Source organism: Streptomyces sp. NPDC042002, assembly GCF_055588305.1.
This window is the reverse complement of record NZ_JBVJCT010000033.1, coordinates 1-56,478: the sequence shown is the minus strand read 5'-3', so window position 1 is coordinate 56,478 and position 56,478 is coordinate 1. Positions and strand designations below refer to the sequence as shown.

The 56,478-nt window shown below is 70.0% G+C and carries 51 protein-coding genes, 1 rRNA gene, 2 pseudogenes and 1 riboswitch (1 of these 55 only partly in view); of the genes and pseudogenes, 19 read left to right on the top strand and 35 right to left on the bottom strand.

What is annotated here, in order from left to right; genetic code table 11:
• From ACZ6KY_RS33100 to lnt, 4 genes are all read left to right on the top strand, one after another.
• Positions 1-62, top strand: the 3' end of a protein-coding gene (locus ACZ6KY_RS33100; protein ID WP_469313942.1) for a hypothetical protein. It extends 130 nt beyond the left edge of the window; the window shows 62 of its 192 coding nt (coding positions 131-192); its start codon lies off the left edge, out of view; the stop codon is at positions 60-62.
• Between the two features lie 226 nt (positions 63-288).
• Positions 289-468 carry a hypothetical protein gene (locus ACZ6KY_RS33095; protein WP_328556806.1) on the top strand — a complete coding sequence of 60 codons (180 nt, stop codon included), beginning with the start codon at positions 289-291 and terminating at the stop codon, positions 466-468.
• 398 nt (positions 469-866) lie between these two features.
• A complete protein-coding gene (locus ACZ6KY_RS33090; protein ID WP_469313941.1) occupies positions 867-1,352 on the top strand; it encodes a nuclear transport factor 2 family protein in 486 nt (161 codons plus the stop codon).
• Between the two features lie 159 nt (positions 1,353-1,511).
• Positions 1,512-3,098, top strand: a complete 1,587-nt coding sequence (gene lnt / locus ACZ6KY_RS33085; protein ID WP_469313940.1) for an apolipoprotein N-acyltransferase — start codon at positions 1,512-1,514, stop codon at positions 3,096-3,098.
• Here lnt and ACZ6KY_RS33080 read toward each other — a convergent pair.
• Positions 3,016-3,927, bottom strand: coding sequence for a Gfo/Idh/MocA family protein (locus ACZ6KY_RS33080; protein WP_469313939.1), 912 nt, complete (start codon positions 3,925-3,927; stop codon positions 3,016-3,018). The two genes, lnt and ACZ6KY_RS33080, sit on opposite strands and share 83 nt — an antisense overlap.
• A 481-nt stretch (positions 3,928-4,408) precedes the next feature.
• Between ACZ6KY_RS33080 and ACZ6KY_RS33075 the strand changes: the two genes are divergently transcribed.
• Positions 4,409-4,870: a hypothetical protein gene (locus ACZ6KY_RS33075; protein ID WP_469313938.1), complete on the top strand. Its 462-nt coding sequence runs from the start codon at positions 4,409-4,411 to the stop codon at positions 4,868-4,870.
• 295 nt (positions 4,871-5,165) lie between these two features.
• Here ACZ6KY_RS33075 and ACZ6KY_RS33070 read toward each other — a convergent pair whose 3' ends face one another.
• The 7 genes from ACZ6KY_RS33070 to ACZ6KY_RS33040 all read right to left on the bottom strand — a co-directional run bounded on the left by ACZ6KY_RS33070 (position 5,166) and on the right by ACZ6KY_RS33040 (position 11,475).
• Complete coding sequence (locus ACZ6KY_RS33070) at positions 5,166-5,732, bottom strand: hypothetical protein (RefSeq protein WP_469313937.1); 567 nt, start codon at positions 5,730-5,732, stop codon at positions 5,166-5,168.
• A 122-nt stretch (positions 5,733-5,854) separates the two neighbouring features.
• Entirely contained in the window at positions 5,855-6,538 is a 684-nt protein-coding gene (locus tag ACZ6KY_RS33065; protein ID WP_469313936.1) for a uracil-DNA glycosylase, read from the bottom strand.
• A 189-nt stretch (positions 6,539-6,727) separates the two neighbouring features.
• Positions 6,728-8,308: an ABC transporter substrate-binding protein gene (locus ACZ6KY_RS33060; RefSeq protein ID WP_469313935.1), complete on the bottom strand. Its 1,581-nt coding sequence runs from the start codon at positions 8,306-8,308 to the stop codon at positions 6,728-6,730.
• Positions 8,309-8,567: 259 nt separating this feature from the next.
• Positions 8,568-9,329 carry an SDR family oxidoreductase gene (locus ACZ6KY_RS33055; RefSeq protein ID WP_469313934.1) on the bottom strand — a complete coding sequence of 254 codons (762 nt, stop codon included), beginning with the start codon at positions 9,327-9,329 and terminating at the stop codon, positions 8,568-8,570.
• 17 nt (positions 9,330-9,346) lie between these two features.
• The gene (gene fabG / locus ACZ6KY_RS33050) at positions 9,347-10,108 is read right to left on the bottom strand and encodes a 3-oxoacyl-ACP reductase FabG (RefSeq protein ID WP_328556799.1); all 762 of its coding nucleotides are present in this window, start codon (positions 10,106-10,108) and stop codon (positions 9,347-9,349) included.
• A 204-nt stretch (positions 10,109-10,312) separates the two neighbouring features.
• Entirely contained in the window at positions 10,313-10,696 is a 384-nt protein-coding gene (locus ACZ6KY_RS33045) for a DUF3037 domain-containing protein (protein ID WP_469313933.1), read from the bottom strand.
• Positions 10,693-11,475 (bottom strand): HipA family kinase, encoded by a 783-nt coding sequence (locus tag ACZ6KY_RS33040; protein ID WP_469313932.1) that lies wholly within the window; start codon positions 11,473-11,475, stop codon positions 10,693-10,695. The genes ACZ6KY_RS33045 and ACZ6KY_RS33040 overlap by 4 nt, the downstream gene beginning before the upstream one ends.
• A 244-nt stretch (positions 11,476-11,719) precedes the next feature.
• Here ACZ6KY_RS33040 and ACZ6KY_RS33035 point away from each other — a divergent pair, with 244 nt between their 5' ends.
• Positions 11,720-12,193 (top strand): Rieske (2Fe-2S) protein, encoded by a 474-nt coding sequence (locus ACZ6KY_RS33035; RefSeq protein WP_469313931.1) that lies wholly within the window; start codon positions 11,720-11,722, stop codon positions 12,191-12,193.
• A gap of 46 nt (positions 12,194-12,239) precedes the next feature.
• Here the strand turns inward: ACZ6KY_RS33035 and ACZ6KY_RS33030 are convergent, their stop codons facing one another.
• Complete coding sequence (locus ACZ6KY_RS33030; protein WP_469313930.1) at positions 12,240-12,878, bottom strand: cysteine hydrolase family protein; 639 nt, start codon at positions 12,876-12,878, stop codon at positions 12,240-12,242.
• Between the two features lie 117 nt (positions 12,879-12,995).
• Between ACZ6KY_RS33030 and ACZ6KY_RS33025 the strand changes: the two genes are divergently transcribed.
• Positions 12,996-13,463: a pyridoxamine 5'-phosphate oxidase family protein gene (locus tag ACZ6KY_RS33025; protein ID WP_469313929.1), complete on the top strand. Its 468-nt coding sequence runs from the start codon at positions 12,996-12,998 to the stop codon at positions 13,461-13,463.
• Positions 13,464-13,497: 34 nt separating this feature from the next.
• Here ACZ6KY_RS33025 and ACZ6KY_RS33020 read toward each other — a convergent pair whose 3' ends face one another.
• Positions 13,498-14,400, bottom strand: a complete 903-nt coding sequence (locus ACZ6KY_RS33020; protein WP_469313928.1) for a LysR family transcriptional regulator — start codon at positions 14,398-14,400, stop codon at positions 13,498-13,500.
• 75 nt (positions 14,401-14,475) lie between these two features.
• Between ACZ6KY_RS33020 and ACZ6KY_RS33015 the strand changes: the two genes are divergently transcribed.
• Positions 14,476-15,411: a DMT family transporter gene (locus tag ACZ6KY_RS33015; protein ID WP_469313927.1), complete on the top strand. Its 936-nt coding sequence runs from the start codon at positions 14,476-14,478 to the stop codon at positions 15,409-15,411.
• A 245-nt stretch (positions 15,412-15,656) separates the two neighbouring features.
• Here the strand turns inward: ACZ6KY_RS33015 and ACZ6KY_RS33010 are convergent, their stop codons facing one another.
• On the bottom strand, positions 15,657-16,988 hold the full coding sequence (locus ACZ6KY_RS33010; protein WP_469313926.1) for an aminotransferase class I/II-fold pyridoxal phosphate-dependent enzyme: 1,332 nt from the start codon (positions 16,986-16,988) through the stop codon (positions 15,657-15,659).
• 35 nt (positions 16,989-17,023) lie between these two features.
• On the opposite strand from ACZ6KY_RS33010, the gene ACZ6KY_RS33005 reads away from it, so the two are divergent.
• The gene (locus ACZ6KY_RS33005; protein ID WP_469313925.1) at positions 17,024-17,713 is read left to right on the top strand and encodes a pyridoxamine 5'-phosphate oxidase family protein; all 690 of its coding nucleotides are present in this window, start codon (positions 17,024-17,026) and stop codon (positions 17,711-17,713) included.
• Positions 17,714-17,811: 98 nt separating this feature from the next.
• Here ACZ6KY_RS33005 and ACZ6KY_RS33000 read toward each other — a convergent pair.
• From ACZ6KY_RS33000 to ACZ6KY_RS32990, 3 genes and pseudogenes are all read right to left on the bottom strand, one after another.
• Positions 17,812-18,797 (bottom strand): annotated as a pseudogene (locus ACZ6KY_RS33000) (DMT family transporter).
• Between the two features lie 204 nt (positions 18,798-19,001).
• The gene (locus ACZ6KY_RS32995) at positions 19,002-20,012 is read right to left on the bottom strand and encodes an EamA family transporter (protein ID WP_469313924.1); all 1,011 of its coding nucleotides are present in this window, start codon (positions 20,010-20,012) and stop codon (positions 19,002-19,004) included.
• Between the two features lie 259 nt (positions 20,013-20,271).
• Positions 20,272-20,856 (bottom strand): peptidase, encoded by a 585-nt coding sequence (locus ACZ6KY_RS32990; RefSeq protein WP_469313923.1) that lies wholly within the window; start codon positions 20,854-20,856, stop codon positions 20,272-20,274.
• 331 nt (positions 20,857-21,187) lie between these two features.
• Between ACZ6KY_RS32990 and ACZ6KY_RS32985 the strand changes: the two genes are divergently transcribed.
• Positions 21,188-21,616: a type II toxin-antitoxin system Rv0910 family toxin gene (locus ACZ6KY_RS32985; protein ID WP_469313922.1), complete on the top strand. Its 429-nt coding sequence runs from the start codon at positions 21,188-21,190 to the stop codon at positions 21,614-21,616.
• A gap of 108 nt (positions 21,617-21,724) precedes the next feature.
• Here the strand turns inward: ACZ6KY_RS32985 and ACZ6KY_RS32980 are convergent, their stop codons facing one another.
• Both ACZ6KY_RS32980 and ACZ6KY_RS32975 read right to left on the bottom strand, forming a co-directional pair.
• The gene (locus ACZ6KY_RS32980) at positions 21,725-22,378 is read right to left on the bottom strand and encodes a PadR family transcriptional regulator (protein WP_401331773.1); all 654 of its coding nucleotides are present in this window, start codon (positions 22,376-22,378) and stop codon (positions 21,725-21,727) included.
• Positions 22,379-22,559: 181 nt separating this feature from the next.
• Positions 22,560-23,765 (bottom strand): MFS transporter, encoded by a 1,206-nt coding sequence (locus ACZ6KY_RS32975; RefSeq protein WP_469313921.1) that lies wholly within the window; start codon positions 23,763-23,765, stop codon positions 22,560-22,562.
• Positions 23,766-24,370: 605 nt separating this feature from the next.
• Between ACZ6KY_RS32975 and ACZ6KY_RS32970 the strand changes: the two genes are divergently transcribed.
• The gene (locus ACZ6KY_RS32970; RefSeq protein WP_469313920.1) at positions 24,371-24,952 is read left to right on the top strand and encodes a hypothetical protein; all 582 of its coding nucleotides are present in this window, start codon (positions 24,371-24,373) and stop codon (positions 24,950-24,952) included.
• A gap of 833 nt (positions 24,953-25,785) precedes the next feature.
• On the opposite strand, the gene ACZ6KY_RS32965 is transcribed toward ACZ6KY_RS32970, so the two are convergent.
• Genes ACZ6KY_RS32965 through ACZ6KY_RS32955 form a run of 3 tightly spaced genes read right to left on the bottom strand, consistent with a single transcriptional unit; the run spans position 25,786 to position 29,656 of the window.
• Positions 25,786-26,802 (bottom strand): AAA family ATPase, encoded by a 1,017-nt coding sequence (locus ACZ6KY_RS32965; protein WP_469313919.1) that lies wholly within the window; start codon positions 26,800-26,802, stop codon positions 25,786-25,788.
• Positions 26,799-28,907, bottom strand: a complete 2,109-nt coding sequence (locus ACZ6KY_RS32960) for a transposase (protein ID WP_469313918.1) — start codon at positions 28,905-28,907, stop codon at positions 26,799-26,801. Before ACZ6KY_RS32960 ends, ACZ6KY_RS32965 begins: the two co-directional genes overlap by 4 nt.
• Positions 28,895-29,656: a TnsA-like heteromeric transposase endonuclease subunit gene (locus tag ACZ6KY_RS32955; protein ID WP_469313917.1), complete on the bottom strand. Its 762-nt coding sequence runs from the start codon at positions 29,654-29,656 to the stop codon at positions 28,895-28,897. The genes ACZ6KY_RS32960 and ACZ6KY_RS32955 overlap by 13 nt, the downstream gene beginning before the upstream one ends.
• A gap of 213 nt (positions 29,657-29,869) precedes the next feature.
• Here ACZ6KY_RS32955 and ACZ6KY_RS32950 point away from each other — a divergent pair.
• Positions 29,870-30,204 (top strand): annotated as a pseudogene (locus ACZ6KY_RS32950) (TnsA-like heteromeric transposase endonuclease subunit); the annotation flags it as partial.
• A gap of 338 nt (positions 30,205-30,542) precedes the next feature.
• Positions 30,543-30,857, top strand: coding sequence for a hypothetical protein (locus ACZ6KY_RS32945; RefSeq protein WP_469313916.1), 315 nt, complete (start codon positions 30,543-30,545; stop codon positions 30,855-30,857).
• 652 nt (positions 30,858-31,509) lie between these two features.
• Here ACZ6KY_RS32945 and ACZ6KY_RS32940 read toward each other — a convergent pair.
• Positions 31,510-32,097, bottom strand: a complete 588-nt coding sequence (locus ACZ6KY_RS32940; RefSeq protein WP_469313915.1) for a TetR/AcrR family transcriptional regulator — start codon at positions 32,095-32,097, stop codon at positions 31,510-31,512.
• 57 nt (positions 32,098-32,154) lie between these two features.
• On the opposite strand from ACZ6KY_RS32940, the gene ACZ6KY_RS32935 reads away from it, so the two are divergent.
• Positions 32,155-33,120 (top strand): alpha/beta fold hydrolase, encoded by a 966-nt coding sequence (locus tag ACZ6KY_RS32935; protein ID WP_469313914.1) that lies wholly within the window; start codon positions 32,155-32,157, stop codon positions 33,118-33,120.
• A gap of 1,245 nt (positions 33,121-34,365) precedes the next feature.
• Here ACZ6KY_RS32935 and ACZ6KY_RS32930 read toward each other — a convergent pair.
• A complete protein-coding gene (locus ACZ6KY_RS32930; protein WP_469313913.1) occupies positions 34,366-34,920 on the bottom strand; it encodes a TnsA-like heteromeric transposase endonuclease subunit in 555 nt (184 codons plus the stop codon).
• Between the two features lie 61 nt (positions 34,921-34,981).
• Here ACZ6KY_RS32930 and ACZ6KY_RS32925 point away from each other — a divergent pair, with 61 nt between their 5' ends.
• Positions 34,982-35,791: a PhzF family phenazine biosynthesis protein gene (locus tag ACZ6KY_RS32925; protein WP_469313912.1), complete on the top strand. Its 810-nt coding sequence runs from the start codon at positions 34,982-34,984 to the stop codon at positions 35,789-35,791.
• A 153-nt stretch (positions 35,792-35,944) separates the two neighbouring features.
• On the opposite strand, the gene ACZ6KY_RS32920 is transcribed toward ACZ6KY_RS32925, so the two are convergent.
• Complete coding sequence (locus ACZ6KY_RS32920; protein ID WP_469313911.1) at positions 35,945-36,745, bottom strand: CPBP family intramembrane glutamic endopeptidase; 801 nt, start codon at positions 36,743-36,745, stop codon at positions 35,945-35,947.
• 183 nt (positions 36,746-36,928) lie between these two features.
• Here ACZ6KY_RS32920 and ACZ6KY_RS32915 point away from each other — a divergent pair, with 183 nt between their 5' ends.
• A complete protein-coding gene (locus tag ACZ6KY_RS32915; RefSeq protein ID WP_469313910.1) occupies positions 36,929-38,698 on the top strand; it encodes a substrate-binding and VWA domain-containing protein in 1,770 nt (589 codons plus the stop codon).
• A 235-nt stretch (positions 38,699-38,933) separates the two neighbouring features.
• Here ACZ6KY_RS32915 and ACZ6KY_RS32910 read toward each other — a convergent pair whose 3' ends face one another.
• Complete coding sequence (locus tag ACZ6KY_RS32910) at positions 38,934-40,451, bottom strand: glutamate-cysteine ligase family protein (protein ID WP_469313909.1); 1,518 nt, start codon at positions 40,449-40,451, stop codon at positions 38,934-38,936.
• A gap of 540 nt (positions 40,452-40,991) precedes the next feature.
• Here ACZ6KY_RS32910 and ACZ6KY_RS32905 point away from each other — a divergent pair.
• Positions 40,992-41,576, top strand: a complete 585-nt coding sequence (locus ACZ6KY_RS32905; protein WP_469313908.1) for a hypothetical protein — start codon at positions 40,992-40,994, stop codon at positions 41,574-41,576.
• A gap of 390 nt (positions 41,577-41,966) precedes the next feature.
• Positions 41,967-42,173 carry a DUF5999 family protein gene (locus tag ACZ6KY_RS32900; RefSeq protein WP_261704097.1) on the top strand — a complete coding sequence of 69 codons (207 nt, stop codon included), beginning with the start codon at positions 41,967-41,969 and terminating at the stop codon, positions 42,171-42,173.
• Between the two features lie 135 nt (positions 42,174-42,308).
• Here the strand turns inward: ACZ6KY_RS32900 and gcvP are convergent, their stop codons facing one another.
• A complete protein-coding gene (gcvP, locus tag ACZ6KY_RS32895) occupies positions 42,309-45,194 on the bottom strand; it encodes an aminomethyl-transferring glycine dehydrogenase (RefSeq protein ID WP_469313907.1) in 2,886 nt (961 codons plus the stop codon).
• 177 nt (positions 45,195-45,371) lie between these two features.
• Positions 45,372-45,467, bottom strand: a riboswitch (glycine riboswitch).
• Positions 45,468-45,581: 114 nt separating this feature from the next.
• Here gcvP and ACZ6KY_RS32890 point away from each other — a divergent pair.
• Positions 45,582-45,950, top strand: a complete 369-nt coding sequence (locus tag ACZ6KY_RS32890) for a PRC-barrel domain-containing protein (protein ID WP_469313906.1) — start codon at positions 45,582-45,584, stop codon at positions 45,948-45,950.
• Here the strand turns inward: ACZ6KY_RS32890 and ACZ6KY_RS32885 are convergent.
• The 11 genes from ACZ6KY_RS32885 to rrf all read right to left on the bottom strand — a co-directional run.
• Positions 45,875-47,473: a DNA polymerase IV gene (locus ACZ6KY_RS32885; protein ID WP_469313905.1), complete on the bottom strand. Its 1,599-nt coding sequence runs from the start codon at positions 47,471-47,473 to the stop codon at positions 45,875-45,877. The genes ACZ6KY_RS32890 and ACZ6KY_RS32885 overlap by 76 nt on opposite strands.
• Before the next feature lie 72 nt (positions 47,474-47,545).
• A complete protein-coding gene (locus ACZ6KY_RS32880) occupies positions 47,546-48,220 on the bottom strand; it encodes a MerR family transcriptional regulator (RefSeq protein ID WP_469313904.1) in 675 nt (224 codons plus the stop codon).
• Between the two features lie 218 nt (positions 48,221-48,438).
• A complete protein-coding gene (locus ACZ6KY_RS32875) occupies positions 48,439-48,912 on the bottom strand; it encodes a bifunctional nuclease family protein (RefSeq protein WP_006123076.1) in 474 nt (157 codons plus the stop codon).
• Between the two features lie 86 nt (positions 48,913-48,998).
• Complete coding sequence (ftsR, locus tag ACZ6KY_RS32870) at positions 48,999-49,754, bottom strand: transcriptional regulator FtsR (protein ID WP_469313903.1); 756 nt, start codon at positions 49,752-49,754, stop codon at positions 48,999-49,001.
• A 42-nt stretch (positions 49,755-49,796) separates the two neighbouring features.
• On the bottom strand, positions 49,797-50,753 hold the full coding sequence (locus ACZ6KY_RS32865) for an FHA domain-containing protein (RefSeq protein ID WP_469313902.1): 957 nt from the start codon (positions 50,751-50,753) through the stop codon (positions 49,797-49,799).
• Between the two features lie 61 nt (positions 50,754-50,814).
• On the bottom strand, positions 50,815-51,660 hold the full coding sequence (locus ACZ6KY_RS32860) for a DUF881 domain-containing protein (protein WP_469313901.1): 846 nt from the start codon (positions 51,658-51,660) through the stop codon (positions 50,815-50,817).
• Positions 51,661-51,665: 5 nt separating this feature from the next.
• Entirely contained in the window at positions 51,666-51,998 is a 333-nt protein-coding gene (locus ACZ6KY_RS32855) for a small basic family protein (protein ID WP_003988855.1), read from the bottom strand.
• On the bottom strand, positions 51,995-52,900 hold the full coding sequence (locus ACZ6KY_RS32850; protein WP_469313900.1) for a DUF881 domain-containing protein: 906 nt from the start codon (positions 52,898-52,900) through the stop codon (positions 51,995-51,997). The genes ACZ6KY_RS32855 and ACZ6KY_RS32850 overlap by 4 nt, the downstream gene beginning before the upstream one ends.
• 98 nt (positions 52,901-52,998) lie before the next feature.
• Positions 52,999-55,494 (bottom strand): sugar phosphate nucleotidyltransferase, encoded by a 2,496-nt coding sequence (locus ACZ6KY_RS32845; RefSeq protein ID WP_469313899.1) that lies wholly within the window; start codon positions 55,492-55,494, stop codon positions 52,999-53,001.
• Positions 55,495-55,610: 116 nt separating this feature from the next.
• Complete coding sequence (locus tag ACZ6KY_RS32840) at positions 55,611-56,219, bottom strand: CDP-alcohol phosphatidyltransferase family protein (RefSeq protein ID WP_469313898.1); 609 nt, start codon at positions 56,217-56,219, stop codon at positions 55,611-55,613.
• Positions 56,220-56,394: 175 nt separating this feature from the next.
• Positions 56,395-56,478: ribosomal RNA gene (rrf, locus tag ACZ6KY_RS32835) — 5S ribosomal RNA — on the bottom strand; the annotation flags it as partial.

The window sequence follows — 56,478 nt, the reverse complement described above, 5'->3', positions numbered from 1 at the left end:
GGGTCTGGGCGGAACGGGCGGACCCGGTCGGAGGCGGGCGGGCCGAACGGTTGCCCCTGTGACCGGACCCCCTGACACAACCCCCTGATTGCCCCGAGCTGGGACTTTCGAGGGTCCGCTCACCGCGTCCACCGTCACGGCCGCCTCAACCTCCTCGGCAACTCAAGACTCTGGAGCAGGAGTTCGGTGAGCCGCGGGGGGTCGGTCATGTGCGCCGTGACGAAGCACATACGGGTTGAGTAGCCGCCCGGTAGCGCAGTGTCAGTCCTTGCGCCTAGGCTGGTGCGCATGTCCCCCGATGTCACTCCGCCTGGTTCCGTGCGGTCTGCCGCCGCGTTGAACGAACAGATCCGCGCCCTGTGGACGCGGACAGGCGGCTCCCTGTCCGCACAGGAGCGGGCGGAGTACGAGCTGTTGGTCGTGAAGTGGGCCGAGGCGATACGCGGCGAGATCATCGAGGCGGCGTAGGACCGTACGCGATTCCGGTACGCACGGGCTCACCGCCCACCGGACACCCGTAGCACCGCCCCCGTCGTGTACGACGCTCCGGGCGACGTCAACCACGCGATGGCGACGACTTCCTCCGTCCCGCCGACGCGGCGCAGCGGAATCGACGAGACGGCACGTTCTGCGCGTCCAGGGTCGCCCAACGTCGCGTACACAGGGGTGTCGATCGTTCCGGACCCCGGGGCGTGACAAGGATGCTGCCACTCGTGACTGTCGTGAGCTCGCCCCTGTACGGCCGCCCGTCTCAGCCACGAGTCTGCCGTGGCCGTGCCGACCGATGCCGAACCGAACCCTGCCGGACACCGAATATCCCCGCACAGCCTCTTGGCGTGGCAAGCCCTGTGGCCAACACTGAGCCGATGACGCAGCGTGTGGAGCTCGCGACCGTGCTGGACCGGTTCGCCGTGGACGAGATCGTCACCGCGTACGCGGTGGCAGTGGACGACGGCGACTGGGAGGCGTACCGAGGGCTGTTCACGCCGAAAGGCCGGGCCGACTACCGCTCGGCCGGCGGCATCGAGGGCGACGCCGCCGAGGTCGCCGGGTGGCTTTCGCAGAGCCTGGAACTGTTCGCGATGCGCCAGCACCTGATCGTCAACCGGCGCGTGCGGTTCGATGTCCTGGACCAGGCCACCGACGACACGGCCGAGGTACAGGCGGACTACATCAATCCGATGCGGTTCGCGGGGCAGGACGGCGACTCCACCGCGCCCGACCTCGTGTGCGGCGGCCGTTACGCCTTCGGCCTGCTGCGCACCGGCGACGGATGGCGGCTGCGCCAGGTGGTCGTCCAGGAGAAGTGGCGCCGGATGCCGCAGCCCCGGACCGCGCCCGCGAACGCCTGAGCGGCCGGCCGTTTCCCGCCGAAGCCGGCGCGTCCTCGGCTCGCGTCCTCGGCCTGGGGCGCTTCCCGGCCGGCGCGCCCCCTCCCGATCTCCATGCCCCCTGTCGGAGATCGCCGCCGACGCGCACACTGGAGAGACCGCGGGGCAGGGAGGCGAAGGATGAAAAGACCCGACCGTGCGTTCGGCCCATGGCTGGTCTCCCCCTGGCGGCGCGGTGTCGTCGCCGCGCTGGCGGGCGCGCTGCCCGTGTTCTCCTTTCCCGCCCCGTCCTGGTGGTGGTTCGCGTACGTGGCGCTGGTGCCCTGGATCCTGCTGACCCGCTCGGCCCCCACGGGCAGGCGTGCCGCGTACGACGGCTGGCTCGGCGGGTTCGGTTTCATCCTGGCCGTGCACCACTGGCTGCTGCCGAGCCTGGGTGTCTTCACGGTGGTCATAGCGGCGCTGCTCGGCGCCCTGTGGGCCCCGTGGGGGTGGCTCGTCCGGCGGTTCCTGGCCGGGGTGCCGTCACCGGGCCAGGTCGGCGCCGCCCTCCTCGTCCTGCCGTCGGGGTGGCTGATGGCGGAACTCGTCCGGTCCTGGCAGGGCTTGGGCGGTCCCTGGGGTCTGCTCGGATCGAGTCAGTGGCAGGTGGAGCCCGCGCTGCGGCTGGCCTCGGTCGGCGGGGTGTGGCTGCTCAGCTTCCTGCTGGTGGCGGTCAACGTCGCGGTCGCGGTGCTGGTCTCGGTGCGTGAGTCCCGTATGCCCGCAGTGGCCGGACTGGTCGCGACGGCCGCCGCGACGTCGGCGGCCTGGGCGTGGTCGCCGCGCCCTGAGGCCGACGGCCGGGTACGGATCGCCGTCGTGCAGCCCGGTGTCGTGGACGGCAGCACGAGCGGCGACAAGCGCTTCGCGCGCGAGGAGGCGCTGACCCGGCAACTCGCCGGTCAGGGCGCCGACCTGGTCGTCTGGGGCGAGAGCAGCGTCGGCTTCGACCTGGCCGACCGGCCCGACCTGGCGCACCGCATCGCGACGCTGTCCCACGAGGTCGGCGCCGACATCCTGGTGAACGTCGACGCCCGCCGCTCCGACCGGCCCGGCATCTACAAGAGCTCGGTCCTGGTGGGGCCGCACGGTCCGACGGGCGCCCGCTACGACAAGATGCGGCTGGTCCCGTTCGGCGAGTACGTGCCGGCGCGCTCCCTGCTCGGGTGGGCCACCTCCGTCGGCAAGGCCGCGGGCGAGGACCGCAGGCGCGGCACCGAGCAGGTGGTGATGAACGTCGGGCACGGCCTGCGCATCGGCCCCATGATCTGCTTCGAGACGGCGTTCCCCGACATGAGCCGCCACCTCGCCCAGGACGGTGCCGAGGTGCTGGTGGCGCAGTCCTCGACGTCGACGTTCCAACACAGCTGGGCGCCCGAGCAGCATGCCTCGCTCGCCGCGCTGCGCGCCGCCGAGACCGGCCGCTCCATGGTGCACGCGACCCTCACCGGCGTCTCCGCCGTCTACGGCCCGAGCGGCGAGCGCATCGGCTCCTGGCTCGGCACGGACGCGAGCAGCGCGGTGGTCTACGACGTGCCGCTGGCCCGGGGTGTCACGCCGTACGTCCGGTTCGGCGACTGGCCGGTGCACGGCGCCCTGCTGGTGATGGCCGCGCTGTGCGTGACGGAGGGCGCTCGCACGTTCAGACTGCGGAGGACCGCTCCTGAACCGCTCGTACCACCCGCTCGCACAACTCGTGAGTCGCCAGCGCGTCCCGGGCGCTGAGCACCTTTCCCGCGCGCACGGCGTCGAGGAACAGGAGCACCGCCTGTTCGATACCGCGCTGTCTGGCCACCGGCACCCAGTCGCCGCGCCGTCGCACGGTCGGCTGCCCCTTGTGGTCGATCACCTCGGCGAGATTGACCACCTGACGCTTGGTGTCCTGGCCCGAGACCTCGAGGATCTCCTCGGTCGAGCCGCTCAGCCGGTTCATCACACCGAGTGCCGTGAATCCGTCTCCGGCGAGCTGGAGCACGACGTGGTGCAGGAGCCCGTCCTCGGCACGGGCCCGCACCGTCACGTCGTCGACCGGACCCGGCACCAGGAAGCGCAGGGTGTCGACGACGTGGATGAAGTCGTCGAGGACCATGGTCCGGGGCTCCTCGGGCAGCCCTGTGCGGTTCTTCTGCATCAGGATCAGCTCGCGCGGGTGTTCGAGGCACTGCGCGTATCCGGGTGCGTGACGCCGGTTGAAACCGACCGCGAGGCTGACGTTCCGCTCCTCCGCGAGCCGCACCAGCCGCTCCGATTCGGCCAGCTCGTACGCGAGCGGTTTGTCGACGTACGTCGGTACGCCCGCCTCCAGCAGACGGGTGACGATCTCCGGGTGGGCGACGGTGGCCGCGTGCACGAACGCCGCGTCGAGGTCCTGGGCCAGCAGGTCCGCCAGGTCGGTATGGCGCTGTGCGCGCGGCAGGTGAAGGCTGTCGGCGACCCGGTCGAGCGTGGCGGGCGTCCGCGTCTGCAGATGCAGTTCGATCCCGGGCCGCACACCGAGCACCGGCAGATACGCCTTCTGCGCGATGTCGCCGAGTCCGATGCAGCCGACCTTCACGGGGGTCTCCTTCAGTCGCCGACGCGGGTCCCGCCGGAAGCATACGGCCGCCGCGACGGCCGCCCGTCGGGGATTCCGTCGGAGCTCCATGGGAGTCGCGCGGGCTCCACCTCGGACAAGCCGTGATCGCGGTGCCGCGCGGGGAGATCACGGCACGGGTCTTCATTCTGTTCGCCCAGACCCGCCACGTCGCCCACAGGGCCTTCCGGGCGATGGCGGCCCTGTCCGGGTCCCCGCACCGCCGAATGGGCGGCCAGGCCGGCGGCCCGCGCCGGTTCGTCGCGACGCGCCCCGGTCCGGGGAAGGGCGGCACCCCGGCCGGACCCCGGCGCACCCGGCGCACCCGGCGCACCCGGCGCACCCGGCAGCGTGTCAGCTCACCGATACTCGTGCCCGCCGGAGGAGCGGAAGGATCACCCGTGCGGGGCATCCTGCGCTTCTCCGCTCCCCGAAGCGGTCCGGAACCAGCAGAGTTGCGTGGGTGTATCGAACGACGACGACCGCAACGCTCATGGTCGCCGTGGCAGTCACCGCCCTCTCGGGCTGTGTGACCGTCCAGCGGCCGCCCGCCTCCGGCTCCTCTTCCGCCCCGTCCGGGCCCGCCGTGCCGCATCCGGACGGCAAAGGGGGGTCCCAGATCGTGCAGGCGCCGGCCCGGGAGGCACTGGAGCGTGTCGGCCCCTCCCACAAGCCTTCATCCGACGCGGCGACCCGGCACCGGGCGGCTCCGCCACCACAGGCCGTGGCGCCCCCGGCCCCTCCGCGGCACGTCCGTCCGGCCCCGCGTCCCGAGCCACGGCACCCGAACCCCCGTGTCGTCGGCCCGCCCGGCGCCCCCGACCTGCCGAAGCGTTCGGACGTGTGCGCCCTCGGCAGGAAATACGGCGGCTGGAACGCGGACAGCCCGGAGGCGGTCATCTGCGTGAGGACGTACGGACACTGACGGCACCCGCGATCCCCGCTCGGGAACAACCCCCGCAGCTTTAGCTCGGGGACGGCACCCCCGGGCGCCGGGGACCCGGGGACAGCCGCCCGGCACGACAGAGCTCGGGGACGCCGCCGCGGGCGCCGGGGCCCGGGGTCAGGCGCCCGGCACTACAGGGTTCGAAGCCGCGGGCACGACAGGGCTCGGGACCGCGGCTCGCGCCCGGCGGGCGGGGTTCAGGACCGGCCGCGTGCTGCCCCGACGCAACGGGACGGGACTCAGGACCGTGCCGCGTGCCCCGCGCGGGACGGCCTCAGGGCCGCTGTCTGGGCGGCCCCAGGGTCTCGCCCCCGGAGCCCCCCGAGCCGCCGAAGCGGTCGGGTCCGCCGGTGTCCGCCGAAGTGCCGGGGTCCAGGAGTCTCAGCTCCAGCCGGCCGATCGCCGCGCGGACACCGTCCCCGTATCTGTCGTCGGCGAGGGCGCCGACCGCGCCGCGAGCCCGGCGCAGATGAGTGCGGGCGGCCTCCGAGCGACCGAGCTTCGCGTAGTCGGCGGCGAGGTTCAGATGCAGGGAGGGGTAGAACGCCCGTACGGCAAGGGACTGGTGGGGCTCGGCGACCCGGCCGTCGGTCAGCTCCTCGGCCGCCGACAGGGCCCGCAGGTCCCACGCGAGTTCGTCCGCGGGGTCGTCCTGGGTGTCGGCCATGTAGTGCGCCAGTGTGCAGCGGTGCAGGGCGTCGCCGCCCTCGCCGATCTCCCCCCACAGACGCAGGAAACGGCCCCGGGCCTCCTCGCGGTCACCGGCGTGGTGCAGCATGACGGCCTGTCCGATCCGGGTCATCATGGCGTCCTGCGCCGCCTGCTCCTGTTGCTCCGCCACCGCGTCCTCCAGGATCGTCGCTGTCCCTCACGACGCTAACCGGAGCCACTGACAATCCCGCTCAGGCGCCCCCGTACGCCGCTGGGCCAGGCCGGTGACGGTCCCGCCCAGCGGCTCGGCGCTCAGCCCAGGTCCGGGACGCGCCAGTCGATCGGCTCATGGCCCTGGGCGGCCACGGCCTCGTTGATCTGCGTGAACGGGCGCGAGCCGAAGAACTTCTTCGCGGACAGCGGCGAGGGGTGCGCCCCCTTCACCACCACATGCCGCTCCTCGTCGATCAGGGGCAGCTTCTTCTGCGCGTAGTTGCCCCACAGCACGAAGACCGCCGGGTCGGGGCGGTCGGCCACCGCGCGGATGACCGCGTCGGTGAACTTCTCCCAGCCCTTGCCCTTGTGCGAGTTCGCCTCGCCGGAGCGCACGGTCAGCACCGCGTTGAGCAGCAGCACGCCCTGCTCGGCCCACGGCATCAGATAGCCGTTGTCCGGGACCGGGGTGCCCAGCTCCTCCTTCATCTCCTTGTAGATGTTCCGCAGGGACGGCGGGGTCTTCACTCCAGGACGGACCGAGAAGCACAGGCCGTGCCCCTGGCCTTCGCCGTGGTACGGGTCCTGGCCGAGAATCAGCACCTTCACCCGCTCGTACGGAGTGGCGTCGAGCGCGGCGAAGACCTCCTCCCGCGGCGGGAAGACGGGACCCTTCGCGCGCTCCTCCTCGACGAACTCGGTGAGTTCCTTGAAGTAGGGCTGCTGCAGTTCCTCACCCAGGACGCCGCGCCAGGACTCGGGCAGCATGGCGATATCGGTCACGTCAACTTCCTTCGATGTGCGATGACTTCCAGACCACAGAACCTACCGTCGCCCACTGACAATCGGTTCCCGGCCCGTGTCGAGGCCGTGTGCCGGGTACGGTGTGCCCCCGCAGGGCGCCGGCGAGCGGCACCCGGGCCCTCCGCCGACCGGCTTCCGGGACCCTCCGGCAACCGGTCCCCGGGCCCGCTACCAGCTGGTCTTGCGGTCCAGCTCCCACATGGTCATGATCGTCGACGGGTCCAGCGCGCGCTCGCCGCCCGAGATCTCCTCGCTCGCGGCCACGTACTGCCTGCCCTGCCACAGGGGCAGCAGCCGGGCGTCGTCGACGAGGATCTGCTGGGCCTCCTCGAACTCCTTGACCACCGCCGCGCGATCACTCACGGCGCGCGACTCGGGCAGCAGGCTGTCGGTGATCCGCGGGGCCGGATAGGGCGTCCCGAGGGCGTTCTGTTCGCCGACGAAGGGGGCGATGAAATTCTCGGCGTCGGGGAAGTCGGGGAACCAGCCGCGGCCGAACACCGGGTACTCGCCCGCGCGGTAGCCCGCTTCGTACGTCTTCCAGGGACGGCTCCTGAGCGTGACCGTGAACAGGCCGGAGCGTTCGAGCTGGCTCTTGAGTTCGCGGAACTCCGGGGCGGTCTCGGAGCCGTAGCGGTCGGTCGTGTACCAAAGGGTCAGCGGGACACGTCCGTTGACGCGCGCGTCGAGCAGGGTCTTGCGGGCCTTGGACGGGTTGGGGCTGCCGTACTCGTCGAAGTAGCCGGCGGTGTGCCCGGTCAGGCCCGCGGGGACCATCGAGTAGAGCGGGTCGACGGTGTTCTTGTAGACCTTGTGCGCGATGGCCGGCCGGTCGACGATCTGGGCGACCGCCCTGCGGACGGCGGGCTTTCCGGCCCACGGGTCCTTCGGGTCGAACACCAGATAACTGATCTCGGTGCCCGCGCCGTCGAAGAGCTGGATGTCCTTCCCGTCCCCGTGGCCCCGCAGGGCCACGATGTCCGAAGCGGCGAGGCCGCGGTAGGTGACATCGATCTTCTTGTCCTTCAGTGCCCCGACCAGCTGGGCCGAGTTCTGGAAGTAACGGATCGTCACCGCGCTGTTCTTGCGCTCGGCGAAGCCGTCGTAGTGGGCGTTCCCGACGAGTTCGGCCTGCTTGCCCTCCGTGTAGGAACGCAGGCTGTAGGGCCCGGAGCCGAAGACCTTGTTGTCCTCGCGCAGGGCGTCGGCGGGGTAGTCGTCGGGGTCGACGATCGACATCGCCGGCGTGGCCAGGACGAACGGGAAGGTGGCGTCCGGCGTCTTGAGGTGGAAGACGACCTCGCGCCTGCCCAGCACCTGGACCCGGTCGAGGCTGCCGAGCAGACCGGACGGACCGCCGCGTACACCGATCGTCCTGATCCGGTCGACGGAGTACTTGACGGCCGACGCGTCGAGCGTGTCCCCGTCGGAGAACCTCATGTCCGGACGCAGTACGCAACGGTAGGCGCGATTGGTTCCATCCGTGAACCCGCACTTCTCGGCGGCGTCGGGCTGCGGGGTGACCGAGCCGGTCGGATAGTTCAGCAGCGTCTGGTAGATGTTGCGGAACAACTCCCACGAGCCGTCCCAGGAGGCGGCCGGGTCCAGCGTGCTGGGGGCACTCGTGGTGCCCACCACTATGGGTCCCTTGTCGGCCGGCGATCCCGAGGAGAGAACGCCGCACGCGGCCACCAGGGTTATGGACGTGATCGCCGCCAGTTGTCGCAGGCATCGGTTCCGGTTGAACACGCGCACGCTCCTCGATCCGCCGTACCAAGGGTCGGCAGACCCTACCGCGTTGCCCCGCCGGGGGAACCGTTTTCCCGACAGGGCACTTGATCAGCACATACGTGACCGCGTTGTCAGAATTCCGTGAACGCGTCGACGCTCCGGACACCGGACTCCACGCCGCTCGGCACGGCACGGACGTTTGTCGACCACCGACAAAAGGCCGGTCGGATGTTCCCCGCGCGCGGGGAACATCCGACCGGCCTTCGCGTCACTCGACTCACTCGACTCCGGCGTTGAGGAACATCCCGCCGTCGACCACGAGCGTCTGACCGGTGACCCAGTCCGACTGCCGCGAGGTCAGGAACGCGGCGGCTCCGCCGATGTCGGACGGCACTCCGAGCCTGCCGAGCGGGTAGGCCGCGGCGGCCTCCGCCTCACGGCCCTCGTACAGTGCGGCCGCGAACTTCGTCTTCACCACGGCGGGCGCGATGGCGTTGACCCGCACCTTGGGCGCGAACTCGTGCGCGAGCTGCACGGTCAGGTTGATCATCGCGGCCTTGCTGATGCCGTACGCGCCGATGAACGGCGAGGGCGCGAGGCCGGCGACCGAGGCGATGTTGACGATCGCGCCGCCGTTCTCGCTCTGCCAGGCCTTCCAGGTCTGCTGGGCGAAGCCGAGCGCGGAGACGACGTTGGTCTCGAAGACCTTGCGCGCCACATTGAGGTCCAGCTCGGCGATCGGCCCGAACACCGGGTTCGTACCGGCGTTGTTGACCAGGAAGTCGACGCGGCCGAAGGCCTCCATCGTGCGCTCCACGGCGACGGCCTGGTGGGCCTCGTCGTGCGCCTTGCCGGGCACGGCGATGACGCGGTCGGCGCCGAGCGTCTCGACGGCCTCCTTGAGGGCGTCCTCGTTGCGTCCGGTGATGCAGACCCGGTCGCCGCGGGCGACCAGGGCCTCCGCGACGCCGTAGCCGATGCCGCGGCTCGCACCCGTGATGAGCGCGACCTTGCCCGAGAGTTCGGGAAGCGTGGTCATGTGCGTTTCCCCCGTGCCTAGTTGAGCGGTCCGCCGGCCACGTACAGCACCTGGCCGGAGACGAATCCGGCGGCCTCGCCGGTGAAGAAGGCGATGCTGTTGGCGATGTCGTCGGGGTTGCCGACGCGCTGCACGGGGATCTGGGTGGCGGCCGCGGCCTGGAAGTCGTCGAAGTCCATCCCGACGCGGGCGGCGGTGGCGGCGGTCATGTCGGTGACGATGAAGCCGGGCGCCACGGCGTTCGCGGTCACGCCGAACTTGCCGAGCTCGATGGCCAGGGTCTTGGTGAGGCCCTGGAGACCGGCCTTGGCGGTGGAGTAGTTGGCCTGGCCGCGGTTGCCCAGCGCCGAGGACGAGGACAGGTTGACGATACGGCCGAACTTGGCGTCGACCATGTGCTTCTGGCAGGCCTTGGCCATCAGGAAGGCACCGCGCAGGTGCACGTTCATGACGGTGTCCCAGTCGGACGCGCTCATCTTGAACAGCAGGTTGTCGCGGAGGACGCCCGCGTTGTTCACCAGGATGGTCGGCGCGCCGAGCTCCTCGGCGATCCGCGCGACGGCGGCCTCCACCTGGGCCTCGTCGGAGACGTCGCAGCCGACCGCGAGGGCCTTGCCGCCGGCCGCGGTGATCTTCTCCACGGTGTCCTTGCACGCGGCCTCGTCGAGGTCGATCACCGCGACGGCGCGGCCCTCCGCGGCCAGTCGTACGGCGGTCGCGGCGCCGATGCCGCGCGCGGCACCGGTGACTACGGCGACGCGCTGCTCAGTGGTGGACATTGCTGGTTCTCCTCGCCCTTGGAAAAGCCGGCCCAAGCCCGGCCAAGCTGTCTCGACACCCTTGCGGAGTCTTCGGGGGTCCCGGAAGACCCGCGGCTCACACGGTACGCCCGTCCAGTGAGCGACCGCTTAGTACCTTCAGCAGACGTGACGCTAGAAGCCCTGGCACCCGGTGTCAACGGCACACCGCGCGCATGTGATCCATTACCTGACCAGGAGCTGGAGCAACCGCTCCGTCTCGGCCCGCGGATCGGCGGTCAGGCCGGTGTGCACGGGACCCGGCTGGACCACAGTCGAGCGGGGCGCGATCAGCCAGCGAAAGCGCCGTCCGGCGTCGTCGTCGGCCGCTTGACCTGCTGCTTTCCCTCCAGCACAGACACCTTCGACAGCGCGCAGCGCGGCCCGTACGCCCAGCACGTCCGCGTCCGGGTCGAGCGCGAACAGCTTGTTCTCGTCCAGATGGGTACGAGCCGCGACGAAGGAGTGGGCGCGGCAGTACACCAGCACGCCCGCGTTGAAGCACTCGCCGCGCTCGATGCGCGGCACCACGCGGAGCAGCGCGTACTCGAAGACGTCCCGCTCGCTCACTTGTCCCCCCTGGTGCCGTGGACTCCGTCGACGCCCTTGATCCGCTCGTGGACGACGCCGGCGCGGGCCAGCAGCGGCCGCGCGTAGGCGCGCCGCAGCGCGTCCACCGAGTCGAAGCCCGGCTCGTCGGCCAGCCAGGCCTCGGGGATCTCGGCGGTGACCTCGGCGAGCAGGTCCTCGGTGACCAGCGGGGCCAGTTCGGCGGCGGCCGAGGCGATGTCCGGGCCGAAGGACGTGAGCGCGTGGTCGGAGATGTCGTACGGCTTGGCGGCGGAGGCCTCGGCGCCGGGCCAGTGGTGGTGCCAGATCATCGTGGCGCCGTGGTCGATGAGCCACAGGTCGCCGTGCCACATCAGCAGGTTGGGGTTGCGCCAGGAGCGGTCGACGTTGTTGACCAGGGCGTCGAACCAGACGATCCGGCCGGCTTCCTCGGCGCTCACCTCGAAGGCGAGCGGGTCGAAGCCGACGGCGCGGGAGAGGAAGTCCATCCCGAGATTCTGGCCGCCGCTCGACTTCAGCAGCTCCTGGACCTGCTGGTCGGGTTCGCCGAGCCCGAGGACCGGGTCGAGTCCGATCGTCACCAGGCCGGGCACCCGCAGGCCGAGCCTGCGGGCGAGTCCACCGCAGACGACCTCCGCGACGAGCGTCTTGCGCCCCTGTCCCGCGCCGGTGAACTTCATGACGTACGTCCCGAGGTCGTCGGCCTCGACGAGTCCCGGCAGCGAGCCGCCCTCACGCAACGGCGTGATGTAGCGGGTGGCTTTCACTTCCTTGAGCATCGCCCCAGGTTACTGGGGTGGTCCCGCCCGGCGGGCGCGACCCGGGGACCGTGGCCGGAGCAGGGCGCGGAGCGGCGGCCGGTGCGGAGGCGGGAGCGGAGGCCGGGGAGGATCGTGATCGCGGCGGCTGTGCTGTCGGCGCGCTGTCGATCCGGTCAAGAAGTCTCCATTCCCTGAACAGCACGCACGGCCGGGCCGTACCTCTGAACAGATCCAGATCATGTCCGCTGAAGGGAAAGCCAGCATGACCAGCGAATCGCTTCACCCCGCACAGGCACCGGCCCGGCGCACCGTCGTGGCGGCGGTCGGCGCGGCAGGGCTCGCCGTCGCGCTGACCGCGTGCGGGGCGGACGACAAGGCCTCCAACACCGTGGGCTCCGGCAACGGCGGGACCTCGGGCGGCGGCACCGGCGCGGCCGGGAGCGCGGGTGGCACGGAACTCGCCAAGACCAGCGACATCCCGGAGGGCGGCGGCAAGGTCTTCGCCGACAAGGGGGTCGTGGTGACCCAGCCGACGGCGGGCACCTTCAAGGCCTTCTCGTCCAAGTGCACCCACCAGGGCTGCGCGGTCAAGGGCATCGCGAACGGTGTCATCACCTGCCCCTGCCACGGCAGCCAGTTCTCCGCCACCGACGGCACGGTGAAGAAGGGGCCCGCGACGAGCGCCCTGGCCGCCGCGAACATCACCGTCGACGGGGACTCGATCAAGCTCGCCTGACCGCAGGCCGCCGACCGGTGACCACTGCCCCCTCGGGACGTCAGCGTCAGCGGCGGCGTCGCTTGAAGCAGGCGAGCACGTCGTCGGTGGTCGTGATCGTGGCGACCAGCGCCAGCGTGTTCCGGACCATCGCGGGGGTGTACTCGGAGGGCACCCCCGCGATGGCGTCCGCCGGTACGACGACGGTGTAGCCGCGGTTCACGGCGTCGAACACGGCGTTGGGGATGGCGATGTTGGCCGAGACTCCGGTCACGACGAGAGTGCGGCAGCCCAGGTTGCGCAGCAGCGGGTCGACGTCGGTGCCCGCGATCGGCGACAGACCGTGCAGCCGGCGTACGACGAAGTCCTCCTCGGCGACCGCGATGGGCGGCGCGATCCGCACCGCCGTCGTGCCGGTCAGCTGCTGCACGGGCAGCCGCTCGGCCGCGCGGAACAGCCGGGCGTTGCGGTTCGCGCCGCGGCCGTCCGGGCGGCGCTCGGCGACCGCGTGGATCACCTGCACCCCGCTCTCGTGCGCGGCGTCGACCAGCCGGGCGACATGGGTGAGCGCTCCGGACGACCTTGCCTCCTTGGCGAGTTCGGGGAGCGCGCTGTCCTGGCCCACGACACCCTGTTGGCACTCCACGGTGAGCAGTACCGTGCCGACGGGGTCGAGGAGTTCACTGAGTTGTTCGAACGACGGCATGGCTCTCCTTGTCGTCGCGGGTCGGGACGGGCGAGAGTAACGACCATTGCGTGAGGACGGAAGACGCCTCATGCTTTCCTGACGGGACGTCAGGATTCCAGAAGAAGAGGGGACCGTATGGCCGTCATTCAGCGCAGAGGCCGGAAGATCATGATGACCCCCGGTGAACTGGACGAGTTCCTCACCACCCAGCGCACCTGCCGCGTCGCCTCCGTGTCGAAGGACGGAGTCCCGCATGTGAGTGCCCTCTGGTTCACCTGGGACGGCACCTCGCTGTGGTTGTACTCGGTGGTGCGCAGCAAGCGCTGGGTGCAGTTGCGGAACGACCCGCGGGTCGCGGTGGTGATCGACTCCGGTGAGGACTACGGGGAGTTGCGGGGCGTCGAGCTGTCCGGCACGGTGGAGTTCGTCGGCGAGTTCCCGCGCACCGGGGAACTGTGCGCCGAACTCGACGTCCCGGAGACCTTGTTCGCCCGCAAGAACTTCGGCCTGGAGGAGATGCCGCACGACGGCCGGCACGCCTGGATGCGGCTGACACCGGACGCGATCGCCTCGTGGGACTTCCGCAAACTCCCTCCGCTGTAGGACCTGTCCGGACCGCCCTTCTCCGCTCCACCTCCTACTCGACGGCCTCACCGGCCCTGCGCAAGGCGTCCACCGCCGCCCTGATCGACGGCCGGCGGTCGGCGTCGGCCCGCCATACGACGTAGACATGGCGGCGCACCCGCTGCCGGACAGGCACCGTGACGACTCCCTCGGGCATCGGGTGGCGCCCCAGAAGCGGGGCCACGCACACACCGAGCCCGGCGGCGACGAGTCCGAGCTGGGTGTGCGTCTCCCCGGCACGGTGCCCGATGCGCGGTTCGACGCCCTGGGAGCGCAGCGTGAACATCAGCCACTCGTGGCAGAACTCGCCCTCGCCCCAGGTGATCCACTCGTCGTCGGCGAAGTCCCCGAGGTCCACCTCCTCGCGGCCCGCGAGGAGGTGGCCGGCCGGCATCGCCACATCGGCCGGGTCGTCGAGGATCGACGCCTTCACCAGACCGTCGGGCAGCGGCATCGGCTTGTTGTACCAGTCGAGCACGACGGCCAGGTCCAGGTCCCCGCGCACCACACCCGCGACCCCGGCCTCCGGTTCCAGCTCGCTGGAGCGCACCCGCAGTCCGGGGTGGGCGGCGCGCAGCTCGGCGAGCGCCGCCGGGAACAGTCCGCGCGCCGCGGTCGGGAACGCGGACAGCCGCAGCTCACCGGCCACCTGACCGCGCTGGGCCTCCAGGTCGGACTGCGCGAGCTCGACCTGGGAGAGGATGCGCGCCGCGTGCTCGGCGAGGAGCCGCCCGGCGTCGGTCAGGCGCACTCCCCGGCCGTTCTTGGCGAGCAGTCGCTGTCCGACCTCGCGCTCCAGCTTCGACATCTGCTGGGAGACGGCCGAGGTGGTCACGTGCAGTCCGTCGGCCGCGCCGCTCACCGAGCCGTGCCGCGCCAGGGCGTCGAGGGTGCGCAGTCGCTCCAGATTCAACATGTAAGCAATGCTACGAGATATCGCTTGAGTATTCTCGCTTGTGCTACGAGATTGTTCTGCCTCATTGTTGACCCCATGAGCACTGTCGCCTCTCCTCGCCCCGTCACGCCGACCGGCGTCGCACCCCGCCGCCGCACCACCCTCGACTGGCGGATCCGCTTCGGCGTCCTCTCGCTGATCTGGGGCTTCAGCTTTCTGCTCATCAAGGTCGGCACGGAGGGCTACGCGCCGTTCCAGGTCACCTTCGGGCGGCTGCTGTTCGGGACCGCGGTGCTCGCGGCGGCCATGGCGGTGAAGCGGGAGCGGCTGCCGCGCGGCGCGCGGACGTGGGGACACCTCGCGGTCGCGGCCTTCCTGCTGAACGCGCTGCCGTTCTCCCTCTTCGCCTACTCCGAGCTGACCATCCCCTCCACCCTCGCGGGCATCTGCAACGCGACCTCACCCCTGTGGGGCATGGCCCTCTCCCTGGTCGCCCTCTCCGAGGACCGGCCGACCCGGCGCAGAGTGGCCGGTCTCGGCCTCGGCTTCCTCGGCGTCCTGACGGTCCTCGGTGTCTGGCAGGGCTTCCACGGCCTCGACGCCACGGGCACGACGATGGCCCTGCTGGCCTCGCTCAGCTATCCGGTCGGCTGGATCTACGTCCGCCGGACCCTGGCCGGCACCGGCAACTCGCATCTGTCGATGACCGGCGCCCAACTGCTCCTGGCCACCGCCCAACTGGCCTTCGTCACCCCGCTGTTCACGACGCTGCCGAGCCATGTCGCGTGGGTGCCGCTGCTCGCCATCGCCGCCCTGGGCGCCCTCGGCACCGGTCTGGCCATGCTCGTCCAGTACGGCATCGTCGCCGAAGTCGGCCCGACGACGGCCCAGATGGTCACGTACTTCATCCCGGTCATCGCGACCGCCGCCGGTGTCGCGATCCTCGGCGAGTCACTGGCCTGGTCGACGCCGGTCGGCGCGGTGATCGTCCTCGCGGGCGCGGCCCTGACCCAGGGAAAGCCCCGCCGCTGACGCCCACGCCACCGGCCGTCCCGAGCCCCCGATGCGGCAGTGATGCGGCGGGCGTCCGCACGCGACGCCGACCCGATGAGCGCGGACAGCGCCACGACACCCGCGGTCCGGCCCCCGCGACACCCGGTGCCAGGCCCGCACGCGACCCGTCGTGCAGGCCCCACGCCACCCGTCGTCCGACCTCGCAACACCCAGCGCCAAGCCCGCACGCCACCCGTCGTGCGGGCTCCGACGGCGGCGGAACCTCAGACGTAACGGCGGGCCGGCGCCGGTCCCACGGCGGACGCGACGGCGTCCGCGAGCGGCTCGGTGTCCTCCGGCCGAAGCGTCGAGACGGTGATCCGGATGCCCGGCGGGGCGCTCGACCGGAAGCGGGCGCCGGGCGCGACCGCCCAGCCGGAGTGCAGCAGCCGGGAGACCGCCCCGGTCTCGTCCGGGACGGGGATCCAGACGTTCATCCCGCTGCGCCCGTGCGCCTCGACGCCACGCGCCTTCAGCGCGTCGATCAGCCCGTCGCGTCGCGACGCGTACGCGGCCGCCACGGCCCCGACGTCGACCGTGCCGGAGGTCCACAGGTGGACCACGGCCTTCTGGAGCAGGCGGCTCACCCAGCCGGGCCCGAGCCGCTGCCGCCCGTGCACGCGGTCGACGGTGACGGGGTCGCCGGTGAGCACGGCGAGCCGGAGATCGGGCCCGTACGCCTTGGCGACGGAGCGTACGAAGGCCCAGCTGTGCGTGACCCCGGCCAGGGGATGCAGGGGCAGGTCGACGATCTGGTGGCCGTGGTCGTCCTCGATGAGCAGGGTCCGCGGGTGGTCCCGGAGCACGGCACGCAGGGCACGCGCGCGACCGGCGGTGACCGCGGCGCCGGTGGGGTTCTGCGCCCGGTCGGTGACGATCAGGGCCCGCGCCCCGGCGGCCAGCGCACTCCGTACGTCCGCGGGAAGCGGACCCTCGTCGTCGACACCGACGCCGACCGTACGCAGCCCGAGCGCCGGGACGAGATCGAACAGGCTGCCCCAGCCTGGGTCCTCGACGGCCACCGCGTCGCCGGGCCTGAGATGGGCCATCAGGACGCGCTCGATGGCGTCGAGCGATCCGGAGGTGACGACGACGGGCCCCTCGGGCACCCCGTCCGCGTCGAGGCCGGCGCGGGCGAGGCGCTCCAGCTCCGGCTCGACGGCGTCCTCGCCGTACTGGACGGGATGCCGGTCGGACTGCCGGGCCGCCGCCGCGAAGGCCCCGGCGAGGGCGGGCAGCAGGGCGGGATCGGGATTGCCCTCGCCGACGTCGCGCACGCCCGCGGGCACCTCGACGCGAAGGTACTCACGCCCCGTGGTGGCCGGCTTCGGGCGCACCCGGCTGCCCCGCCGGCCGGCGGTCTCGATGACCCCCCGCTCACGCAGCGTGCGATAGGCGGCCGCGACCGTATTCGCGTTGACCCCGAGCTCCTCCGCCAACTCCCGCATGGGTGGCAGCAGTTGACCCGGTTCAAGTTCTCCCGACCCGACCGCCCGCTCGATACTGGCGGCGATGTCGGCTGCGCGACGCCCCTCGATCCGATACTCTCCTAGCACAAAACAGATTATGCACTAGTGCAATGGAGAAGGCAATGCCGGAGACGAGCACCCAGCCGAGGACACCGGGGTCCGCTGCCTACACCCCGACCGACCGCACTGTTCCCACCCGCTCCAAGGAACGCGCCGCGTACGACCACGAGCTGGTGCACGCGATACTCGACGAGGGGTACGTCTGTCACCTCGGCTTCGTCCGTGACGGCGCGCCGGTCGTCCTGCCCACGCTGTACGCACGGGTCGGCGAGCGGCTCTACGTGCACGGCTCGACGGGTTCGCGCCCGCTGCGGATGACCGGCCAGGCCGATCCCGGGCTGGCCGTCTGTCTGACCGTGACCCACGTCGACGGACTGGTGCTGGCCCGCTCGGCCTTCCACCACTCGATCAACTACCGCTCCGTGGTCGTGCACGGCATCGCCCACCAGGTGACGGATCCCGACGAGAGGCGCCTGGCGCTGGACGCGCTGGTCGACCACGTCGTGCCCGGCCGCTCGGGCGACTCCCGCCCCGCCAACGCCAAGGAACTCGCGGCCACCGCCGTGATCAGCCTGGATCTGGACGAGGTGTCCGCGAAGCTGCGCACGGGCGCCCCCAGCGACGAGCCCGAGGATCTCGGCCTCCCCCACTGGACCGGCGTGGTCCCGCTGACGAGGGGACACGGCATCCCGGTCCCGGCGGACGACCTGGCACCGGGCATCGAACTGCCCGGCTACCTGACAGCCCTGTGAGCACGCGGCCCGGCCGGGCCGTACGCCAGAACCCGGACGCATGAGCCCGGGGTGCGGGCCCCACGGACCCGCACTCCGCCGCTGTCACCCCTCCGGCCTCACACGAGAGGCACCTCCTCGGGCACCGCACGCCGTCCGGCCCCCGCGGCGCGCGCCTCCGCGACCGCGAGTCCGGCGACCGAGCCGAGCATCAGCAGGGTGCCGGTGAGCGTCGGCAGGGTGAGCCGCTCGCCGAGCAGGCCGACGGCGAGCACGGTCGCGCTGACCGGCTCCAGGAGCATGATCACGGACACGGTCGCGGAGCGGACGACCGCGGCGCCCGCGAAGAACAGGGCGTAGGCCAGCGCCGTGGGGACGGCGGCGATGTACGCCAGCAGGGCCAGCACATGAGCCGGCCGCGCGGCATGCGGGATCAGCCCCTCGGCTAGCGCGAACGGCAGCAGGCAGACGGTGGTGACGGCGAACGTCCACACCGTCGTGCCGGAACCGTCGACGCGCCCGTCGCGCCCCCACCACCGGGTGAGCAGCGTCATCGCGGAGTATCCGGCCGCGGAGAGGACCGCGAGCGCGACACCCCAGGGGCGCACGGTGGCACCCTCGCCGCCCAGGACCAGCACGCCGAGCCCGGTCAGCGCCCCGGCGACGGCGGCAGCCCCGCCCCGGCCGATCCGCTCCCCCATGGTCAGCCGCGCGCCGAGTGCGATGAGGACGGGCCCGGCGCCCAGGGTGACGACGGTCGCCACCGCGAGGCCGGTCCCTCGACGGCGGCGAAGTAGGCGGTCTGGAAGACGGCCAGCCCGAGGCCGGTCAGACCGATCCGCAGCGCTTTGCGGCCCAGGGGCTCCCGCACGGCGGGGCGGTGGGCGCGTCCGTCGGGGCGAAGGCGTGGACGGGGGCGCAGGCGTACGGCGATCAGCAGGACGAGTCCGCCCGCGCAGCGCCAGAAGGAGAGGGCGACGGGTCCCATGTCACTGGCCCGGTAGACCAGTGACGCGGCGGCGCCCGCGGTGCCCCAGGCGGCACCGGCGACGATCAGATAGAGCAGGCCTCGCCCGACGGGCAGGCCGACAGCGGTGTTCGACACGTGTTCTCTCCGCAGATCCGCAGAAGTTCAGGAAGGGACCGCGTCGCAGGCCGTGCCGCGGGGGCAGGGGCGTGCGGAAAGGTCCTCGGACTTCTTCTGCGGGCAGCGCCGTTCCGCCCGGCGCGGGGCCGGGCCGGTGTTCCGGTACGCCCGCCTCAGGCGGCCGGAGGCGGAAGAACGAGCGTCGCGGGCATGATCAGCACCCTAGACGGCCGTTCCGTGGGCCGACAACTCCCTTTCGGCGTCCCCCGGCCCACCCGCGACCGGCTCCCGCGAGGGCTTCGCCTGGGCCGAGGACTGCGCGATGAACGCTCCGAGCAGGACCACCGCGCCGCCGACGATCTGCGGTGCCGAGAGGTGTTCGCCCAGCAGCACCCAGGCCAGGACGGTGGCGATCACCGCTTCGAGACAGGCCACGACGCCCGCGACCTGCGGGGAGAGCCTGCGCACGGAGAGGACTCCGGTGACGTAGGCGACGACGGTGGCGATGAGCACGATCCAGCCGAGGAGCAGCGTGGCGGGCACGGACGTCCCGTTCATGTCCGCGCTGCCCCCGAGGACCGACCAGTCCATGGTCCAGGGGCGGGCGACCGCCGTCAGCACGAGGGTGCCGACGAGCAGTCCGTACGCGATCACGCCCAGCGGGTCGGGTGCCTCGTCGCCCGCGTCGCCGCCCTGGTCGGACAGGACGAAGTAGCCGACCTGGCAGCAGGCGGCGCCGAGCGCGAGCAGGAGTCCGACGACATCGAAGCTGAGCCCGGACCACACCTCCACCACACAGGCGAGTCCGCCCGCCGCGAGGACGACCCCGAGGGCTGCGGCCCGCGTGACGGGCCGGCGCTGCACGAAGCGCACCCAGCCGAGCACCAGCGCGGGGGCGAGGTACTCCACGAGCAGGGCGACGCCGACGGGGATGCGGGATATCGCGGCGAAGTAGCAGGCCTGGACACCGGCCACGCCGAGGAGTCCGAACCCGGCGAGCAGCGCTGGGCGTCGCTTCACCAGCGCCCGGTGCCGTACGGCGAGCGGCAGCATCACGAGGGCGGCGCCCGCGACCCGCAGCCACACCACGTGGAGCGGGTCGAGCCCTGCCTCGATCAGCGGCTTGGCCGCGACACCCGAACCACCGAAGGCGACCGCCGACACGAGCGCGAGACCCAGGCCGACGCCCCTTCCATGGTTGCCCTGACTCCCCTGAGACGTATGCACGGGCACATGATGACAGGCGACGACATGACCGTCACCCTCGATGACACCTGTCTCATCGGCTGGACGCCGGCACCTGGTCGCGACGACGACCGGTCGCCCCGCGCGACAGAACGCGGGGCGACCGGCAGGCCCGCCCGGCAGAACGCGGGCTTCCGGGTTCCCGCACCATCCCTCCGGCGCGCCCGCTCCGCTCCCGCGCGCCTGCTCCCGGGCTCCCTGGAACCCGGGAGCCCTGGAGCCCGGGCTCCAGGCCACCTCCGGGACCTCAGCAGCCCGCGTCGCCGCCGCTCACGCACTCCTCGCGGCCGCCCTCGATCCGCTCCAGCAGTGGCCCGGGCTCGACACCGGCGTGTCCGAGGACCTCGAGGGCCCGCGACCGGGGATCGGTGACGAGCGCCGCCAGCAGGTCGAGACCACGGGCCCGCTCGTCGCCCCGCAGGACGGCACGCTCGTACGCCTCCTCCATGGCACCGGCCGCCAAGGGGGACCAGCTTCCGCCGGCCGCCATCGGCCCGGCGACGGAGTTCTCGACGGCGCTCTGCCAGCGGAGTCCGTAGCCGATGCTGCGCTGCACGAGGTAGCCGAGCAGCCGGGCGATCTGCGGGCCGCCGTCGAAGACCGCGCGCACCTCGGGGTCGGACTCCAGCAGGGAGTGCAGCAGATGGGCCGTGTCGATCTGCCGGTCCCCGTCGCGCAGCGCTCTTCTGCGGGCGCCGGAGACCACCGACGCCAGCTCCGCGCTGAGTCCGGCATCGGTACCGGGATGGTTCGGGCCGCTCGCGGCGGCGGACTGCGGGGGGATACGGGACGGCACGACCTCTACCCCATCAGCCTCGTGACGCCCGGTCATCCACGGCGGGCAGCATCTTCAGGTCCGACACAGGGTGGGCATCCCCGTGCGGGTTCTCCTCCCTACGGATGACTTCGCGCCTATTTCCCCCTAGAGGCGCGCGCCGCCTCGCCTCGCGCCCCCTCGGCCGACAGGGCCGCACCGGAGCTCGCCCGTCGGGCCCCGGCGCACGGCCGCCCCTCGGACCTCCGGGCATCCCCGGTGCCCGACCCGCCGCCCCCCTCCACAATTCCTGACGGTTCATCAGTATTGAATGTTCCAGAGCCTGGAGCTACGTTCCGCGACACCGTAGCTGCGCCGGGCGCAGCGCCCGACACGAAGAGGTGGTCGCATGGCCGAAGTCAGCGCGGAAGCACGTATCGAGGCGCCCGCCGAGAAGATCTGGGCCCAGCTCACGGACTGGTCCTCCTACGGCGAGTGGAACGCGACGCACACCAACTTCCCGAACGGCGGCCCGGAGAAGCTCGAAGTGGGCGGCACCTTCGCGGAGAACATGAAGCTCATGGGCTTCCCGGCCGAGGTCACCTGGACCATCGAGGAACTGGAGTCGGGACGCACCCTGGCCATACGCGGCAAGGGCCCGATGTCGGTGAACGTCACCACGCGCTACACGCTCACCCCCGACGGCGACGCCACATCGGTGCGCATCGAAGGGGAGTTCACGGGCGCGGCCGTCTCGTTGATGGCCGGCAAGCTCAAGGACTCGGCGACGGCCGCCCTCGACGAGTCGCTGCGCAAGCTGGCCGGGCTGGTGGCCTGAGCCCCGCACGTCCCCGCGTCGCACGAGGCGGCGCCCGGCGCTCCGTATGCGGAAAGGCGCCCCGCGGAAACACTTCCGCGAGGCGCCGGCAGATACCACAGCACGCCGTCAGTCCTCGTCGGCGAGGATCAGGTACAGCTTCTTGCGGGCTTCGTTGATGACCGCCAGCGCCTTGTCGCGCTGGCCCTTGCTGCCGGTCTTCCAGACCTGGCCGAAGGCCTCCATGAGGCCGAAACCGGCTTGCCGGATCTCCTGCAGCGACTCCCAGTCGACCCCGCGCCCGGCCTCTTCCCACGGCGCGTCGGGACCCTCGTCGGCCGCGCTGCGACCGGACTCGGTGAGCGAGAACAGCTTCTTGCCGCCCTCGGCCTCGCTGGTGATCAGGCCCTCGTCCTCCAGCAGCTGAAGGGTCGGGTACACCGAACCCGGGCTGGGCTTCCATGCCCCGCCGCTGCGCTCGGCGATCTCCTGGATCATCTCGTAACCATGCATGGGCCGGTCCTTGAGCAGGGCGAGGATCGACGCGCGCACGTCGCCGCGCCGCGCCCTCCCCCGCGGTCCGCCCCGGCCGCCGCGCCCGCCCCAGGGACCCGGGCCGAAGCCGGGTCCACCGAAGCCCGGGCCACCGGGACCACCCGGTCCGAAGGGCCCGAAAGCCCCCCGCAGCCCCTCGAAGCCGCCCCGACCTCGATGGCCGGGTCCGCCGTGGTGTCCATGTCCGTGTTCGTGCTCGTATCCGAAGTCTTCTCCACGGGAACGCATCGCAATCACTCCATTCCATCGTTGATCGGTCGCGATGCGTCAACGATATATCGGAAGCACTCGCATGACAACCCTCCCGGGGCATTGAGTGACCTGTCTCAGTGAAGGTTGGGCCGATCTCAGGCAAGCTGCACTGATCGGTCTTAGTCTCAGCAAAGCTTGACGAACTGCCGGTTTTGTCTCAGCGAAGATTGACCACTTCGGTCACGTCCGGTGATGAGTCCCGTAGACCGCCGAGCGCCAGAATCGTCATCACCACCGCGGCCCCCGCCGCCACGCCGAAGCCGCCGTGTGCACCGCCCGCGTCGACCACCCGCCCCGCGACCGCCGCGGCGCCCGCTATTCCTGCCGCGCTTGCGGAGTTGCCCCAGGTGAACGCCTGGGTGAGGACGGCCCGCGGGACCGACGACTCGGTGAGCACGGAGGTGACGATCAAGAGGACTGGCACGGCGAGTCCGGTCAGGGCGAGGGTGGCGCCGACCGCGAGGGGCGCGTCGAGGAAGGTCAGCGGGAGGCATGCGACGGCGAGGCAAGCGGCGGCTGCGGCCTGGTGCCGCCGGGGTGAGCTGCCGTGACGCCATGCTCCGTAGGCCCAGCCACCCACCAGATTGGTGCAGTTGGAGGCGAAGTAGAGCAGGGCTGCCGCGTCCGGTGTGCCGCGTCCGACGGCGTAGGCGGCGACGGACACCTGCATCGCGCCGAAGAACACCCCGAGTGTGAGGCCGAGCGCGACCTGCCGCAGGAATGCGGAGCGGAGCAGGGCACGCCCGGCGTGCCGGCGTTCGGCGTGGCCGGTGAGGGGCGGCATGGTGCGGCGCTGGGCGGCGAGGGCGAGCCCGCCGCCGACGACGAGCACGGCGGCGAGCAGCACCCCGGCGCCAGGGCGGCCCGCCGCGCCGAGAACGCTCACCAGGGCCGGGCCGGCCATGTAGGACACGCCGTTGACGAGGGCCTCCAGGGCAAAGGCGGTAGGCAGCGCGGCAGCCCGTTCGCCGGACAGCAGGGCGGACCATCGAGCGGCGGACAGGGCACCGAGCTGGGGCAGCGTTGCCCCGACGAGCACTCCGGCGACGAGGTCCGGAACGGCGCCGGCGAGCAGCAGCGCCACGGCCCCGGCATGTGCGACCAGCGCCCAGGGGAGCACCCGCGCCTGCCCGAACCGGTCGACAAGGCGCCCGAGTTGGGGCCCGGCGACAGCGTCCGCGACAGCGAAAGCGCCGGTGACGAGCCCCGCGGCGGCATACGACCCGGTGCGTGCGTGCACCAGCCAGACGATGCCGATGCCCGTCATGGCGATGCCCAGACGCCCGACAGCAGCGGGAAGGAAGAAGGCCGCGGCACCCGAAGTGCGCAGCAAAGTACGGTAGTTCGCCGAAGCCGAAGGCACGGCGCATCCCTTTCGCCGCCCGGCGGGACGCGCCACACGGGGTCGCCGGCGTCCAGATGTGCCGACCCGTGACTGCGCCTGAAGCCGTCCAGTTGGTGGCGTGGAGCGGGGACGCGCACCCCACGCCGACTCCATCACCGGGCAGATGTCATGCGGTAGTTGATGACCTCCTTGAGGATAGAGGAACGGCGCGCAGAAACGAACACCCCCAAAAGCAAGGCGAACGGCTCTACCTTGCCCCTGACCAGCACAACTACGATCTCCCGGCCCGACCAGCGATCTCACTCAGGAAGAGCTACTCGCAAAGCGGATGGCGTCTCGGGCCAGCCTCGGGATAGCCGGTAGCACTTGCGTGAGCACCAGCGCCGATCTCTGCCGTCCGGGCTGCGCTCAAATGACTTCTGGCATTGTCCGCAGATCAGCGGGTTGAAGAAGGTGGCCGGGTCGTGGCCGCGGGATGCCCATGTGCGGCATCGGCGGCTGCACCAGCGGCGATGGGGGTCAGCCGGAGACTTTGCTGCCACCGGGGTTCCGCAGAACGCGCATGCTCTTGAGGGCAGGGGAAGCCCATGGTCCTCGATCATCCAGTCCCAGCGGGAGACCTGTTGGCTGCACTTCTGCGAGCAGGTGCGTTCGGAGATCAGCGGCAGGGGGCTCTCGCAAGCAGCACAGATGTGGGGTTCGTCCTGGTCAGTGGCGTCCCTCTGACGAAGTCGACGTTCGACGTAGGCCGCTCTGCGGCAGACAGAGGAACAGAGCCGGTGGCGTTGGCCGAACTGGATCTTCATGGGTTGCTTGCAGATCCGGCAGGGCTCCATGACCTCTCGTTTGAGGAACCGGCCAGAGCGGCATCGGGCGGAGCAATAGCGAGGCAGGTTACCGAACGAGCGGTGGAGCAGAAAGGCAGAGCCGCACTCCTTGCACTTCACTGTGTCGAGCGTCTTCCGAAGCAGTCCGGCGTCGCGGCCAGTGACGGCGCCGAGTCGTTCCCAGGACGGTCTGCCGCGAAATCCGGGCGGTCCGGCGAGGAAGCGACGCAGGTGGGCGGGCTCAAGGCAGTTGGCGCGGGCGAGACGGGCGATGAAGGCGTAGCAGCCTTCACCAGCGATCGGCCGGATCTGGAAGGGGAGTTTGGCGATCGGCTCGCCGTTCGTGCCGAGCTGTGTCACGTGCTTGCTGTCCCTTGACATCGCATCTGGACCGGTTGCCGCCAAAGTTGTTCCGGTGATCAGGCAGGATCGGCGTGGGTGGAGTCTGCTGCCTGTTTCTTGCGGCGGTACCGGCCGCGGTCCGCGCAGGCCTTCGAGCAGTTCCAGCGGACCCGTCGGCGGCCTGGTTCTATGGGGATGCCGCATTCAACACAGTTGGGTGGTTGATCCGGATGCGGTCCTCCGGGGAAGAGGGCGCGCGTGTGTCCTTGGCTCTTGAAGTAGCCCCAGTCGCAGCAGCGCTTTGAGCACCAACGTCTGTTGGAGAACCTGGCGAGGGGCTTTCTGCATGCTTCACAGGCCTTGATCGGGATCTCGTCCAGCTCGCGTTTGCGCTGCTCGTGGGCCAGTTGGCGACACGTTCGTGAACAGTAACGGCGGTGTTGCTCTGCGGGAACTTCGGCGTTCTGGCCGCAGCCTGCGCAGACGATCAAGCGAAGCGCGGGGGGGCTCGTCGGCTGGGCGTCGGAGCCGTCGGCGGTAGCTCTTCGTTCGGCAGGCAGCAGAGCACGTCCGGCGTTCAGTCGCCGTGTCGTCCAGAGGCAGCACCATGCCGCATCCCCTGCAACCGGAGTGGCCCAGGATGTTGCTGAGCGCGACGGGGTCACGGCCAGTGACGGCTCCCAGACGCTGCCATAAGACGGGTCCGTGATGGCCGGGCGGCTCTCGGAGAGCCCTTCGCAGGTAGTACGTCTTGAGGAAGTTGGCCTCGGCGAGGCGCTCGACGAACTTGTCGCGGCCCTCGTCAGCGACGGGTCTGACCTGGAAGGGCAGCGGGACGAGCGCGGGGCCGACCCAGGGCCCGCTGCTGGTCAACTCCCGTCCTCCGGTGTGTGTGTCCGGGTGGTTGCGGCGACGTCGAGGGGGACGTTCTCCAGGTCCTTCTTCGTGATCTTCTCGGTGCCGCTGAGGATCGCGTCGATCGCGGCTCCGCGGATCTGGTGCGAGAGCGCACCAATCATCCCGCCGGTGCGGTTGTGGAGGAACCGGTCGAGGCGGGCGAGCGTGCCCGGCTTGTGATGACGCAGGATCAGCGTCTCCTCCAGCGTTCTGACCAGTGCCTTCCATTCGGCGTTGTAGGGGAAGGGGTGGGAGGGGATCAGCGTGAAGCGTCCGGCGATCTGGGCCCCGCGGGTGCCGGAGAGCAGGGTGCTGTGCTCGATGTCGATGCCCGCGTAGACAAATGTGGCCGGGATGCGTTCGGAGAAGTATTTGAGAGTGTCAGCGACCTCGGCACCGATGCGGCTGGTGAGCGAAATGTTGTGGATCTCGTCGACCAGGACCAGGCCAGTGCGGCCTTTGGTGCAGACACCGACGACGGCCTCGATGATGTCGGTGATGTTGAAACGGCCGGCAGTGGGCAGTCCGAGGAAGCGCGCGAACTCGGCAGCGATCATGCGGGCCGTCGCGGCCGGCGGGACGGTGATGTAGAGGACCGGGATGCGGTCGGGTGAATTCGGGTGGCGGTCGCGGTCCTGGATCTCGTGGGCGAGGCCGAGCTGGGTGATCGCGATGGTCTTTCCGGTGCCCGCGGGCCCGGAGGCGATCAGGCCGCGGCGGGCACTGACTGCGTGCCGGTTCAGCAGGATCAAACGCCGGCCGGTGGTGACGGTGTGGCGGACCGTGGAGGTAGCCACCACCCGCAGGCGGGTGTGGTGGTCCAGGCGGTCCTCGGTGTCGCGGGCGAGGTCGGCATCGCTCAGCGCCGCGTACTCGCGCTCGGACAGCAAGGCTGGCGGAATCGGCGGATCTTGCGCGAACTCGCGCCAGCCCGGGCGCGTGTTCAGGTGTCCGCCCGACTCGGAGGGCAGGAGGTGCGGCGTGGTCATGAACGTCTCCAAGGGTCCTCGCGCGGGTCGAACAGGCCAAGCGGGATCACCTCGGCCATCGGTTCTTTGCCCTCGGGCTGTTCTTCTGCAGTGGGCTCGTCCTCGGCGGCAGGGGACGGGGCGGGCGGCGGAGTGACCACGGCCGGAGCCGTGGCTCTGGTTCGTGCGGTCACCTGACGGTCCCGCTTAGAGGGCTTGTTCTTCTTGCCCTCAGATGCCTGGGCAGGGCCGGCATGTGCGCGGGTGAGCAAGGCGGCCACGGCCTCGGCGAGTTCTTCCTCGGTGGCCTTGGGCAGCTGGTGGCTGACGTGGTCCCAGGCGAGGTCACCGAAGGGGACGGGCGCCCGGTTCAGGTATTTCCATGTCGCCTGGACCCATTCGCTGTCTCCGCGGTGGTTGCGTACCCAGACTCGGGAGACGTCGTAGGGGTCGCGGTGAACCTCCCAGAGCCCTCGCTTGGCGGCGACACCGGAGTGTTGCCGTCGCATCGGTCCGAGTTCCGGGGCATCGTAGATGCGGTTGTTGATCCGGATGCCGTAGGAGTTGACGGCCCGCCAGGCCGCAGGCAAAAGCTCGATGTAGTCCTGGCCGCTCAGTGCGACCGGGACGTAGCCGCAGGACTCAACCAGTGCGGCGTACTTCTGGTTCGGCGTGAACAGCTGGCCCGGATGGTCGGGGTCACGCAGCCCTTCGTGAGGACGGTTCTGCCACTTGGCGACAACCCACTCGTCGAGCAGTTCTTGCAACTCGGGCAGCGACCACAGGTTCTCCTTCTCCGGGTGCCGACCACGGCGGTCGGTGTTGCGGCCGGTATAGCCGGGGAGGAACTGCGCGAACATCGTGGCGACCGAGCCCAGCATCTTCTCGATGTGGCCCTTCTCGAAGGGCGAGCCCTTGTGCGTGGGCTGGAAGTCGATCTCCAGGAACCGGCAGGAGGCCCGGAAGTTGTGCGAGATGAACACCTTCCCGTGATCGCAGACGATCATTTCCGGGACGATCACCGGCCTGGCGGCCGCGTGCTCGAGGCGCTCGTCCAACGTCAGCAGCCTGCGGTGCGGCAGCACGGAGCGGGACATCTTCAGCGCGTCCACCCAGCCCGGCCGCATCAACTCCGGCGTCACGGTCCTGGCCAGCAGCACGCTGGCATCGACCGACTTCGTCGACGGCCGCAGCACGAGCGCCGTCGGAGTCCGTGTAGCGACATCGATCATGCCGGTGAGCTCAACCTTGCCGACGACCCCGTTGTCGAGGCGGACCATCACGTCAAGCGGGGTGGAGTCGATCTGCATGACCTCGCCCGGAGCGGTCACCGTCAGCTCCCCGAAGGGGGCGCCCGCCGTGTGGGCCTTCGATCGGCGCGTCACCGCCGAGCCCGTCGCGTGGGTGCCCGCCGTCAGTTTCTCCACCAACCGGTAGAGAGTGGCCCTGGACGGCCACGTAGCCACTACCTGTCGTTCGTCCTCAACCTCGAACTCGGTCTCGGCCTGGGTGAGGATCTCCTTCGCCCTCCAGATGAGATAGGACGCGGTCCGGGTGGAGGTGTCGACGCCTTCCTTGATGGCCTGGCGCATCGCGTCCACCACCCGGGGATCCACCGCCCCGAACTCCGGCCGTTTGCGGGCCGCTCGGCCATCTGCCAGCCCGGCAACCCCGTCCTTCAGGTAGCGGCGACGCAGCCGGGCGACCGTGCTGGCCGTCACCGGGCGGCCGGACCGGGACAGTTCAGCAGCCTTGGCCTTCTCCCGCGCGGTCAGCGACGTGCCCGCCCCGTACTCCTCGCGCGGTTTCGTTCCGGGTTCCGCGTCCGGCGGCAGTCCGTGTACCACTTCCAGGATGTGGCCCTCCCACCACAGCGCCTGCTGCACGGCTGTCGCCGGGAGCGTCTCCAGGACGGACGAGGCCGGCAACGGCATCCGCTCTGGGCGGAACAAAACCTCGAAGTCCTCCGCCTCGAACAACTCGATCAAAGCCACCACACGGTGCGGAGTCTCGGCGTCCTCCAGGACCGCGGCCTGCGCGGTCACTTCGAGCACTCCCCGGACCTGCCCGTCGAACCGGACTCTCTCGCCGACAGCCAGAGTCGGCGGGCGCCTCAGCCTGCCCACCGATGGCACCCCTTCGCCCAGACCAGGCTCCCGGTCTCCAACAGCCCTCCCGACAGATCGGTCTCCAGCTTTCCCGACCACAGCAAGTGGAACAGCACGGGCAGAACCTGGATCCGGTCGCCCACCAGCTCAGCTCCCTCCCACAAGACCTTCGGCTCGCTGAACGCCGCCAGGAGACGCTCGGCCACGGCCACCGGCCGGCCGGCGCGTGCCCGGCGATACCGCGCCAGCCACCGGATGTTGGCCATGAGCACGGGATCCGGACGGCCGACCCACTCAAACTGCCAGCCCACCGCCTCGCAGGCCCGCTCGGTCGCCGTGAAGGCCTCTCGTGTCCGCCGATCCATGTCCTCCGCAGCGCGGACGTCCACGACCCGGGCCTGCCCCGCGGCCAGCCGGACGAAGTAATCGGGAGCGTGGCGGCGCTGTCGCCTGCCGTCGCGCCAGTGCAGCCAGAAGGGCTGCGACGATATCGCCCTCACCTGCGGATCTCTGTCGAGCAGGATCAACCGGTCCCGCTCCAGCCACGACTCGTAGCCCACGTGATCCCGCGCGGTCACCGAGTAGTACCAGCCGGCGAAGCCCGGCGTGTCCTTCTCCCAACGGAAGGGCCGGACAGGTTCGACCGCCTCGAACGGAACCTGCCAACTCGCCCCCAGCGGGAGCCTGCGTCGCTCTCCGCCTCTGTGAAAGTCCAGCTCAAACGCTGCTAACGCCTCATCGCCGTACGCACGTGACAGCGCGTCCACCGCACCCCCAGCTCAGAAAGCCGAGCAGGTGCTCAACCTTCGGTGAGACTAACGGGCGCCCGTTCACCTTCGCTGAGATTCACGGAATCTTCGTTGAGACAGGACAGGGTTGTCCCGTCTCACTCAATCGAGTCGTTTTCTCAACGAACCGAGTCGTTCGGGCTTCTGTCTCAGCGAACCTAGTCGCGCGGTTGAACGCGCTGGGGGTGCTGGATGGCTGTACCGGCTGGGGTGGAGCAGGCGGGGCCGTGCGTCGAGTTGTCGTACGTGGACGCGGTGCACGGACGCCGTCGGCGTCCGCTGCGGGACTGCGTGACGGGCCGGTTCGAGGATGTCGCTCCGGTACGCAAGTTCCGCTGGTCGCTCGGTGAGCGTCACTTCCCGGGCTGGTAATGGGCGGCGACGACCGGGCGGCACGTCGGCTTCGAGTCGGCTTCGAGTCGTGGCTGGAGCGGGACTGGCTACTGCTGATGGACTTCGACCCGAGTGTGGTGGGCATTGACTCGCAGCCGTTCTGGCTGCACTGGCACGACGGCGAGCGGGAGCGTTGTCCACAAAGCGCTACCAGGTCTGGGTGTTCAGTCAGGGCTACCCGTGGAAAGTTCTTAGCGAGGCACTCGGGCTGCCTGCCCGGGTTCGGACATTCGCTCGCCTACTGTCTCCGGCACACGGATAAACTGCTGATCGCCGGGAGATCATGAGCGAGCGCCTGGGCCCGTTGGAACGCGTCGAGGGACAATGGACGGTGGGCGACCCTGAGCGCCAGGGCGGAGCGTGCCTGGAACTCGGCGCAGAGGGGATCACTTGCCGGGAGGCCGGCGTTGAGGCTGAGCTGGTCCCGTGGTCCCGGTTCATGAACTTGGGGATGCGGGTCACGACCAGTCGCATGGCCAGTTCCAGGGTCGCCCGCGTGCTGTCCTACCTCACCCCGACGGGAGGCGGACCCGACTCCTGCCTGACGGCGGTCCTCCGGCACCCTTACGAGGACTGGACGGCACGGTTCAGCCATCACGTGCGGCGGTACACCGTCAGCGAGACGCTGCTGGTGGTCGAGCTGTTCGGCCAGGCGTCCCAGGCCGGTGCAGCACAGCGACTCGGCGATCCGCAGTGGCTGGAGAACGCGGTCACGCAGCTGGCACCGCAGCGGCCCCGGACGTACCGCGCCGCGCGGGACGCAGTGACGCAGGTCTTGGAAGGCTGAAGGATGCCAGGCGACCCTTTGAACGTGAGCCAGTGCCTGCATCAGGAGTCGGCCCAGATCATCTGAGACGACGAGCACATCGGACCAGATCACGTGAGACGTGGACCGGGGCGCCTGAAACGGGACACCTCGACACGCGGTGAGGAGGCACGAGCCTTGCGGTCTGTCTCAACGAACCGAGTCCACGCGTCTCACCCAATCTAGTCCAGGCAGGTCAGCGGCACGCGGACGACTAACTTCGTTGAGACAGGACAAGGGTCGTGGTTGTTCGGCCGTGGCGTCGCGTCCGTTCGCGGTCGTCGATGCGGAGGCGGTGGGTGGGTGGCGACTCGGGACGCCTTTTCCGAGGATGAGCCGATTCGGCTGCGTACGTTCCCGGAAGCCGGGCGCCCGGAGTTGATCCGTCACTTCATCGGGGCGAGTGGAAGGACCTCGATGAGTTCCTGTTCGCGCGGGCAATGGAGCACGATTCCCCGAAGCCGTTGTTCCGGCCGGCCTGCGAATACTTGCCGGCAACGCCGCCATCGGCGCACTCCGCATCACCGGCATCGCCGCCGCCAACCGCCACTACGCCCGCGACAGCACCCGACCACTGGTACTACTCGGCATCACCTAACGACTTCGCCGGGGCTCTGGGTGTCCATCGCACTGTTCAAGGAAGTGGATGTGGCCTCCCGGGGATACGGGCGGCGGCGGCTGCGACGGTTGCCAGGTCTTCGCCCGAGAAGCCGGCGCGGCTCAGCACCGCCAGGGATTTGTTCGTTGCCAGCGTGCACAACGCCAGCTCTGCCGCCTCGCGCTCATCGGCCCCCGCCGCCAGCAACGCCTGCTCCAGCATCGCTCGCAAACCGTCGATCATGGCGCGGACCATCGCCTGGCCCTCCGCGTCGAGGGCCGGGAACTGCGTCGCCGACACCGTGAGCAGGCAGCCATCCGGGACCGTCGGGTCGGCGATGCGGTTCAGGGTGACCTGCAGGTAGGCGGCCACAACGGCGCTCGGGCTCGGGTGGGGGCCGGAGAGTGCCTGGTCGTACAGCGGGTGGTAGGTCTGCGCGTACCGTTGGAGGCTTTTCCGGAAGAGGGCGCTCTTGTCGCCGAAGGTGCCGTAGAGCGAGCTCCGGCCCAGGCCCGTGCCCTCGGTCAGGCGGTCGATCGAGGCCTCCGAATAACCCCAGCGCCAGAAGACGTGCATCGCACGTCGTAGCGCCTCGTTCACGTCGAATTGCTTGCGGCCCGCCATGGTTCGTCAGCCTACACATCTTGCACCGATCGTTTCAAGATGTGTATGGTCGTCGGCATGACAAGTTGCACCGATCGTTCCATGATGAGTACGGCCGACAGCACGACAAGCTTGAGTTCGCTGCGGCTGCCCGACGGGTTCACCGACGTCTTCACCAGCCGGCTCGTGGAGCTGAACGGGCTGCGGCTGCACGCGGTCACCGGCGGGGACGGCCCGCCGCTGCTGCTGGTCGGCGGGTGGCCACAGACCTGGTACGCCTGGCGGGAAGTGATGCCCACGCTCGCCCGCGAGCACACCGTCGTCGCCGTCGACTCGCGCGGGGCCGGACTCTCCGACAAGCCCGACGACGGTTACGACGCCGGCACGCTGGCCGCTGATCTGGTCGCCCTGATGGCCGCGCTCGGGCACGACCGGTTCGACGTGGTCGGCCACGACATCGGCATGTGGACCGGATACGCCCTCGCCGCCGATCACCCCGAGCGGGTGGGCCGGCTCGCCGTCGTCGACGCCATTATCCCCGGTCTCACGCCGACCCCGTCGGTCTTCGGCCCGGCCGCGGTCAACCAGCGGCTCTGGCACTTCGGCTTCAACCGGCTCACCGACCTCAACGAGGAGCTGGTACGGGGGCGGGAGCGGCTCTTCTTCGGCTACCAGTTCGCCAAGAAGGCAGCCACCCCGGACGCGATCCCCGCGTACGCCGTCGACGTCTACGTCGATGCGATCGTCGCGGATCCTCGCGGGCTGCGGGCGAGCTTCGCGTACTACCGGGCGCTGGACGAGACGATCGCGCAGAACGAGCAGCGCAAGAAGACCCGGCTGACGCTGCCGGTGCTCGCCATCGGCGGCGCGCGGTACAGCGGCGCGATGGTCGCCGAGACGATGCGGCTGGCGGCCGACGATGTCACCGGGGTGGTCATCGACGATTGTGGCCATTATGCGGCCGAGGAGCAGCCGGCGCGGTTTGCCGAGATCCTGGAGGACTTCCTCGGTGGCAAACCGGTAGCAGGCGTGCCGCACGGCTGACACATTCGTGGCGGAGTTTCGCCATGTCCGTCTTGCGCACCCGCTCATTCACGTCGTGGCGCCTCCCGCGCGCCAAGAATCGACGGCGACGCGTGCGCCGTCGGTGGTGCGCGAGGAAGGATGCCGATGTCCACAGACAGCTGCCGCAGGGTCCCGGCCGCGATGATCGCGGCGTTGCTCCGCGCCGGCGTCGCCCACCACCCAAAGTCGACAAAGCGATGCGACCGGCCAGGGGTGATCAGCGTCGACGGCAAGGCGTTACGCGGATCTCGCACCGTCGACACCGCCGTCCGGCACGTGATGGCGGCCGGCGGTCAGGTCACCGGCGTGGTCCTTGAGCAGTGGATGGCTGGAAGCTACCGGTGGCCCGTGAAGGCTGGTCGCCTCAGCTGTCACCGTCACTCAGCGCCAAGCGTCTTAGGCCGTGATAGACCGCTCGGCTGTGCCCTGTTTCGGCTGCTCAGGCCAGCCGCGGGACAGCCGGTAACACTTGCGCGAGCACCAGCGCCGAGTCCAGCCGTCCTTGCGGCGATCGAGCGGCTTTTGGCACTGCCCGCAGGCCATCGGCTTGAAGAAGACCGCTGGCTCAACACCCCCGGACGACCATGCGCGGCAACGGCGGCTGCACCAGCGCCGAGGCGGATCGGTGCGGGGCTTCGCTTCTATCGGGATTCCGCGGAACGCGCACGTCCTTGTGGGCAGAGGAAGCCCGTCCCTCTCGATCCGCAGGTCCCAGCGGGAGACCCGCAGTTCGCATGTCTCCGAGCAGGTGCGCTGGTGAACGACTTGAGAGGACGGCGGCATGGGGCCTTCACGGACGACGCAGTCGCGGGATGACTGCTGTTCAGCGGCGCCCTCGTTGCGGGAACGACGTTCGATGCAGGCCACTCTGCGGCAGGCGGAGGAACAGAGTCGGTGGCGCTGACCGAACTGGATCTTCATGGGCTGCCGGCAGATTCGGCAAGGTCCCATGACCGGGTGCTTTTGGGGGACGCGGCATCGAGTCGAGCAGTAGCGGGGCAGGACGCCGAACGTGCGAGTGACCAGGAAACGGAGCCGCACTCCTTGCACTTGACCGTGTCGAGTGTCTTCCGCAGCAGTTCGGGATCGCGGCCGGTGACGGCGGCGATCCGTTCCCACGACGGACTGCCGCGATATCCGGGCGGGCCTGCGAGGAAGCGCCGCAGGTAGGCAGACGGAAGACAGTTGGCACGGGCGAGGCGGGCGATGAAGGGATAGGAACCTTCACCGGCAATCGGCCGGACCTGGCAGGGAAGCTTGGTGATCGGCTCGCTGCTCGTGCTGGGGTGGGTCACTTGTCCGCATTCGGGCTGCCCATCCGTTTCCCTCCGTCCGGACCAGACCGTCGGTCTCCGTCAGCCCTCCCACCAGGTCCGTCCTCAGAGCGCCGGACCACAACAGATGGAACAGCACCGGGAGAACCCGCAAACGGTCTCCGACCAGCCCGGCGCCGTCCCCTAGCCCCAACGGTTCACGGAAGACCTCCAGGAGCCGGTCCACCACCGACACCGGCCTGCCGCAGCGGGCCTGCCGATATCGGGACAGCCAGCGAATATTCGCCATGACCACGGGATCGGGCCGCCCTACCCACTCGAAGTCCCAGCCCACGGCCCGGCAGGCGTGTCCGGTCGCATCGAACGCCTCGCACGTCGCCTCATCCATCTCGTCCGCAGAACGGACGTCAACGACGCGTGCGCGTCCATCGGACAGCCGGACAAAGTAGTAGCGGGAGACGTAGGCGGCAGCCGTGGCGCCCGAACCTCCCGCCCGCGCCGACAAGAGGCCAGATCCCCCGGATTGGCCTTGGCCCGCGGCTTCCCGGGACCGCTAACTTCGAGGCATGCGCATTCGTGTCGTCGACGCCTTCACCGACCGCCCCTTCGCCGGCAACCCGGCAGGGGTCCTCCTCCTCGACTCCTTCCCGGACGACGCCTGGCTCCAGAGCGTGGCCATGGAGGTCAACCACGCGGAGACGGCGTTCACCCACCGTCTTCCCGAAGGCGGCGAGGCCGACTGGGCCCTGCGCTGGTTCACCCCCGCCACCGAGGTCGCCCTGTGCGGACACGCGACCCTCGCTGCGGCGCACGTCCTGTACACCACCGGCGCCCACCAGGGCCCGGTGCGCTTCGCCACGCGCAGCGGTGTCCTCATCGCCGCGCCCGCCGCCGACGGCTCGATCACCCTGGACTTCCCGACCGCGCCGCTCACCCCGGTCGAGACCCCCGACGGTGTCGCCGAGGCACTCGGCGCCGAGCCGCTGCGCACCCTCGACACCGGCCCGAACACCGGTGACCTGCTGGTCGAGGTCGCCGACGAGAAGACCGTCCGCGCTCTCGCCCCGGACCACAAGGCGCTCGCCCGCTACTCCGAGCGCGGCATCATCGCGACCGCCCGCGCCGAAGACCCCTCCCGGGGATACGACTTCGTCTCGCGCTGTTTCTTCCCGAACGTCGGCATCGACGAGGACCCGGTCACCGGCAGCGCCCACACGGCCCTCGCCCCGTTCTGGTCCGAGCGCCTCGGCCGCCCCGCTCTCACCGGCCTCCAGGCCTCCCCGCGCTCCGGCCTGGTCCGCACCGAGGTGCGCGGCGCCCGCACCCTCCTGTCGGGACACGCGGTCACGGTCATCGAGGGCGAGCTGCTCACGTGAACAGGCCCACGGGACTCGCGTAACAAGCCCGTGGGACTCGCACGACGGCGCACAGGTCTCGTCCGACAGCACGCGAAAGGGGCGTACGAGATGGTCGTACGCCCCTTCGCAGTCATCCCGCGCCCGCGCCAGCTCAGTGGTCGCGAGCGCCGCTCACGCCGTCGGGAGCCATCCCACCTTCCCCGCGAGCAGGGCGTACCCCACGAAAGCCCCGATGTCGAGCAGCGAGTGCGCGACCACGAGCGGCCCGACCCGGCCCCAACGCCGGTACAGATACACGAAGACCACGCCCATCACCATGTTGCCGACGAAGCCGCCGATGCCCTGGTAGAGGTGGTACGAGCCGCGCAGCACCGCACTCGCCACCAGCGCGGTCCCCGGCGTCCAGCCCAACTGCCCGAGCCGACGCAGCAGATACCCGACGACGATGACCTCCTCCAGCACGGCGTTCTGCACGGCCGAGAGGATCAGCACCGGGAACTTCCACCACACGTCCGGCAACGCCTCGGGCACCACCGTGAGGTTGGCGCCGAACCCACGCGCCGCCAGGTAGAAGGCGATTCCCGTACTGCCGATCACCGCCGCGACCATGGCACCGCGGCCGAGGTCCGGCCAGGGGCGCGTACGGTCGAAACCGATCACGCGCATCCCCTGCCCCTCGCGCATCAGCAGGTGCGCGACGAGCGCGACCGGTACCAGCGCCGACGCGATACCGAAGAGCTGCCAGGCCAGATCGAGCCAGGGCCGGCCCGGCGCCGCCGAGGCGTTCAGGGTGGCCGCCTGGTCCTTGAGGCCGCCCGGTTTCGTGACCGATCCGACAAAACTGATCAGCGCGGACACTCCGCTCGCGCCGAGCGACAGCGCCAGGACGAGCAGCGTCTCGTCCCGGAGAATCCGTCGTGTCAGCCTCTCCTCCGGAAAGGAATCGGCCACCGAGCCCGCCTCCACCTGCACTCCCGCCTCCAGTTGGGTAATCCCGCCGCATCCCCGTCGTCGCCCCGCTAGGGTCTCGAAAGAAATTGCGAAGATCGTGTGCGACAGGCCGTTGGGGGACGGGCGCCATACGGGGCGTACTTCCCCTTTGCCTGTTCTACGGCTGTCTCACGGTTCGGGCTCACCTGGGAGGACCTCACCGTCATGGGACGTCACAGCTTGCCCGACGCGCCACGGGCGGGCTCCGCCGACCCCCGGATCCGCGCGCGCCGCCGCAATGTGGCCCTCGCGACGGCACTCGTCCTCACCGTCGCCGGAGGCACGGCCGCCGCCGTCCGTGGCGGCCTGTTCTCCTTCGGGGGCAGCTGCGAGGACGACGCCGTGCACATCGAGGTGGCCGCCTCTCCGGACATCGCGCCCGCGCTCAGGGCCGCAGCCGAGGACGCCCGCGCGAAGAACATCACCTCCGACGGCCGCTGCCTCGACGTCAGCGTGACCGCTCGCGAGTCGTACAAGGTCGCCGCCGCGCTCCGGTCGGGCAAGAAGTCCGACGTACAGGTGTGGGTGCCGGACTCCGACGCGTGGGTGGAGCGGGTCGCCGAGATCAGCACCGCCACGCAGGTCAACAGCCTGGGCAACGTCGCCTCCACACCGGTCGGCGTCGCCATGGTCCCGTCGGCCGCCAAAACGCTGGGCTGGCCCGAGAAGACGTACACCTGGAGCGAGTTGGCGGGGGCGACGACGCGGGCCAAGAGCATCGAGCTGGGCACGGCCGATCCGGCCCACAGCTCGACGGGACTGCTCGCGCTCACCCGGATCAGCGAGGCCGCTTCCCGGGTCAAGGGCGGTGACGTCCAGGCGGCCTCGATGGCCAAGGCGCTCTCGCAGCGCACGTCCGACAGCGACACCCAGCTCCTGGACACGCTGCCCCGCGACTTCTCCGGCTCCGGGAAGGGCAGCCCCGGGCGCAATCAGGCGCTGATCCTGTCCGAGCAGGCGGCGTTCGCCCACAACACCTCGGCGGACGGCGGTGACGACCTCGACCTCTTCTATCCCAAGGACGGCGCGCCACTGCTCGACTACCCGTACACGCTGGTCGACGAGTCGCGGCTGGGTACGGACGAGAGCCGTGCGGCCCTGCGGTTCATGACGTTGCTCGCAGAGGCGGCACCCCGGCAGTTCCTGCGGATGTTCGGGTTCCGCACGGACGCGGGGAACCCGTCGGACACGCTGGTCACCGAGGCCGGCGGGAGGTTCCCGCAGCCGTACGCGCGCGTAGTGGCCGCCCCCTCGTCGAAGGACGCGGTCCAGGAAGCCCTGGGCATGTGGACGATCACGGTGGAGAGCGCCCGGATCACCACGGTCGTGGACGCCTCGTCCTCCATGGCCGAGCCACTGCCGGGCAGCGACCGGTCCCGCATGGACGTCACCAAGGAGTCCCTGCTCCAGGCGCTCGCCACCTTCACTCCCGAGGACGAGATCGGGCTGTGGAAGTTCTCCACGAAGCTCGACGGCCCCAAGGACTACCGCGTCCTGGTCCCGACCGAGCGGCTCGGTGACACCAAGGGATCCGGCACCCAGCGCGACCGACTGTCCGCGGCCTTCCGCTCCCTGAAGCCGGTCCCGCACGGAGCGACCGGTCTGTACGACACCACACTCGCCGCTTACAAGGCCGCCGTCGCCTCCTACGCCAAGGGCCGGTTCAACGCGCTGGTCATCCTCACGGACGGGGTCAACCAGGACCCCGGCAGCATCTCCAGGTCCGATCTCGTCGCCGAGCTGCAGAAACTGGCCGACCCGGAACGCCCGGTGCCGCTGATCGCCATCGCGGTGGGCCCCGACAGCGACCGCCGGGAGGTCGACCAGATCGCCAGGGCGACGGGCGGCTCCGGCGAGCGGGTCAACGAGCCCTCACAGATCCACGCGGCGATACTCAAGGCGATCACGGCGGCAGGCGCGGAGAACCCGAACTGACGGCCACCCGGCCGGTACCGACCCCTGCCTCGGTCCCACCGGCACCCACACCGGCGGCCGCGCCCGCCCGGCGCACCACTCCCGTGTCCGTGGCCCGACCGGCCACACGCCCACGGCCCACCGGCCGGATCATCGGCGCGCACCGGCCACCACAGGACGCTGACCCGGTTCCGGCCCCGGGCACCATCCCGGGCGCCCCCGCATCAGCCCGAGCCCACCAGCACAACGCCCCGCGTCACCCCAGCGGCACCGGCTCAGGGAGTCCCACCGGCCAGGTGTGCACCGGCTCTCCGAGATGCATCAGCTCGCCGTAGCGCCGCGTCGTCGCGGCCAGTGCGGCGTCGCGGCCGAGGCCCTTCTCCAGGGCCCGGTGAAACGTCGCCGCCTGCCAGGTCGCGCCGTTGACACGCAGCCTGCACCGGTCCTCGATCACGCCCAGGTAGAAGTCCCGGTCAGCGGGCTCGACACCCCAGGCGTCCAGTCCTGCGGCGGCGAGCGGCAGCAGTTCGTCGCGGACCAGGTTCGCGGCGTCCACCTGCGTGGTCCCGCCGTAACGGCCGCGCCGCGGCCACTCCAGGCGCGCGTCGATGCCGTGCCGGCAGGCCGCGTCGAAGTTGGCGGCGGCCGCCTCGAAGGACAGCCGCGTCCACACCGGACGCGGCTCCTCGGCGAGCGCGCGGATCAGCCCGTAGTAGAAGGCGGCGTTGGCGATGACGTCCGTGACCGTCGGGCCGGCGGGCAGCACCCGGTTCTCGACGCGCAGATGCGGGACGCCGTCGGCGATGCCGTACACGGGCCGGTTCCAGCGGTACACCGTGCCGTTGTGCAGCACCAGCTCGGCGAGCTTGGGTACACCCCCGGCGTCCAGGACGCCGAGCGGATCCTCCTCGTCGCAGATGGGCAGCAGGGGCGGGAAGAACCGCAGGTTCTCCTCGAAGAGGTCGTACGCCGAGGTGATCCACCGTTCGCCGAACCAGGTGCGCGGCCTGACTCCCTGCGCCTGGAGCTCCGGTGGCCGGGTGTCGGTCGACTGCTGGAAGAGCGGGGGCCTCGACTCCCGCCACAGCTCGTGCCCGAACAGGAACGGCGAGTTGGCCCCGACCGCGATCTGCGGGGCGACGACCGCCTGCGCCGCGTTCCACACGTCCGCGAACCGGTCCGGTGTGACCTGGAGGTGCAACTGCACTGAGGTGCAGGCGGCTTCGGGCGCGATGGATCCCGACCTGCAGACCAAGCGCTCCACACCGTCGATGTCGAGTTCGAAATCCTCTCCGCGCGCGGCCACGATCTGATCGTTGAGCAGCGTGTAGCGGTCGACGTCCGAGAGGTTCGCGGACACCAGATCGTCCCGGCCGAGCGTCGGCAGAATGCCGATCATCACGATTCCGGCGTCGACCTCACTGGCTTTCCGGTGGGCATACGCGAGCGAGGTGCGGATCTCCTCGGCGAGCCGGTCGAATACCCGGCCGCCCAATCGGTGTGGGGCTATGTTGACTTCCAGGTTGAACATGGCGAGTTCTGTTTGGAAATCGCGGCTCGCAATCCGTTCGAGTACCTGCGCATTCATCATTCTGGGCATGCCGTCGGGCCCCGCGAGATTCAATTCGATCTCCAGGCCCATCAGATTCTTCGGGCGGTCGAACCGCTTCTCCTCCAGCAGTCGCTCCAGCCCCGTCAGACACTGCCGGAGCTTGTCGCGGTAGCGCTGCCGATCGGACAGGCCGATTGTCCCTGCCACGACCTTCTCCCCCATCGAAGTGTCCCTCCTCGGATGGGCAGGCCGACGCTCCGGCCCTGGCGTCCCGGGTCACGGTGGATGATGCCCAGGCAACGCGATCCATAACGTCCCGCGCGCGCTCTTCGGCCGCTACCCTGGACATCGGCCCCGGGCACATTCACCGGGCATGGAGCAGTAAGCAAGTTTACCGCGCGAAATGATCTCGTAAAAAACGCCGACGAGAATCGGCCGACCGCTGCGGCGGAGTATTCCGAGGTCACCGCGGTTCGACCGCTCAGAACCGGGATGAACTCCTCGTTTCATCGACCGAATAGCGCCTTGTTCTTCGTATTCGGGACGACTAGACGAAACACCGTCTGAACACGCGTCGTATAAACTCCGCTACCGAGGCAGAGAGTTGGCGCTCGCGGTCCTAGGTCCTGTCGTCACGGTGACGACGGCAGGCGACACCCTGTCGGCAGATCCAGACCCCTCGCCCCTCTGACCCGAGAGCTGACAGCGCCGTCCGCCCCCGCCCTCGCGCCACTGTGCCTGTCGAATGAGAGGCGACCCACCATGCCGCTGCACGTACCCCCGGCTCCCGCGCCCGCCCTGCGCACCGTTCTCACGGCACTCGGTTCCCCCACCGCTGTCCGCGAAGCCCGCACCCCGTCCCTGCGCCTGGCACAGGGACCCGCCACTCCCGAACTCCCGCTGCCCGTCCACGTCCTGGATCGCATCACTCCCGCGGGCGCCTCCGCCACCCGGCTCGCCGGGTGGCGTTTCCTGATCCGTTGCGGCGACCGTGCGGTGGCCGCGGCCGACACCATGCTGACCCCGGACGGCTGGGCCTTCTCACGCTTCTTCGAGGGCCCCTACATCGCCGCGACGGAACACGCCGTACGGCAGGCCGAGAGCATGCAACAGCCCTACCAGGCCCGCCTGTTGTCCGTGCCCGAGCTGTACATGCTGACCCTCTGGCTGCACGGAGACTGCACGGCGGACGGCGCCACCGGCCATCCGGCCGCCACCGACCTCCTGGTCCCGCTCGCACCCGCCCCGCCCGGCATCGCCGCGCACCGGCCGTACCGCGTCGCCGAACTGCTGCCCGTTCTCACCCACCGGGTCACCCCGGCACCGCTCCTCAGCTCGCCGGCCTGAGCAGCCGCGCTCTCGACCTCTGTCCGTGCCCCGCGTCCGTGCCTCCCGGCCGCGGGGCACGGCGCTGTCCCGCACCCGGAGAACCGATCGCTCGTTAGGGCTCCACAGCGCTCGTACGAGGAGAAACGCGCTCCGCGCCCGACCTGACTAGCCCCATTCGGCCACCTCGAACCACCCGAAAGGGCAGCGCAGTTGGGGTGAACCCTCCGCACGGGTGATGCGTCATCAACCTGTGAGAAGCGGTGCCCTCAAATCCCTGCGGATTGGCGCCCGTGGGGCAACACTGGGTTCCAGACCACACATCAACGGGGGGCGGCCATGAGTACCTCAAGCCGCAAGACAGACACCACACCCATCACTCACACCTCGACCCAGCGAAAGATCCCATCCATGTGCCAGCACCAGCCACCGTGTCCGTCAGCCGAATCAGCCGACCGGGAGTCCGCCCGCCTCGCGGCGCATCACCCGGAGCAGGGATGGAGCCTGCTGTGCAACGGCGTTCTGCTCTTCGAGGACACAGGTGAGCTCCTGCCGGACGGCCAGATCATCGCCCCGCACCGCCCGCTGGGCGGCGCGCCGGTGATGACGGCCGCCTGAGCCGCACGACCCGGGCGGCCCCGACAGGCCGCCCAGACACACGAGGGGCCGGCCCGGAGACGTACTCTCCGAACCGGCCCCGACGCATGACCGAGGGTGATCACTCCCCGTAGGCGTCCACGTGCCGAGCGCTGATCAGTCCTCGTAGGCGTCCAGCGGCGGGCAGGAGCAGACGAGGTTGCGGTCGCCGTACGCCTGGTCGATGCGGCGCACCGGCGGCCAGTACTTGTCGGCGGCCGAGACACCGGCCGGGAAGACGGCCTCCTCGCGGCTGTACGGGTGCTCCCAGTCGCCGCCGAGCGCGGCGGCCGTGTGCGGCGCCCCGCGGAGCGGGTTGTCGTCCACCGCCCACTCGCCGGAGCCGACCTTCTCGATCTCCGCGCGGATCGCGATCATCGCGTCGCAGAACCGGTCGATCTCCCCCAGGTCCTCGGACTCGGTCGGCTCGATCATCAGCGTGCCCGCCACCGGGAACGACATCGTCGGCGCGTGGAAGCCGTAGTCGATGAGGCGCTTGGCGATGTCGTCGACGCTGACGCCGGTCGCCTTGGTGAGCGGACGCAGGTCGATGATGCACTCGTGCGCGACCAGGCCGGCCGGACCGGTGTACAGCACCGGGTAGTGCGGCTCCAGGCGCTTGGCGATGTAGTTCGCGGAGAGCACGGCCACCTGCGTGGCGCGCTTGAGGCCCTCGCCGCCCATCAGCCGGACGTACGACCAGGAGATGGGCAGAATGCCCGCGGAGCCCCAGGGAGCGGCCGAGATCGGGCCGACACCGGTCTCGGGACCGGCCTCGGGCTGCAGCGGGTGGTTCGGCAGGTACGGCGCCAGGTGCGCGCGCACACCGACCGGACCGACGCCCGGACCGCCGCCACCGTGCGGGATGCAGAAGGTCTTGTGCAGGTTGAGGTGCGAGACGTCGCCGCCGAAGTGGCCCGGCTTGGCGAGGCCCACCAGGGCGTTGAGGTTGGCGCCGTCGACGTAGACCTGGCCGCCGGCCTCGTGCACCTGGGCGCAGATGTCGGCGACGTGCTCCTCGAACACACCGTGCGTCGAGGGGTACGTGATCATCAGCACCGACAGTTCGTCGCGGTACTGCTCGATCTTGGCGCGCAGGTCCTGGACGTCGATCTCGCCGTCGTCCGCGGTCTTCACGACGACGACCTTCATGCCGGCCATCACGGCGCTGGCGGCGTTGGTGCCGTGCGCGGAGGACGGGATGAGGCAGACGGTGCGCTGGTCGTCGCCGTTGGCGCGGTGGTAGCCGCGGACGGCCAGCAGACCGGCCAGCTCGCCCTGCGAACCGGCGTTGGGCTGGAGCGACACCTTGTCGTAGCCGGTGACCTCGGCGAGCTGGTCCTCGAGCTCGTGGATGAGCGTCAGATAGCCCCGGGCCTGCTCGGTGGGCACGAAGGGGTGCAGCTGCCCGAACTCGGGCCAGGTGACCGGCTCCATCTCGGTGGTCGCGTTGAGCTTCATGGTGCAGGAGCCCAGCGGGATCATGCCGCGGTCGAGCGCGTAGTCGCGGTCGGAGAGCTTGCGCAGGTAGCGCAGCATCGCGGTCTCGGAGCGGTGCTGGTGGAAGACGGGGTGCGTGAGGTACTCGTCCGTGCGCAGCAGCGCGGCCGGCAGGGTGTCCTCCGCGCTCGCGTCCAGCGCCTCGATGTCGCCGTCGACGCCGAAGGCGGTCCACACGGCGGCCAGCTGCTCGCGCGTGGTCGTCTCGTCGCACGAGATCGACACCTGGTCGGCGTCGACGCGGTGGAGGTTGACGCCGTGGTCGCGGGCGGCGGCCACGGTCTCGGCGGCGCGGCCCGGGACCCGCACGGTGAGCGTGTCGAAGTACGCGCCGTGCACGACCTCGACGCCGCCGGCGGTGAGACCCGCGGCCAGGACCGTGGCGTAGCGGTGGGTACGCCACGCGATGGTCCGCAGGCCGTCGGGACCGTGGTAGACGGCGTACATGCCGGCCATCACGGCGAGCAGCACCTGAGCCGTACAGATGTTGCTGGTCGCCTTCTCGCGGCGGATGTGCTGCTCACGCGTCTGCAGGGCGAGGCGGTACGCCTTGTTCCCGTCGGCGTCCACGGACACACCGACCAGCCGGCCGGGGAGGCTGCGCGCGAACTTCTCGCGGACCGCCATGTAACCGGCGTGCGGTCCGCCGAAGCCCATCGGCACACCGAAGCGCTGCGTCGTACCGATCGCGATGTCCGCGTCGAGCTCGCCGGGCGAGGTCAGCAGGGTCAGGGCGAGCAGATCGGCGGCGACGGTGACGACCGCGCCCAGCTCGTGCGCCTGCTCGACGATCGGCTTGATGTCGCGTACGGCACCGGAGGCGCCCGGGTACTGGATCAGCACGCCGTTGATCTCGCGCCCGGCGAGGCCGGCCGGGATGCCGTCGGCGAGGTCGGCGACGACGATCTCGACGCCGGTCGGCTCGGCGCGGGTCTCTATGACGGCGATGGTCTGCGGCAGCGCGTCCGCGTCGACCAGGAAGAGGCCCTTCTTGTTCTTGCCCATGCGGCGGGACAGCGCCATCGCCTCGGCGGCGGCGGTGCCCTCGTCGAGGAGGGAGGCGCCGGAGGTCGGCAGTCCGGTGATCTCGGCGACGACGGTCTGGAAGTTCAGCAGCGCCTCGAGACGGCCCTGCGAGATCTCCGGCTGGTACGGCGTGTACGCGGTGTACCAGGCCGGGTTCTCCATGACGTTGCGCAGGATCACCGGCGGCGTGAACGTGCCGTAGTAACCGAGGCCGATCATCGAGCCGAGCACCTCGTTGCGGTCCGCGAGGGAGCGGAGCTCGGCCAGTACCTCGGCCTCGGTCCGCGCGGCCGGCAGCTTCAGGGCCTCGGCGTTCTTGATCACGTCCGGCACCGCGGCGGCCGTCAGCTCGTCGAGCGAGCCGTAGCCGACCTGCGCGAGCATCTTGGCCCGGGCTTCGGAGTCGGGCCCGATGTGGCGCTGCTCGAAGGGAATGCCCTGTTCGAGCTCGGAAAGCGGAATGCGAGGGGCGGTCATGGCGGAGGCCTCCTGGTCTGACGCGACCTTCGAGGGGCACCCCGGCACGGGTACCCCGACGGCCTCCCCCTCTGTCATCTCAACCTGAGAGTTTCACCGGGTCGTCCGCGGACGACCCGACTTTCACCGTCGGTGAGAGCGGAGGCCATCGGCACCCGCCCTGCTTTCCAGAGTGACCTCGTCCGTGCGGTACGTGAGCCTGAGAGATTCCGGGGAGGATTTGCTCCTTCGGCGCCTCCGGTGAAATCTGGAGGACTCTCCCGCACGGGATCAGCAGCCGTCTGCCAGCCTACCAGCGAGGACAAGACATCAGCCTTCGAGTGGCCGCCTTCACAAATGTGCTCTTTCGTAGTACTTACGGATGAGTTTGCGACCACTGGAGGGACCGTGCAGACCGACATCGATCCGCGCAACCTGATCGGCCGCAAGGCGTTCGACAGCAACGGCACCAAGATCGGCACGATCGACGAGGTCTATCTCGACGACGCGACCGGTGTCCCGGAGTGGGCGGCCATACGCACAGGGCTGTTCAGCAGGGACGCCTTCGTGCCCCTGGAGCCCAGCGAGATCGTCGAGGGGACCTTGCGCATCCCCTTCGACCGAGCCCTGATCAAGGACGCCCCCGACTTCGGCGTCGGGCGTCATCTCTCCCCCGAACAGGAACTCCAGCTCTACCACCACTACGGTCTCGACGTGGCGTCCCCGATACCGCCGGACCGGGACTTCGGCCGGATCGCGGGCACGGAGGACGCCTGAGCTTCCCGGGTGGCCGGATCCGCGTCGCGACTCCCGTCCGGGTCCGGGCCCGCGTCCGGGCCGGTGTACAGGTCCGGGCCCACGCCCGGACCTGGTCGTAGGCCCGGACGTTGCGTCGCGGCTTCTGACGCCGACGGCCCGGGAGCCGCCGGGAACCCGTCGGCGTCCCCGGGTCTTCGCTCCACCAGGGGCAGCGGATCCGCCGGTTCCAGCCGCGGATCGTCCGTCCGGAACGTCCGCACCCGCCCGGGCTCGGAATACGGAGTCTCGAACCGCACGGTGACCCGCCCCAGCCCGCTCCCCTGCACCCAGCCGTGCCCGTACTCGGCATGGCGCACATCGTGCCCGGAGGACCACCGCCGCTCCGCGGGCCGCCCCTCCTCCACCGGGGCGCCCTCGGCCGGCTCGTCCGCGGAATGCTCCTCGGCCACCGGCTCCCCCACGGCGGCGGCCTGCGCCTGCGCGAACAGGTCCTCCTGCGTGTAGTCGGCGAGCCCGGAGACGCCGACTCCCAGCAGCCGCACGCCTCCGGTCGTGTCCACGCCCTCCAGCAGCCGCGCGGCGGCCTCCCGGACGACCCCGGGATCGTCCGTGGGCCCCCGCAGCGTCTCGGACCGGGTCAGCGTCGAGAAGTCGTACCTGCGCACCTTCAGCACGATCGTCCGCCCCGACAGCCCGGCCCGGCGCAGCCGCCGCACACACCGGTCCGCGAGCCGCTGCACCTCCAGCTCCACCCGGACCCGGTCGTGGATGTCCACGTCGTAGGTGTCCTCGACCGACACCGACTTGGTCTCCCGTTCGGCCACCACGGGCCGCACGTCGTGGGCCAGCGCCATCGCGAACAGGGCGTGCCCGTGCGCCTTCCCCACCAGCCGTACGAGCTCGTCCTCGCCCGCCTCGGCGAGCTCCTCGACGGTGGTGATCCCGGCCCGCCGCAGATGGTCGCCGGTCGCCGGCCCCACACCCGGCAGCGTCCGCACCGGCATCGGCCCCAGCAGCGCGCGCTCGGTGCCCGGCTCGATCAGCACGAGGCCGTCGGGCTTGGCCTGCTCCGAGGCGATCTTCGCCAGCATCTTGGAGGCGGCGAGCCCCACCGACCCCGTGAGTCCCGTGACCGCCCGGATGTCCGCGCGCAGCTTGGCACCGGCCAGCCGCGCCGAGGCGTCGTCCCAGGCCGTCCCGCCCGCCTCCAGGTCCACGAACGCCTCGTCCAGGCTCAGTGGCTCCACCAGCGGCGACAGGGCCCGCAACAGCCCCATGACCTGTTCGCTGACCTCGCGGTAGAGCCCGAAGCGCGGCACGAGATAGGCGGCGTTCGGAGCGCGCCTGCGGGCCTGGGCCATGGGCATCGCCGAGTTCACCCCGAAGACGCGTGCCTCGTACGAGGCGGTGGCGACGACTCCACGGGGTCCGAGCCCGCCCACCACGACGGCTTTGCCGCGCAGGCTCGGCTTGGACGCCTGCTCCGCCGAGGCGAAGAAGGCATCCATGTCGAGATGCAGGATGGTGGGCGCGGTTCTCACATCTCCGATGCTGCCCTACGCCACTGACAATGCCCCGGCACGCCGGGGCATCACGTCATCGAGAACCACGCCTCACACCGCGCGATTGCGTCTGCGCGCCAGCTCGTCGGCGGGGTTGTGCCCGAGGAGCGTCTCACCGGTGTCCACCCGCTCTCCGTGCAACTGCGACAGTGCGCCCTCGACATCCCGCCACACCACGCCCACGGCGATGCCGAAGACACCCTGGCCGCCCTGCAGCAGCGCGTGGACCTCGTCGGGCGAGGTGCACTCGTAGACCGTCGCGCCGTCGCTCATCAGCGTCATGCGCCCCAGGTCCTGGAAGCCGCGCTCCCTCAGGTGCTGGACCGTCGTGCGGATGTTCTGCAGCGACACCCCGGTGTCGAGGAACCTCTTGACGATCTTCAGGACCACCACGTCCCGGAAGCTGTACAGGCGCTGCGTCCCCGACCCGTAGGCGGGACGCACACTGGGCTCGACGAGTCCGGTCCGCGCCCAGTAGTCCAGCTGCCGGTAGGTGATGCCCGCGGCGGCGCACGCCGTGGGCCCGCGGTAACCGACCTCCTCGGGAACAGTCCCTCCCTCACCGGACACCGCTGTCGGCCGCCGCGGCACATGATCGGCCGCGCTGCCATGATGGGGGAGCCCCCTGCTCGAGCCGAGCCGAGAGCTTGGGGGAGGGTACGGGCCGCTCTCCCCCGGACCGTGTCCGGGAGCACCCCCAGCCGTACCGTCGCCGCTGCTTCTCACGCCGACCTCCGTCCTTGACCTGCCTTCTCGACGGTAGGCAGTCACCAGGGGCTCGTCAACGATCGCCACACTCGGCACGCCGAGTGATAATCACCCTAAGAGTGGTTTCCCGTGCCCTACCGCGGGGAAAGGCTAGCCGAATGCTCTCCGCGCGGGCCGCGGCACACCACACTCGCCGCGGGCAAATGCCGCCCTGAGCGGCCCTCCACTCGCCCGTGTCACTGGCTGTTGGTGCCGAAGTCCTCGGGCGAGATCTGGTCCAGGAACTCGCGGAACTTCTCCACCTCGTCCTCCTGCTCGTCCGGGATCGCGATACCCGCGTCGTCGAGCACCCCGTCGCTGCCGTAGATCGGCGTTCCGGTGCGCAGGGCCAGCGCTATGGCGTCGGACGGCCGGGCGCTCACCTCGACCCCGCTGGCGAAGACGAGTTCGGCGTAGAAGACGCCCTCGCGCAGGTCCGTGATGCGTACTTCGGTGAGCTCCTGGCCGACGGCCTCCAGCACGTCCTTGAAAAGGTCGTGGGTCAGCGGTCGTGCGGGGGCCATGCCCTGCTGGGCGAAGGCGATCGCCGTCGCCTCCCCCGGTCCGATCCAGATGGGGAGGTAGCGGTCGCCTCCCACTTCACGCAGAAGCACGATCGGTTGGTTGGAGGGCATTTCGACCCGGACACCTACGACATCGAGCTCGTTCACACAGCAACCCTAGGCCGTGCCCGGGACGTTTGGGTAGTCGGGCACAGAACGGGTGGACGATCCAGGGCCCGCGCCGGTACGCCGGATCAGCGCAGTCGCACGCCCAGCGCGGTCTGCACGAGTGCCGCGTGCAGCTTCACCGTGAGGCCCGCGAGTTCCTTCGTACGGGCCTCCGCGTGCGCCCGGGTCTGTGGGTTGCGGTGACGCCGCAGGGGGGCGACCACCTGGTCCACCAGTCCCGCGTCACGCTCCGCCGCGGCCTTCATCGCCCGCAGATGGCGCGGCTCGATCCCGAAGCGGCCCAGCTCGACGACGAGCGCGGCGACGGTCACCGCCTCGGCGTCGTAGACACCGTCGGGCAGGGGGCCGATCAGTCCGTACGACTCCCACTCCTCGAGCTGCTGCTCACCGATCTCCGCGGCGGCCAGCAGCTCGGCGCGGCCCACCCGGGCCGCCGTGGGCCCCTCGGGCTCGCCGTAGATCTCGCCCAGGGGTCCTCCCTCACCCGCGTCGCGCTGACGGCCCACGGAGGGCAGACGCACCTGCTCACCGCGCGCCAGGGCGTCCAGGTGCTCGCGGATCACCTTCAGCGGGAGGTAGTGGTCGCGCTGCATCCTCAGGACGTGGCCGAGGCGTTCGACATCGTTCGCGCTGAACTTGCGGTACCCCGAAGGAGTCCGCCGCGGCTCGACGAGCCCCTCCGCCTCCAGAAACCTGATCTTGGAGATGGTGACTTCGGGGAACTCGTCGCGCAGCACGCTCAGCACCGCGCCGATGCTCATCAGCTCACTGTCCGCGGCGGCGGTACCGCTGCCGGCACCGCCGCTCGGTGTTTGAAGCATGGACATTCCCTCGGTGTCCCCCCGGACGGAGTTGGGGGAGGGTCAGATGCCCTGCTGGCTCGCGTAGAACACCAGCCGGTACTTGCCGATCTGCACCTCGTCACCGTTCGACAGCGGGACCTGGTCGATCCGCTCCCGGTTGACGTACGTGCCGTTCAGGCTGCCGACGTCGGCGACCGTGAACGAACCGTCCGCGACACGACGGAACTCCACATGCCGACGCGACACCGTCACGTCGTCGAGGAAGATGTCGCTCTGCGGATGACGCCCGGCCGTGGTCAGCTCACTGTCCAGCAGGAAGCGGCTGCCCGAGTTGGGGCCACGGCGCACCACCAGGAGCGCCGAACCGACCGGCAGCGCGTCGACAGCCGCCTGAGCCTCCGGGGAGAGCATCGGCGAGGGCGTCTGACCCGTCACCTCTGCGTCGTAGGCCTCGATACCGGAGATGGAGATGGTGGACGTCTGCTCCGACGGACGCTCCGGTCCACCCCGCAGCGGGGCACCGCAGTTGGAACAGAACCGGCTGTTCTCCGCGTTGCGGTTGCCGCACCTCGTACACACCTGGGCCGACATGGACGGATCCTCCTGCCGCGGCTGCCCACCAGGGGCATGGGACGCATACGGATCGGAGGCGAACCCTCCACCCGTGCTTGAGGCTGACGGTTCCCCGAAACCTATGCGGCCGGACTGGGCAGGGTCAACAGACGACGCGCCAGGTCCACCGGGACCGGTGACCTGGTCCCGGAACAGCGGGCGGTCGCCACTCTGGGCCTCCGCGTCTCCCTGGCGCGGTGCACGATGGCGGGCAGTCGCGTTGTCGCCACTGTCCTCTCGCGTGCTCTTGCCGAACAACTTCGCAAACAACTTCACGGGCGATTCCCCTTGACCGAAACAGACCCGCCCGTGGGGCAGGACGAACCCTGATTGAATACACCGGTCGACCCGGACATCCTCACAACGTCCGTATCCACCAGACAGTTTCCACCACGCACCACCCATTCGGTGCGCCGACCCCCCGCAACCTCCTGCCCTCGCCCGGCGACCCCCATGCGACCGCCGTTCACCGGGAGGACGACTGAGCGTAGTCAGGGCGCTCCGCCGGTCGCAAGGCATCGACGACGATCTTCGTCGTGCCGTCCACCGTGACGGTGGCCTGCTCCTTCTCCAGTGTCTGCACCACGCCCCCCGGAATGTTCAGCGCCGGCTCCAGGTCCTGCGGCTTGCCGATGACCTTGAAACGATAGGGCTGGGTGATCTTGTTCCCGTCGACCTTCACTCCGCCTCCGGAATCGGCAAGATAGGTCCCGGCGACCACCCGCACGCCGTTCACCTGGATCGCCTCAGCACCGGCGGCGCGCAGCTCCTGGATCGCGTCGAGCAGCATGTCCGCCTTGACCGTCCCCTTCACGTCGTCGATGGTCAGAGTGATGCCGGGTCCCTGGGCGGCCACGGTGCCCGCCAGAATGCCGAGTTGCTTCTCCTTCTCGACCGTCTGCTTGCGGGCCTCCTCGGCCTGGTTCGAGCTGTTCTCCAGTTCGGTGCGCTGATCCTCGAGACCCTGCTTCTCGTCCTCAAGACGCTGAGTCCGGCTGTCGAGTTCATCGAGAATGCGTACGAGATCTTCCTGACGCGCGCCGCGCAGCGCGCTGTCGCCGTCGCTGTTGGACGCCACCTGCACGGCCAGGCCGAAGCCGAGACCGAACAGCAGCACGGCGACGATGAGTTGGGCACGCGACACCCGCGGCGGCCAAAGCCCCTCGACCAGCCTCTGACGGCCGGACGGCGGCGTCTCGACGTTCTCCTCGGCCGTCTCCGGTTCAGGCTCCTGCGCGGCCGCGGGAACCTCTTCCGGCAGCTCTTCGCGCAGCGGGTTCTCGGGAGTCTCGTCTTCGTTCTCGTCGCTCATCGGCCTCACGCCCGGAACACGTGCCGACGGATCGCCGCGGCATTGGAGAAGATCCGGATGCCGAGGACGACCACGACACCCGTGGACAGCTGGGCACCCACACCCAACTTGTCGCCCAGGAAAACGATCAGCGCGGCGACGACCACGTTCGACAGGAACGAGACCACGAAGACCTTGTCGTCGAAGATGCCGTCGAGCATCGCGCGCAGACCGCCGAACACGGCGTCGAGCGCCGCCACGACGGCGATAGGAAGGTAAGGCTCGACGACCGCCGGAACCTCGGGCCGGACCAACAATCCAGCCACGACTCCCACGACGAGGCCCAGTACGGCGATCACGGTGTGCCCTTCTCTGTTCTCGGCTCTGCTGTACGTACGATCACACTCGGTGCTGCGGACAACCGGACGTCGCCCTCGGCGGAAATGCTGGTCCGGATGCCGTAGTTCTCCTGCAGGGCATGCAGATACAGCCCGTCGGCGCTGTTCTGGAACCTGGTGCTGAGCCGCTGGCCGTCCCCCACCGCGAGCACCGTGTACGGCGGCACCAGCGGCTTGTTGTCGACCAGTATCGCGTCACCCGCGGCCCTGATGGCCGACAGAGCTGTCAGCCGCTGTCCGTTGACGGAGATGGCCTCGGCGCCCGACTCCCAGAGGCCGTTGACCACGCGTTGCATGTCACGGTCCCGCACCCGTCCGGTGTCGGAGAATCCTGAGGTCTCCCGCGGATTCGTGCCGTCGCCGCCGGTGCTGGCTTCCTTGGCGTCGTTGACGACGAGCCTCACGCCCGGTCCGTGCACATCGGTGGCACCCGACAGGATGCTCACGAGGTCGGCCTGCTCACCGCCGTCCTTCTTCAGCGCGGCTCGCTGGCGTGCGCTCACATCGGCGCGCAGCGTGTCGACGCCGTTCTCCAGCTTGTCGGCGGACGTCGTCTCGCGCTCGATGCGGTCGATGAGCTCCTGGCGCTCCTTGGCGACGACGGGCGCCGCCAGCCGGGCGTTCGCCGCCCCCACGGTGACCACGAGCGCGGCGAGCACCAGACCCGCGGCAAGACCCAGCTTGGCGCGGACCGTCTTCGGCATGCCGCCGGCGCCCTCGGTCTCCCTGCGGGCGGCCGCCTCGGCGTACCCCTCGTCGAGGCTGTGATCCATGACGTTGGTGAGCAGCGACATGGAGGCGTCCGGGCGCGGGGGGCGCGGAGCGCTGCTCCGAACGGGGGGCTGCTGCGGCATGCCGCACATCGTCGCACGTCGCGGGTGCTACCTCCGAATGGCCCCACCAACGTGCCGGACAGGCCCCCTTGGGGACACTTGTCCGACACGTAAGGGTGAAGATCGTTTCAGCGGCCGGCGCTGTCCACCACGGCCGCCCACTCGTCGAGCAGAGCCTCCGCGGAGGCGTCGTCCGGGCCCTCCGCCCACAGATGGGTGACCGCCTCGGCGGGGTCCGGCAGCACCATGATCCAGCGCCCGTCCGTCTCCACCACCCGTACGCCGTCCGTCGTGTCCACGAAACGGTCTCCCGCCTCCTCCACGACCCGGCGCATGACCAGACCCTTCACGGCCCAGGGGGTCGCGAGGTCCCGCTTGAGGACATGCGCCCGCGGGATCCGCGCGTCGATCTGGCTGAGCGTGAGCTGCGTCCGCGCCACCAGACCGATGAGCCGTACGAACGCGGCCGCGCCGTCGAAGACGCCGCTGAACTCGGGAATGATGAAGCCGCCGCGTGCGTCGCCACCGAAGATCGTCGACTCTTCGCGGCCGACCCGCGTCAGGTCGTCCGGCGACGTGGTCGTCCACTCCACCTGCGTGCCGTGGTAAGCCGCCACCTGCTCGGCGATCCGTGTGGTGGTGACCGGCAGCGCCACCCGTCCACTGCGCCGCTCGGCGGCCACCAGGTCGAGCATGACGAGCAGGGCCCGGTCGTCCTCGACGATCCGCCCCTTCTCGTCGACGAGCGAGAGCCGCTCGCCCACCGGGTCGAAGCGCACTCCGAACGCGGCCCGCGCGGACGCGACGATCTCGCCCAGCCGCACCAGGCCGGCCCGCCGCGTCTCCGCCGTCTCGGTCGGCCTGGACTCGTCGAGACCGGGATTGATGACCAGGGAGTCGACGCCGAGCTTGCCCAGCAGGCTGGGCAGAACCAGTCCGGCGCTGCCGTTGGAGGCGTCGACGACCACCTTCAGCCCGGAATCCGCGATACCGGTGGTGTCGACATTCCGCAGCAGTGATCCCGTATACGAGTCGAAGACACTCGCGGGGAAGTGCAGATCCCCGATCTCGCCGGGAAACGCGCGCCGGTACTCCTGTCGCGCGAACACCCGGTCCAGCTTCCGCTGACCGCCCTGCGACAGGTCGGCACCCTGCCCGTCGAAGAACATGATGTCGACGGAGTCGGGCACCCCGGGCGTCGTCCGGATCATGATTCCGCCGGCGCTGCCCCGGGCCGTCTGCTGCCGCGCCACGGGCAGCGGTACGTTCTCCAGGTCGCGTACGTCGATGGCGCTGGCCTGCAACGCCGAGATCACCGCTCGCTTCAGCGCGCGGGCACCTCGGGAGTGGTCGCGGGCCGTGGTGACGGTCGAGCCCTTCTTGAGGGTCGTCGCGTAGGCCCCCGCCAGGCGCACGGCCAGCTCCGGGGTGATCTCGACGTTCAGGATCCCGGAGACGCCACGAGCGCCGAAGAGGTGGGCCTGGCCGCGCGACTCCCAGATCACCGAGGTGTTGACGAAGGCGCCGGCCTCAATGGTCTTGAAGGGATAGACGCGGACGTTGCCCTGAATGATCGATTCTTCACCGACGAGGCATTCGTCGCCGATCACGGCGCCGTCCTCAATGCGGGCGGCGCGCATGATGTCGGTGTTCTTTCCGACCACACAGCCGCGCAGATTGCTGTGCTGCCCGATGTACACGTTGTCGTGCACGACGGCCCGGTGCAGGAACGCGCCGCTCTTGACGACGACGTTGGAGCCGACGACGGTGTGCTCGCGGATCTCGGCGTTCGCCTCGACCTTGGCGTAGTCACCGATGTAGAGCGGCCCGCGCAGTACGGCGTCGGGATGGACCTCCGCCCCCTCTGCCACCCATACGCCCGGGGAGATCTCGAACCCGTCGAGTTCGACGTCGACCTTGCCCTCCAGGACGTCGGCCTGGGCCTTCACATAGCTCTCGTGAGTGCCGACGTCCTCCCAGTAGCCCTCGGCGATATAGCCGTAGATGGGCTTGCCTTCCTTCATCAGCTGGGGGAAGACATCGCCGGACCAGTCGACGGAGACATCGGCCTCGACGTAGTCGAAGACCTCGGGCTCCATGACGTAGATGCCCGTGTTCACGGTGTCCGAGAAGACCTGGCCCCAGGTCGGCTTCTCCAGGAAGCGCTCGACCTTGCCTTCTTCGTCCACGATGGTGATACCGAATTCCAGCGGATTGGGTACGCGCGTCAGGCAGACGGTGACGAGCGCGCCCTTCTCCTTGTGGAAGTTGATGAGTTCGGTGAGATCGAAGTCGGTCAGAGCATCACCGGAGATAACGAGGAAAGCGTCGTCCTTCAACGCCTCCTCGGCGTTCTTGACGCTCCCGGCAGTACCGAGTGGCTTCTCCTCATTGGCATAGGTGAGCTCCATGCCGAGTTCTTCACCGTCACCGAAGTAGTTCTTGACCAGCGAGGCCAGGAACTGGACGGTAACGACGGTCTCGTTGAGCCCATGCCTTTTGAGCAGCCTGAGCACATGCTCCATGATCGGCCGGTTCACCACCGGCAGGAGCGGCTTGGGCATGCTTGAGGTCATTGGGCGAAGGCGTGTGCCTTCACCTCCGGCCATCACGACGGCCTTCATGTCGGAAGCGTCCTCCTCTAAGAGACGACGGTACAGCCGACTTCACCCGTCCTGATTGTCCCGCAGTTTTCGAGCGGGGGCCATCGGGGCACTACAGCCGCCCAATCGGGCCGAGCTCAATCGGCCATGGTGTCCGCCCGGATCAACCGGCGGACCTGCACCACGTAGAGGACTCCTGCCCACCAATACAGGGTTGTACCCCATCCGGCGAACGCCCATCCGAAAACAGCGCCGAATGTCGCGATCCAGTCGCTCCCGTCGCTGAGCAGCAGCAACGGGAAGGCGTACATCAGGTTGAAGGTGGCCGCCTTCCCGAGGAAGTTCACCTGCGGGGGCGGATAGCCTCGCCGGCGGAGGATCCACACCATCACCAGCAGGACCAGCTCGCGTGCGAGGAGCGCGGCCGTCAGCCAGATCGGAAGAATCCCGCGCCAGGTGAGACCGACGAGCGTCGACAGGATGTAGAGCCGGTCGGCCGCGGGATCCAGCAGCCGGCCGAGGCTGCTGATCTGGTTCCAGCGCCGGGCGAGCTTCCCGTCCAGATAGTCGGTGATACCGCTCAGCATGAGGATGAGCAGGGCCCAGCCATCGCTCTTGGGGCCACCGAACTCCGGCCTGAGGATCAACCACAGGAAGATGGGGACGCCGACGAGACGCGCCATGCTGAGGATGTTCGGGATGGTGAGGACCCGGTCCGTCTGAACACGGGTCTCCTGGACCTCCACCCGGGGGCCTCCTGTGGGAAACGAGCCAATGATGCCCCCTGACCTTACCCGCAGCCCGGGCGCCGCAGCGCAGAGGGGGAGGCAAGGAGGAGGCGTCATGGGGAAAATTCTGTCGGAAAACAAAAAAGCTCCGGCTCTCGGGAAAGAATTCCCGAGAGCCGGAGCTCTAAAATTTGTTCGGCGGCGTCCTACTCTCCCACAGGGTCCCCCCTGCAGTACCATCGGCGCTGTGAGGCTTAGCTTCCGGGTTCGGAATGTA

What these genes read in the sequence shown, in the direction of transcription:
- fabG (WP_328556799.1), bottom strand. Translation starts at nt 10,108, where the DNA reads ATGTCCACCACTGAGCAGCGCGTCGCCGTAGTCACCGGTGCCGCGCGC.
- ACZ6KY_RS32910 (WP_469313909.1), bottom strand. Translation starts at nt 40,451, where the DNA reads ATGGGGGAGAAGGTCGTGGCAGGGACAATCGGCCTGTCCGATCGGCAG.
- ACZ6KY_RS33005 (WP_469313925.1), top strand. Translation starts at nt 17,024, where the DNA reads ATGCCGGAGACGAGCACCCAGCCGAGGACACCGGGGTCCGCTGCCTAC.
- ACZ6KY_RS32945 (WP_469313916.1), top strand. Translation starts at nt 30,543, where the DNA reads ATGGCCAGTTCCAGGGTCGCCCGCGTGCTGTCCTACCTCACCCCGACG.
- ACZ6KY_RS32980 (WP_401331773.1), bottom strand. Translation starts at nt 22,378, where the DNA reads ATGCGTTCCCGTGGAGAAGACTTCGGATACGAGCACGAACACGGACAT.
- ACZ6KY_RS33025 (WP_469313929.1), top strand. Translation starts at nt 12,996, where the DNA reads ATGGCCGTCATTCAGCGCAGAGGCCGGAAGATCATGATGACCCCCGGT.
- ACZ6KY_RS32935 (WP_469313914.1), top strand. Translation starts at nt 32,155, where the DNA reads ATGACAAGTTGCACCGATCGTTCCATGATGAGTACGGCCGACAGCACG.
- ACZ6KY_RS33020 (WP_469313928.1), bottom strand. Translation starts at nt 14,400, where the DNA reads ATGTTGAATCTGGAGCGACTGCGCACCCTCGACGCCCTGGCGCGGCAC.
- gcvP (WP_469313907.1), bottom strand. Translation starts at nt 45,194, where the DNA reads ATGACCGCCCCTCGCATTCCGCTTTCCGAGCTCGAACAGGGCATTCCC.
- ACZ6KY_RS32905 (WP_469313908.1), top strand. Translation starts at nt 40,992, where the DNA reads ATGCCGCTGCACGTACCCCCGGCTCCCGCGCCCGCCCTGCGCACCGTT.
- ACZ6KY_RS32985 (WP_469313922.1), top strand. Translation starts at nt 21,188, where the DNA reads ATGGCCGAAGTCAGCGCGGAAGCACGTATCGAGGCGCCCGCCGAGAAG.
- ACZ6KY_RS33090 (WP_469313941.1), top strand. Translation starts at nt 867, where the DNA reads ATGACGCAGCGTGTGGAGCTCGCGACCGTGCTGGACCGGTTCGCCGTG.
- ACZ6KY_RS33035 (WP_469313931.1), top strand. Translation starts at nt 11,720, where the DNA reads ATGACCAGCGAATCGCTTCACCCCGCACAGGCACCGGCCCGGCGCACC.
- ACZ6KY_RS33055 (WP_469313934.1), bottom strand. Translation starts at nt 9,329, where the DNA reads ATGACCACGCTTCCCGAACTCTCGGGCAAGGTCGCGCTCATCACGGGT.
- ACZ6KY_RS32915 (WP_469313910.1), top strand. Translation starts at nt 36,929, where the DNA reads ATGGGACGTCACAGCTTGCCCGACGCGCCACGGGCGGGCTCCGCCGAC.
- ACZ6KY_RS32865 (WP_469313902.1), bottom strand. Translation starts at nt 50,753, where the DNA reads ATGGGTGGTGCGTGGTGGAAACTGTCTGGTGGATACGGACGTTGTGAG.
- lnt (WP_469313940.1), top strand. Translation starts at nt 1,512, where the DNA reads ATGAAAAGACCCGACCGTGCGTTCGGCCCATGGCTGGTCTCCCCCTGG.
- ACZ6KY_RS32940 (WP_469313915.1), bottom strand. Translation starts at nt 32,097, where the DNA reads ATGGCGGGCCGCAAGCAATTCGACGTGAACGAGGCGCTACGACGTGCG.
- ACZ6KY_RS32850 (WP_469313900.1), bottom strand. Translation starts at nt 52,900, where the DNA reads ATGTGCGGCATGCCGCAGCAGCCCCCCGTTCGGAGCAGCGCTCCGCGC.
- ACZ6KY_RS32860 (WP_469313901.1), bottom strand. Translation starts at nt 51,660, where the DNA reads ATGAGCGACGAGAACGAAGACGAGACTCCCGAGAACCCGCTGCGCGAA.
- ACZ6KY_RS32900 (WP_261704097.1), top strand. Translation starts at nt 41,967, where the DNA reads ATGTGCCAGCACCAGCCACCGTGTCCGTCAGCCGAATCAGCCGACCGG.
- ACZ6KY_RS32845 (WP_469313899.1), bottom strand. Translation starts at nt 55,494, where the DNA reads ATGAAGGCCGTCGTGATGGCCGGAGGTGAAGGCACACGCCTTCGCCCA.
- ACZ6KY_RS32965 (WP_469313919.1), bottom strand. Translation starts at nt 26,802, where the DNA reads ATGACCACGCCGCACCTCCTGCCCTCCGAGTCGGGCGGACACCTGAAC.
- ACZ6KY_RS33015 (WP_469313927.1), top strand. Translation starts at nt 14,476, where the DNA reads ATGAGCACTGTCGCCTCTCCTCGCCCCGTCACGCCGACCGGCGTCGCA.
- ftsR (WP_469313903.1), bottom strand. Translation starts at nt 49,754, where the DNA reads ATGCTTCAAACACCGAGCGGCGGTGCCGGCAGCGGTACCGCCGCCGCG.
- ACZ6KY_RS33095 (WP_328556806.1), top strand. Translation starts at nt 289, where the DNA reads ATGTCCCCCGATGTCACTCCGCCTGGTTCCGTGCGGTCTGCCGCCGCG.
- ACZ6KY_RS32990 (WP_469313923.1), bottom strand. Translation starts at nt 20,856, where the DNA reads ATGACCGGGCGTCACGAGGCTGATGGGGTAGAGGTCGTGCCGTCCCGT.
- ACZ6KY_RS33030 (WP_469313930.1), bottom strand. Translation starts at nt 12,878, where the DNA reads ATGCCGTCGTTCGAACAACTCAGTGAACTCCTCGACCCCGTCGGCACG.
- ACZ6KY_RS33040 (WP_469313932.1), bottom strand. Translation starts at nt 11,475, where the DNA reads ATGCTCAAGGAAGTGAAAGCCACCCGCTACATCACGCCGTTGCGTGAG.
- ACZ6KY_RS32925 (WP_469313912.1), top strand. Translation starts at nt 34,982, where the DNA reads ATGCGCATTCGTGTCGTCGACGCCTTCACCGACCGCCCCTTCGCCGGC.